51 protein-coding genes and 1 pseudogene are annotated in these 52,809 nt (G+C 45.8%); 6 read left to right on the top strand and 46 right to left on the bottom strand.

The genetic code is table 11. The features are described 5' to 3' along the window. Positions 1–38: 38 nt before the first annotated feature. Positions 39–1,202 (bottom strand): 1-deoxy-D-xylulose-5-phosphate reductoisomerase, encoded by a 1,164-nt coding sequence (locus tag HUJ21_RS07875; protein WP_291368519.1) that lies wholly within the window; start codon positions 1,200–1,202, stop codon positions 39–41. A 247-nt stretch (positions 1,203–1,449) separates the two neighbouring features. Between HUJ21_RS07875 and HUJ21_RS07870 the strand changes: the two genes are divergently transcribed. After that, positions 1,450–2,913: a trypsin-like peptidase domain-containing protein gene (locus HUJ21_RS07870; RefSeq protein ID WP_291368517.1), complete on the top strand. Its 1,464-nt coding sequence runs from the start codon at positions 1,450–1,452 to the stop codon at positions 2,911–2,913. A gap of 142 nt (positions 2,914–3,055) precedes the next feature. On the opposite strand, the gene HUJ21_RS07865 is transcribed toward HUJ21_RS07870, so the two are convergent. Then, on the bottom strand, positions 3,056–3,436 hold the full coding sequence (locus HUJ21_RS07865; RefSeq protein ID WP_291368515.1) for a hypothetical protein: 381 nt from the start codon (positions 3,434–3,436) through the stop codon (positions 3,056–3,058). A 459-nt stretch (positions 3,437–3,895) separates the two neighbouring features. Between HUJ21_RS07865 and HUJ21_RS07860 the strand changes: the two genes are divergently transcribed. Beyond that, on the top strand, positions 3,896–4,231 hold the full coding sequence (locus HUJ21_RS07860; protein WP_291368513.1) for a hypothetical protein: 336 nt from the start codon (positions 3,896–3,898) through the stop codon (positions 4,229–4,231). Between the two features lie 23 nt (positions 4,232–4,254). On the opposite strand, the gene HUJ21_RS07855 is transcribed toward HUJ21_RS07860, so the two are convergent. From HUJ21_RS07855 to HUJ21_RS07715, 29 genes and pseudogenes are all read right to left on the bottom strand, one after another. Then, positions 4,255–4,722 (bottom strand): DinB family protein, encoded by a 468-nt coding sequence (locus tag HUJ21_RS07855; protein ID WP_291368511.1) that lies wholly within the window; start codon positions 4,720–4,722, stop codon positions 4,255–4,257. 477 nt (positions 4,723–5,199) lie between these two features. Continuing rightward, complete coding sequence (locus HUJ21_RS07850; protein WP_291368509.1) at positions 5,200–6,546, bottom strand: serine hydrolase domain-containing protein; 1,347 nt, start codon at positions 6,544–6,546, stop codon at positions 5,200–5,202. A gap of 174 nt (positions 6,547–6,720) precedes the next feature. After that, positions 6,721–7,470 carry a class I SAM-dependent methyltransferase gene (locus HUJ21_RS07845; RefSeq protein WP_291368507.1) on the bottom strand — a complete coding sequence of 250 codons (750 nt, stop codon included), beginning with the start codon at positions 7,468–7,470 and terminating at the stop codon, positions 6,721–6,723. A 121-nt stretch (positions 7,471–7,591) separates the two neighbouring features. Next, a complete protein-coding gene (locus tag HUJ21_RS07840) occupies positions 7,592–7,918 on the bottom strand; it encodes a multidrug efflux SMR transporter (protein WP_291368506.1) in 327 nt (108 codons plus the stop codon). A 177-nt stretch (positions 7,919–8,095) separates the two neighbouring features. Then, a complete protein-coding gene (locus tag HUJ21_RS07835; protein ID WP_291368504.1) occupies positions 8,096–8,638 on the bottom strand; it encodes a hypothetical protein in 543 nt (180 codons plus the stop codon). A 27-nt stretch (positions 8,639–8,665) separates the two neighbouring features. After that, positions 8,666–9,139 carry a hypothetical protein gene (locus tag HUJ21_RS07830; protein WP_291368502.1) on the bottom strand — a complete coding sequence of 158 codons (474 nt, stop codon included), beginning with the start codon at positions 9,137–9,139 and terminating at the stop codon, positions 8,666–8,668. Between the two features lie 50 nt (positions 9,140–9,189). Continuing rightward, a complete protein-coding gene (locus HUJ21_RS07825; RefSeq protein ID WP_291368500.1) occupies positions 9,190–10,251 on the bottom strand; it encodes an alpha/beta hydrolase in 1,062 nt (353 codons plus the stop codon). A gap of 595 nt (positions 10,252–10,846) precedes the next feature. Next, positions 10,847–11,440 (bottom strand): hypothetical protein, encoded by a 594-nt coding sequence (locus tag HUJ21_RS07820; protein WP_291368498.1) that lies wholly within the window; start codon positions 11,438–11,440, stop codon positions 10,847–10,849. Between the two features lie 126 nt (positions 11,441–11,566). After that, on the bottom strand, positions 11,567–12,598 hold the full coding sequence (locus HUJ21_RS07815) for a serine hydrolase domain-containing protein (RefSeq protein ID WP_291368496.1): 1,032 nt from the start codon (positions 12,596–12,598) through the stop codon (positions 11,567–11,569). A gap of 120 nt (positions 12,599–12,718) precedes the next feature. Continuing rightward, complete coding sequence (locus tag HUJ21_RS07810; RefSeq protein ID WP_291368494.1) at positions 12,719–12,889, bottom strand: hypothetical protein; 171 nt, start codon at positions 12,887–12,889, stop codon at positions 12,719–12,721. Positions 12,890–12,945: 56 nt separating this feature from the next. Then, entirely contained in the window at positions 12,946–13,023 is a 78-nt protein-coding gene (locus tag HUJ21_RS07805; protein ID WP_291368522.1) for a hypothetical protein, read from the bottom strand. A gap of 322 nt (positions 13,024–13,345) precedes the next feature. Beyond that, on the bottom strand, positions 13,346–14,062 hold the full coding sequence (locus HUJ21_RS07800; protein WP_291368492.1) for a hypothetical protein: 717 nt from the start codon (positions 14,060–14,062) through the stop codon (positions 13,346–13,348). Further along, positions 14,059–15,216, bottom strand: coding sequence for a serine hydrolase domain-containing protein (locus HUJ21_RS07795; protein ID WP_291368490.1), 1,158 nt, complete (start codon positions 15,214–15,216; stop codon positions 14,059–14,061). The genes HUJ21_RS07800 and HUJ21_RS07795 overlap by 4 nt, the downstream gene beginning before the upstream one ends. A gap of 223 nt (positions 15,217–15,439) precedes the next feature. Continuing rightward, positions 15,440–16,237, bottom strand: a complete 798-nt coding sequence (locus HUJ21_RS07790) for a LytTR family transcriptional regulator DNA-binding domain-containing protein (protein WP_291368488.1) — start codon at positions 16,235–16,237, stop codon at positions 15,440–15,442. A 250-nt stretch (positions 16,238–16,487) separates the two neighbouring features. Next, a complete protein-coding gene (locus HUJ21_RS07785; protein ID WP_291368486.1) occupies positions 16,488–16,700 on the bottom strand; it encodes a hypothetical protein in 213 nt (70 codons plus the stop codon). Positions 16,701–16,719: 19 nt separating this feature from the next. Then, a pseudogene (locus tag HUJ21_RS07780) lies at positions 16,720–17,094 on the bottom strand (class I SAM-dependent methyltransferase); the annotation flags it as partial. A 12-nt stretch (positions 17,095–17,106) separates the two neighbouring features. Continuing rightward, positions 17,107–17,316, bottom strand: coding sequence for a hypothetical protein (locus HUJ21_RS07775; RefSeq protein WP_291368484.1), 210 nt, complete (start codon positions 17,314–17,316; stop codon positions 17,107–17,109). Between the two features lie 203 nt (positions 17,317–17,519). Further along, positions 17,520–19,010, bottom strand: a complete 1,491-nt coding sequence (locus tag HUJ21_RS07770) for a hypothetical protein (protein WP_291368482.1) — start codon at positions 19,008–19,010, stop codon at positions 17,520–17,522. A 98-nt stretch (positions 19,011–19,108) separates the two neighbouring features. Next, positions 19,109–20,053 (bottom strand): alpha/beta hydrolase, encoded by a 945-nt coding sequence (locus HUJ21_RS07765; protein ID WP_291368480.1) that lies wholly within the window; start codon positions 20,051–20,053, stop codon positions 19,109–19,111. Between the two features lie 196 nt (positions 20,054–20,249). Then, positions 20,250–22,868, bottom strand: a complete 2,619-nt coding sequence (locus tag HUJ21_RS07760; RefSeq protein ID WP_366483678.1) for a penicillin acylase family protein — start codon at positions 22,866–22,868, stop codon at positions 20,250–20,252. A gap of 73 nt (positions 22,869–22,941) precedes the next feature. Next, positions 22,942–23,520, bottom strand: coding sequence for a YdeI/OmpD-associated family protein (locus tag HUJ21_RS07755; RefSeq protein WP_291368478.1), 579 nt, complete (start codon positions 23,518–23,520; stop codon positions 22,942–22,944). 245 nt (positions 23,521–23,765) lie between these two features. Further along, positions 23,766–25,199 carry an amidohydrolase family protein gene (locus tag HUJ21_RS07750; RefSeq protein WP_291368476.1) on the bottom strand — a complete coding sequence of 478 codons (1,434 nt, stop codon included), beginning with the start codon at positions 25,197–25,199 and terminating at the stop codon, positions 23,766–23,768. Next, a complete protein-coding gene (locus tag HUJ21_RS07745) occupies positions 25,196–25,888 on the bottom strand; it encodes a DUF4386 domain-containing protein (protein ID WP_291368475.1) in 693 nt (230 codons plus the stop codon). Before HUJ21_RS07745 ends, HUJ21_RS07750 begins: the two co-directional genes overlap by 4 nt. Beyond that, on the bottom strand, positions 25,875–26,597 hold the full coding sequence (locus HUJ21_RS07740; protein ID WP_291368473.1) for a DUF4386 domain-containing protein: 723 nt from the start codon (positions 26,595–26,597) through the stop codon (positions 25,875–25,877). The genes HUJ21_RS07745 and HUJ21_RS07740 overlap by 14 nt, the downstream gene beginning before the upstream one ends. Before the next feature lie 22 nt (positions 26,598–26,619). Next, positions 26,620–26,991 (bottom strand): DUF6567 family protein, encoded by a 372-nt coding sequence (locus tag HUJ21_RS07735; protein ID WP_291368471.1) that lies wholly within the window; start codon positions 26,989–26,991, stop codon positions 26,620–26,622. Further along, positions 26,988–28,028, bottom strand: coding sequence for an NAD(P)-dependent alcohol dehydrogenase (locus HUJ21_RS07730; RefSeq protein ID WP_291368469.1), 1,041 nt, complete (start codon positions 28,026–28,028; stop codon positions 26,988–26,990). The genes HUJ21_RS07735 and HUJ21_RS07730 overlap by 4 nt, the downstream gene beginning before the upstream one ends. A 95-nt stretch (positions 28,029–28,123) precedes the next feature. Next, complete coding sequence (locus HUJ21_RS07725) at positions 28,124–29,923, bottom strand: helix-turn-helix domain-containing protein (protein WP_291368467.1); 1,800 nt, start codon at positions 29,921–29,923, stop codon at positions 28,124–28,126. A 272-nt stretch (positions 29,924–30,195) separates the two neighbouring features. Then, positions 30,196–31,125: a hypothetical protein gene (locus tag HUJ21_RS07720; RefSeq protein WP_291368466.1), complete on the bottom strand. Its 930-nt coding sequence runs from the start codon at positions 31,123–31,125 to the stop codon at positions 30,196–30,198. A 267-nt stretch (positions 31,126–31,392) separates the two neighbouring features. Next, complete coding sequence (locus tag HUJ21_RS07715; protein WP_291368464.1) at positions 31,393–31,764, bottom strand: DUF6567 family protein; 372 nt, start codon at positions 31,762–31,764, stop codon at positions 31,393–31,395. A 347-nt stretch (positions 31,765–32,111) separates the two neighbouring features. On the opposite strand from HUJ21_RS07715, the gene HUJ21_RS07710 reads away from it, so the two are divergent. Next, entirely contained in the window at positions 32,112–33,224 is a 1,113-nt protein-coding gene (locus HUJ21_RS07710; protein WP_291368462.1) for a nickel-binding protein, read from the top strand. A gap of 136 nt (positions 33,225–33,360) precedes the next feature. Beyond that, on the top strand, positions 33,361–33,735 hold the full coding sequence (locus HUJ21_RS07705; RefSeq protein ID WP_291368460.1) for a group 1 truncated hemoglobin: 375 nt from the start codon (positions 33,361–33,363) through the stop codon (positions 33,733–33,735). Between the two features lie 67 nt (positions 33,736–33,802). Here the strand turns inward: HUJ21_RS07705 and HUJ21_RS07700 are convergent, their stop codons facing one another. From HUJ21_RS07700 to HUJ21_RS07630, 15 genes are all read right to left on the bottom strand, one after another. Then, a complete protein-coding gene (locus HUJ21_RS07700; RefSeq protein WP_291368458.1) occupies positions 33,803–34,348 on the bottom strand; it encodes a cupin domain-containing protein in 546 nt (181 codons plus the stop codon). Positions 34,349–34,359: 11 nt separating this feature from the next. Beyond that, on the bottom strand, positions 34,360–34,983 hold the full coding sequence (locus HUJ21_RS07695) for a short chain dehydrogenase (RefSeq protein WP_291368455.1): 624 nt from the start codon (positions 34,981–34,983) through the stop codon (positions 34,360–34,362). An 82-nt stretch (positions 34,984–35,065) separates the two neighbouring features. Beyond that, complete coding sequence (locus HUJ21_RS07690; RefSeq protein ID WP_291368453.1) at positions 35,066–35,869, bottom strand: helix-turn-helix domain-containing protein; 804 nt, start codon at positions 35,867–35,869, stop codon at positions 35,066–35,068. A gap of 196 nt (positions 35,870–36,065) precedes the next feature. Beyond that, positions 36,066–36,968 (bottom strand): NAD(P)-dependent oxidoreductase, encoded by a 903-nt coding sequence (locus tag HUJ21_RS07685; RefSeq protein WP_291368451.1) that lies wholly within the window; start codon positions 36,966–36,968, stop codon positions 36,066–36,068. A gap of 199 nt (positions 36,969–37,167) precedes the next feature. After that, positions 37,168–38,250, bottom strand: a complete 1,083-nt coding sequence (locus HUJ21_RS07680; RefSeq protein WP_291368449.1) for an AAA family ATPase — start codon at positions 38,248–38,250, stop codon at positions 37,168–37,170. Positions 38,251–38,429: 179 nt separating this feature from the next. Further along, positions 38,430–39,716 (bottom strand): glutamate-1-semialdehyde 2,1-aminomutase, encoded by a 1,287-nt coding sequence (gene hemL / locus HUJ21_RS07675; protein ID WP_291368447.1) that lies wholly within the window; start codon positions 39,714–39,716, stop codon positions 38,430–38,432. A 7-nt stretch (positions 39,717–39,723) separates the two neighbouring features. Then, positions 39,724–41,382 (bottom strand): ABC transporter substrate-binding protein, encoded by a 1,659-nt coding sequence (locus HUJ21_RS07670; RefSeq protein WP_291368445.1) that lies wholly within the window; start codon positions 41,380–41,382, stop codon positions 39,724–39,726. Positions 41,383–41,518: 136 nt separating this feature from the next. Next, the gene (gene guaA, locus HUJ21_RS07665; RefSeq protein ID WP_291368443.1) at positions 41,519–43,048 is read right to left on the bottom strand and encodes a glutamine-hydrolyzing GMP synthase; all 1,530 of its coding nucleotides are present in this window, start codon (positions 43,046–43,048) and stop codon (positions 41,519–41,521) included. 79 nt (positions 43,049–43,127) lie between these two features. Further along, a complete protein-coding gene (locus HUJ21_RS07660; RefSeq protein WP_291368441.1) occupies positions 43,128–44,126 on the bottom strand; it encodes a ligase-associated DNA damage response exonuclease in 999 nt (332 codons plus the stop codon). After that, a complete protein-coding gene (locus HUJ21_RS07655) occupies positions 44,113–44,514 on the bottom strand; it encodes an HIT family protein (RefSeq protein ID WP_291368439.1) in 402 nt (133 codons plus the stop codon). Before HUJ21_RS07655 ends, HUJ21_RS07660 begins: the two co-directional genes overlap by 14 nt. A 60-nt stretch (positions 44,515–44,574) precedes the next feature. Then, positions 44,575–45,048 carry a transcription elongation factor GreA gene (gene greA, locus HUJ21_RS07650; protein ID WP_291368437.1) on the bottom strand — a complete coding sequence of 158 codons (474 nt, stop codon included), beginning with the start codon at positions 45,046–45,048 and terminating at the stop codon, positions 44,575–44,577. A gap of 141 nt (positions 45,049–45,189) precedes the next feature. Then, positions 45,190–46,122, bottom strand: coding sequence for an NAD(P)-dependent oxidoreductase (locus HUJ21_RS07645; RefSeq protein WP_291368435.1), 933 nt, complete (start codon positions 46,120–46,122; stop codon positions 45,190–45,192). Between the two features lie 7 nt (positions 46,123–46,129). Further along, positions 46,130–47,497 carry a magnesium transporter gene (gene mgtE / locus HUJ21_RS07640; RefSeq protein ID WP_291368433.1) on the bottom strand — a complete coding sequence of 456 codons (1,368 nt, stop codon included), beginning with the start codon at positions 47,495–47,497 and terminating at the stop codon, positions 46,130–46,132. Next, positions 47,485–48,267: a 16S rRNA (adenine(1518)-N(6)/adenine(1519)-N(6))-dimethyltransferase RsmA gene (gene rsmA / locus HUJ21_RS07635; RefSeq protein ID WP_291368431.1), complete on the bottom strand. Its 783-nt coding sequence runs from the start codon at positions 48,265–48,267 to the stop codon at positions 47,485–47,487. Before rsmA ends, mgtE begins: the two co-directional genes overlap by 13 nt. Positions 48,268–48,438: 171 nt before the next feature. Beyond that, entirely contained in the window at positions 48,439–48,948 is a 510-nt protein-coding gene (locus tag HUJ21_RS07630; protein ID WP_291368429.1) for a septal ring lytic transglycosylase RlpA family protein, read from the bottom strand. A gap of 309 nt (positions 48,949–49,257) precedes the next feature. On the opposite strand from HUJ21_RS07630, the gene sbcD reads away from it, so the two are divergent. Continuing rightward, a complete protein-coding gene (gene sbcD / locus HUJ21_RS07625) occupies positions 49,258–50,484 on the top strand; it encodes an exonuclease subunit SbcD (protein WP_291368427.1) in 1,227 nt (408 codons plus the stop codon). After that, the coding region (locus HUJ21_RS07620) for an SMC family ATPase (protein WP_291368425.1) at positions 50,481–52,809 on the top strand (2,329 nt) is incomplete at its 3' end. The genes sbcD and HUJ21_RS07620, both read left to right, overlap by 4 nt.

The following is a 52,809-nucleotide window of genomic DNA, read 5'->3' as shown; positions in this document are numbered from 1 at the left end:
AGTAGCAATTGCGCTACCATTATTAATGTATCCATTATTTATAATCTACTGATGATTTGTTCTGTTAATATTCTGGTTTCTTTGTCCGTTTGGATTAGATCATCCAGGCCAGGCCTTTTTATAAAACCAATCTTTTCCATTGTCTGTTCAATTAGGTCTGGCATTTCAAGAAACTTGATTCTGTCCTGCAAAAATGCTGCCACCACAATTTCGTTGGCAGCATTTAGGGTACAAGCTGCGTTCCCTCCTTTTTTGAGTGCAGCGAAAGCCAGTCCCAAATTTTTAAAGGTTTCCATATCAGGTTTTTCAAATTGCAGGTTTGGATAATCCATGAAATCAAAGCGGGGAAAGTTTGATTTCACCCGGTCCGGATAGGACAAAGCAAACTGGATAGGAATACGCATATCCGGTAAGCCAAGTTGTGCTTTTATAGAACTATCTTCAAATTGGACCAGTGAGTGAATGATGGACTGGGGGTGTACGACGACCTCAACCTGGTCTATTTCCAATCCAAAAAGCCATTTGGCTTCTATCACTTCAAGGCCTTTATTCATCATAGAGGCAGAATCAATGGTGATTTTCGCTCCCATATCCCAATTGGGGTGTTTCAGTGCCTGGGCTTTGGTTACCCTGCTCAGGTAGTCCCTGTCCTTTCCCCGAAAGGGTCCCCCTGAGGCCGTAAGGATTACTTTTTCTATGGGATTGTGAAATTCACCCACCAAACATTGGAATATCGCCGAATGCTCAGAATCAACCGGGAAGATATTAACCGCTTTCTTTTTGGCCAATTGTGTGACCAGGTCTCCTGCCACTACCATGGTTTCTTTATTTGCCAGAGCAATGGGTTTTCCGGACTCGATGGCCTTTAATGTGGGTAGGAGACCGGCATATCCCACCAAAGCAGTCAATACGATATCCACCGTATCCATTTGTACTACCTCCGCAAGGGCCTTTTGTCCGGTATAAACCTTAATTGGATGCGCAGACAAGCTTTCTTTTACCTCCTGATATAAATCTTCGTTGCCTATGACCACCACGTTTGGCTTAAATGCCAGTGCCTGTTTGATAAGTAAGTCTTTGTTGTTTTGTGCAGTGAGTACCTCAGCCTGAAATTTATCGGGGTGTTGGCAGAGCACTTCCAGTGTTTGTGTACCTATACTGCCAGTGGAGCCCAGGATGGCAACTCTTTTAATTGTAGACATGGATTTGCTTTACTTGCTAAAAAAAATATGTTGATGCATATAACATCCTATATTTTATCTACTGACAAATTTACAAGGTTAAAGCAGTTTTTCACGTTTTTTCCTTCACTTTTTAGGAGGTCGTTTATTTTGGCATAAATTTAGGAGGGATACAATAGTAATTCCGGATGGTGTCTTTGCTAAATTTTGTTAAAAAATTGGCAGGCCTTTCATGGTTACCGTAAATTAACCAAAAAGCTTTAATGTCATGCTAAAAAACCTTCTTTTAGTAATTGTATCCTTTTTGGCTGGAATCCTGGGTGCATGGTTTTTTACCTTTGCCGTAGAAAAGGAATTTTTCCCGCTTACAGGGGATGAATACAACCAGCATTTCGGTTTCCAGACCACAAATATTGAAAACACTACCCCTGATTCCTTTGAAAAACCCGCTCCACATCCCAGAGTAGATCCGGAATCCTTTATTGTGGCTTCAGAAAACAGTACCCATTCAGTGGTATTTATTAAAAATTTTTCCGGGACAGATTCCCGCAGGTATAGTATTTTTGATTACTTCTTTGGACAGGGAGCTCCCCAACAAACGGTAAGCACCGGTTCAGGGGTGATCTTTTCAGCGGATGGATACATCATTACCAATAACCACGTAATTGACCGGGCCGAAACCATTGAGGTAATCCATAAAAAAAGGACATATAAGGCCAGTTTGATTGGCGCAGATGCGAATACGGATATTGCCGTTTTGAAAATTGAAGCTGAAAACCTTCCCGCCATTGAAATTGGCAGTAGCAGAAACCTTCAGATAGGAGAATGGGTCCTGGCTGTTGGCAATCCATTTAACCTCACTTCAACTGTCACTGCAGGGATTGTCTCGGCCAAGGAAAGACAGATAAATATCATGGGTGGTGAATTTCCACTCGAGTCCTTTATACAAACTGATGCACCTATCAATCCAGGAAACTCCGGTGGGGCACTGGTGAATGTGAAAGGGGAATTGGTGGGGATCAATACGGCTATCTTGAGTCGCACCGGCTCTTATACCGGTTATGGTTTTGCGGTTCCTGTGGATATTGCGGCAAAAATTGCCAATGACCTTATCCGATTTGGAGAGGTACAGAAAGCCATCCCGGGTTTGGAAGTAGAGGAGATCACCCCGGAACTCGCAGACCAAATGAACCTTAATTCTCTGGATGGAGTGATCGTGTCTCGTTTGATTCGGGATGGAGCAGCTGCCAATTCGGGCATCAAAGTAAATGACGTAATCATTGGTATCGACGGCAATCCCATCTCTGGCAAAGGAAGTTTTGAAGAGGCCCTGTCTTATTATTATCCGGGAGATAAGATTACGGTACAATTCCGAAGGGGAAATGAGTTCCAAAAATCAGAATTGACGCTTCAGAATCTATTAGGTGGTACAGGGGTGATCAAACGTACCTTTTATACTTCTCCCTTGCTTGGGGCCAAATTGGAGAAGATTAATGCCATCGAAAGAGACCGATATGGAATTGATGCCGGAATAAAAATTACTGGATTAACCAGAGGCTATTTAAATGATTTGGGCCTGGGTGAAGGTTTTATCCTTACAAAGATCAATGATGAAATCGCAAATGATCCTGAAGAGGTGGGTAAATTTCTGGAGGAATACAGTGGCAGTCTAAAATTAGAAGGACTGACACCCGGAGGCCGGCCCTTTGTCCAGTCTTACAGTATCAGATAGGCGCATTTCCAATAAGCTGCATTTCCATTCATCATATAATAGCGGTAAGCATAAAAATTAAAAGAATCAGGGAATTGGTGATATACTTCCACCTCAATTAGATGAGGAGTCAGCCAACATTTTTTGCTTGTCATAGATACTATCAGTTCAATGCCAGAAGCAAGCATGTAACGAACTGACAAAAAGCTACCGGTGCCCAGATCCGTTCGATTTTACTGGGCGTAATGGTATTCATCAGCGTAGCAATCCCAAAGAAAACGACCATCACCCATATCCCTACCAGGGATAAGGAATAGATCTCTGGAAATGCCCGACCCGCTCTGGCCCAGGCAATGACCATCATCCCGGACAAAATCAAGGCATTGACCAGCGCTACGAAACGCATTTTTGGCGGGTATATGCCGGGGTATTTGCCACCCATAGAGGCAACACCCCAGGGCAAACCGACCGCCAAGCCAAGCTGAAAAAGGATCACTATACTTGTCAGGGCGGTAAAAAGGAAAAGGGATACCGTTTCTATCATTGCTCGTTCGTAAACAGGCCCTTAATGTAATAAAAATCCGCTTGCAGGTATTGAAAAATGGGAAGAAATCCCCATCCCTCGAAACAAATCGCTTAATTTTTTGCCATCAGGGTCCTTACCGCATGCGCAGGATTTTACCGATCCGATTGAAAATAATCTCCGACAATCCCCAGGTATATCAACCAATCAATAGCGTTCAACCCGGACAACGAATATGCTCCTTTCCTGAATGCCTATATACTGTACGCCAAAAACCGGGACATAAAGCAGACTACTACGCTGCTTTTGCAGGAATGGCAAAAGGATAGCAGCCGGCTGGACATCCTGCAGGAAGTGGCAAAAATGTATTATTTCCAGGAAGACTATGCTAAAGCCTTTGTCTACTACTAGCAATTTGTTGCCGAAAGGGAGAAACAGGGACTGGGCATCTATACATAGGAGGACATCAAAATTGGGCTGGTGTACGAGAAAATGGGCTACCCTGAACGTGCGCCAGAATTTTACAATACTTATGCCCAGTATTGCAAGCAGGACCAATCCATCTACAAAAGTGCCAGTATGGCTGTATTGTACACGCAGGAAGGAAAAACAAAACAGGCCATTGAGCAATTGCGCATTTTCTCCCAACAGAAAAATTACCAATACTGGATTGTTTTGTTTTTCGAACTAGACCCATTAATATCCCCCCTCAAGGAACATCCGGAATTTCAGAGCCTGATGCAGCAGATAAAGGATCGGTTCTGGGAAAAGCATGCGGCCCTGAAAAAATCATTGGAGGCCAAGGGATTGATTTAGTGGCAGGAGTGTTTTGGTATTTTTTAGTCCCATATTTCCGGACAGCCTATTTTCATTGTTCTTAAATACGAAAGGAACTGGCCTGCGTGAACAGATTCGTGATATCCAATCCGTAGTAAATATGCTCCGAGAATTTTCTTTTCACCATTTCCCGGGTGGACGATTTCGGTTTCGGTTAATTCCGTATCCGAAAATTGGCCAACAGTTTTTAAAAACGCATTTCTATAGGGTTCAGCAAATTCTAGTTCATCAGCAACACTAATGAATGGCCGATTTTTCCAGGGCGTTTGATAATTTGTCATATTCCCATTATTGATGATAATATTCCAGCCATAATCGGCTTCCAAAACGTGTCTAACCATTTCTATGGCAGTCATGGCTTTCTCGTCAGGTCTCCAATGATAATGGCTCTCGGGAAGTCCATTCCAAATTTTAATGCTCTTTCTCCTTATTTCTGTAAAATTTAAAATTATGAGTTCAGATTGAGTCATTTTTTTCGTTTTCGAGAATGCCAACTCACATTACCGCTAACGCCAGTATGGATCGTAACTTTGGTTTGTGCGGTGGGTATATGGGAATATAATTTTTTACTAAGGAAACATCTAGTCCATGAATGATTTGAAGTAGTGCAGGTTTACTTTATAAATAGTCCGAGGTTTTACTCCCAGTTCAACCTTTTCAAACCATTTTACAAATTCTGCCTGACTATTTTTCTTCGCCATGAGAGTCTATTGTGGGTAAAATCTATACAAGAACACACAAAGGCAGGCAAACTCCAAATACCTGTCTGATATGCATCAATTATTGTTTTCAAATTAATAATTTCGGATAGAAATCATCCTCTCCTGATACCATTTATTTTGAAAGCAACGGATTTAGACCAATATCCAATAATGGATCACACTTTTTTAGCCTATTCGTGGACCATTGTCTATGAAGCGCCTACCGTTCTTTCTGGTACAGATCGGCTACTGACCGGCTAATGTCCTGTTTCCAATCAGGGTGTTGCCGTTGATTTCGATGATCATTTGCTGGTTTTTGAAAAAGATTTTCAACTCATCGGTGTAGGTAAGCCGCAGGTAGCCTTCACCCGCCGCCAGGAGCTCATCGTCCAAAAACAGGCGCCCCTCAAATTCATGCAGGCGTATCTGTTCACGGTCCATGCCCAGGTGTTTTTTTAGCTCTCCTCTCACAAAGGTATATTGCCCCATCTGGTCCGTATAGGCCCCTGGATCAGCGAGACCGTCATCTGAAGGCAGGGAAACAGGCTGCCCTCTCGCTGTCAGGTACAGGTCCCGCAGCAATTGCAGGATGGGGGTGTTGCCCCAGTTGGAGGTGATGCCTATAAAATCACCACTCTCCGGCATGCGAATGATCACGCTCTTGGTACCGTACCCGCTGCCGGCCGCAAAATAAATTTGCTCCTCACCAAAATATTTGATACTCCAGCCATACCCTTCCGAATCGGATTCCCCGCTTTTTATTTGGGGCTGGAACATCAATTCGGTATACTTCTCTGACAGCAACTGCTGCGCTTCCAGGCCTTTAACGAAGGAAAAAAGATCCGAGGGATTGGAATACAGGCCACCACCTGCATTGTCTCCAAAATGCTTGCTCCTTTGGGCAAATTCCAGCCCATTGGCGGAAAGCCGGTAGGGTTCGGCTTGTCGTTCCACCACGTTTCTACCCCGGTAGTACCCCGTGTTGTCCAGGTGCAGCGGCCGGATAATGCGGGCATCGATATATGCTCCATAGTCCATTCTGCTGACCTGTTCGATCAGCGCGCCCAAAAGTATGATCCCGGAATTGGAATATTCGTACCGCTCCCCCGGATCAAAGAGCAGATTTTGCTTCCCCACCAGCCCTAGCTGCTCAGTAAAAGTCAGTTCATCCTCCGGCTGTACGCCCGATTCCCTGGGTAGTCCGGAGGTATGGCTCAGTAAGTGGTGCACGGTGACGCGGTCTGCCCAATCTGCCTCCAGATCGTTCAGGTATGCTGAAATTGGTGCCTGCAGCCCGATTTTATTTTCCTCAGCCAACTGCAGCACAGCCACAGTGGTAAAAATTTTGGAAATAGAGTTGATCGAAAAGCGGGTATTGGGATGATTTTTTTGGTTGAAACTTCTATTGGCCATACCATAGCTTTTCTCAAATGTCTTTTGGTTATCAGAGACAAACAAAATGGTGCCTGAGAAGCCATAAACTTTTTGATAAGATGCGGCCAGGCGTTCGAATTTAGCATTAAGACCAGGCTCCTGAGAAAAACCAGTAGAAACGTGCAATAAAAAGAGCGCAAAAATAATTTTTATGTTCACAGCTATCTCGTTTTAGATGATGGATCAGAAAGCTTCAAAGCCGAATCATGCCAGCAGGGCTTCGTGTTGCAACAGGACGAAGGCGGGACTAAATTACTCGGCAATTTTTTTTTAATTTCAAACCAACGCTCCTTTCGCACTGATTTTAGAAGACTTAACCTGACATTTCTTTCCCTATATTTTCTTTGCAATATAAAACCCATAACTGTAATGGTCCTTGTATTTTTGATACCATTCCATTTCCATTTTCGTATCTTCAACCACTTTTTTGGCAAGTTCAGAATGCGCGAGCTGATCCAGAAAAGCTGCAAACCGCTTTTCCAGAGGCTTATAATAATGATTCGTCCAGCTTTCCGGCGAAAGATAAAAGTAGGCTACCGGTGAAAAACCATTGCGCTCCAATATCCTGATTTTATCGGATGCGGTAGCGATTTCCGGGTAGACCTGATGCCAATAATCCTCAATTTCTTTTGGCCGGACAGGACTGATCCAGGTGATTTCACTCAGGGCCAAATAACCCCCGGTTTTCAGGAAATTCTTCCAGTGCTTTATACCGCTTTCAAAACCTATATTGTAAATGGCCCCTTCGGACCAAATCAGGTCAAATTCTCCATTCCCGAAAGGCAGTTCATCCATGGATGTACAAAGGGTATTGATCTGGTTGGTTAGTCCCAGATGCTTTGATTTTTTTGTCAACTCATCCAGGAAAGCGGGAAACAGGTCAACGGCTGTGATTTGCCCACTTAGGTTCCTGGCCAGGGTAATCGTCTGTGCACCAGTACCGCATCCCAGGTCTGCTACCTTTAATTTCCGATCCTGTGGCAGGGGGATGAACTCCAGCGCTTTCAGCGTATCCGCCTCACTGCCCGGCCCCAGCCGATCGGAGTTTTTATGCAATGTTATCAATAGCTCCAGTTCATTCATTTGCTTTTTCCTTTTTCCGGATGACTGCATGAACGCAAAACCAGCTAAACCTCCGGCAACAATATCCCTTCGACACTACCCTGTTGGCGATTCCCTATTGCCAATACCTCTCCGGATCAGGTCAGTGCGAAACCACTTTTAGTCCGATAATGGAGGCGATCAATGTGCTGATAAAAAACAGGCGCCAGAAGGTAGCCGGTTCCTTAAAAATCACAATTCCAATCAGTACCGTCCCTACAGCCCCAATGCCGGTCCATACCGCATAGGCCGTTCCGATCGGTAGCTGTTGGGTCACCTTTACCAACAGCAGCATACTGATGCCAAGGCAAATCAAAAATCCCAGGTACCAGTAGGTAGCCTCTAGGCCGGATGCTGCTTTCGCTTTGCCGAGGCAGGCAGCAAAAGCGACCTCAAATAGGCCAGCAATCACCAATAGTATCCAATTCATTTGCGTCGGTTTATGTATTCGGCTGCAATATCGGTTTATTTTTTTATTTTATTGAACCAGTTCCTGCATGGCTTTCGTAAAACTACAATGCGCCGGAGCGCACGACCGATACGGAAAGTATCGCATTCGGAAAAGGGAGCATATAGCAAAGTAAAGTGGATACAAAGCACCGCATATTTACCAAGGGAAGAGGTAAGATGAGGTTCGTTGGATAACTTCCAAAGGGAAAGGTTGGTACCTGCCTGATTGTGATCGGGAGACAATCCTTTTTCTCAAGTTGTCTTCCAGTGCTTGTTTCAGTCGCCCGGGTTCCGGTGTTCCAATCATAACCGACTTTTTTTTGTCCTTACGCATATAATCGATCTTGACTGCCTTCGAACCCTGTATATTGTACAGCATGCCTTTTGGCGTTATCCGGATTCCCAGTCCGTAGTACCATGGGGTTCCGATAATCTCTGTTCCCAACAGTTTGTCCATTTCAAATGTAATTCTGATCAGGCCAATTCCATAGGTCAGCCGGAGCGTCGATTCACTGAGTTCAACGGTTAGTTTATAAAACAATAATCCAAGCGTCACGAAAAACAGCTCCAGGACCAGGAATGGGGTAAAAGGTAGTGGCTTACTTCCCCATTGATTCACAAAGGCGAGGAAGAGAAAGATGCTGACCGATCCAAAGATCGTTATTACTATCCAGCCGGTTTGTGACTTCCTGTATACCATATCACCAAATTAAACTTACCTTAAATTTCATTCGCCCTTCTTATTCGTTCGGCGCTTTGCTTCTTTGGTCAATGCAAAGCTCTCCCTTCGCGTAATATTTTTGATATATTCCACTTTCCGGAACCGCAAGGCACTCCAGTCCTCGTCAATGGCAACCTGCCTGACCGCCTCAAGCCCGTAATCACCAAGGATCCCAAAACCCGTGTCCCGGTTAAAATCACATTTGTACTGCTTTGAACTGGCTTTGGGATAACATATCCAGATGACCACATCTCCCGGCAGCTTTCTTTCAACATCGGAAATAAAGCGATCGATTTCCGCTTGGGTCATAACAAAACAAATGGCAAATGTTACCGCCTCAGGCTTAGCGGAATCATTGTAAATGGTCACATCAGTAGATTGGGCCAGTGCATCCAGTTCTTTTGTAAATGATTCGGGCGCACTGACCACCAGGATTTGCTCCTGCCCCTTATAGTTTAGCTTTTTGAATAAAGGTGTCATATCATCCGTCTTCGTTAAACACTTTGTGATTGGATTTTGTCGATGGTATTTTACTTTTGCGATAAGATCTGATTGATTACTGCAAGTTGTTTGTCAACGATCGATTGATTGTGCCCATGTGCTGCATCAGGCACTAAAAAATATTCCTTTTTTGGGGCCTGTATTTTGTCAAAATAAGGTTTGGTGAGCTCTTTTGGGGTCAATATGTCTTGCTCTCCCTGTATTAGATAGACAGGTATTTCAATTACCAAACCATCCTTGTCGAAATCAATCCCTGAAACCATCGATTCTATCCCAAGTTTGGCATGTCCGACAAAATTGATAAAGGAGTAGTCATCCCCATCATTTCTTGCTTTCCTATCATTCTCATTGTCATATTGAGCTGCTATTTCCCACCATGCGTCAGGAGCAGGAATAGAACGATCTCTCTCATATTTTTTTACTATTCGCAACAATTGGCCGTAACTTCTGGCATCATCATAAGGTGGCCCACCTAGTTCTTCAAGCATATCCAATGAGGTACTATCCTCAGATTCAATAGCCAACTCATGAACCTTATTATAAGCATAGTCGATATTTCTGGAAAAATTCACTACCTGAGCGTGGCCCAGGTAGGCATCAAAAATCTCAGGGCTATCTAAAATCATCTTCATGCCAAGAATAGAACCCCAGGAAGTGCCCACCAGTATTAGTTTTTGTTGATTAAGGTAATCAAGAATATACCTTGTAAGCTCGACCCCGTCTTTGGTCATCTGTTCTACCTTCAATGGATTCGTTGCAAAAAATTCTTCATTTATGTCAGAAGGAGCATTGCGGCCAAATGTTTTTCCGGCTCCCCTTTGGTCCCAATTTACTAAAACGAAATCCTTCTCCCAGCCGGCATACATATGGTTATCAAATTGACTCAATGTACTTCCCGGACCACCATGCAGAAAAAAGATAATGGGATTGCTTTTATCATCACCTACTATCGTAACCCATTGCTCAATTCCCCCGATGGATACGAATCTCTCTTCATTTATAGATTCACTTTGGGCCCTCAACAAAGCGGTGGTCGTAAAGAAAAATAGAATTAACAAGCAGGAAATTCGTTCAATTTTAATGTTTAACATGTTTAATGCATTAGTTTCCAACCAAAAGCATCTACTTGCTACAAGGATTTGCCTGGAGTAGACAGGAGTAAATACAGCTCAAGTTTCTCACCGAATCGTTCATCGGACGGGCATTGCGACCGGCTCCTCATGTAAATAAACCGTTCTGTTTTCCTAAGATATCTATTTGTGAACCAATTTCAAAGTCAGCAACAGGCAGGGAACAAGGAAATGGCGCCTCCAACTACGAGCACTATTCTAAAAACACAGGTTTTTCGAGAGGTCATAGTCATGCGAGTTTGGTAGTCTTTTTGTCGTGAGGGGTGGTTTACAAAAAATAACTAAGGTGAAATTGAAAGTCCAAAATGAATCCGGTTTCATCAAAAAATCTGCTGAATAAAACCCTTCATAGGGGTTTTCGGAGTTTCTATTGTAGGTGAAAGCACCCATTTTAACATTGGTACCGAGGTAAACACCTTCAAAGAGTTTGATTTGAAAACCATATCCTACATTCCCAACCAGGTAGTTGTAGGTCGCGGGATAGTAGGTGTTTAGTTGATGATGATTAATAGATAGTTGTGTGACGAAATATAGGTTGAATTTCTGATCGATTCCATTACTCAGGGATTGTGTATTCGATCAATTCCTCCACGTAAAAAAAATCACCCTGATTTTGGGTCAGTTTAATGAAATTTTTAACAGCAGGGGCATATAACCAAACCTCCTCTTCATGGGAATTGTACCCTCTGGAATTGGTGGTTCTTCCGGTATATTTAATGGTGTATGCCATGAATGTTCCCGCCGCTACCGTTTCTTCCTGGTAACTCAATACCTCTGCCTCCTGACTTTGGCTTCCCGTTGTTCCATCCTGGCTGGTCCAGTTGTTTTCATATTTCCACTTTTTACCCACTTCCAAAGGCCAGTCGTATTTAGGAGTATCGCTATCATCGGGCCTGACTATTTCAGTAACAGGAATGGTATCATTTCCTACGGTCATGCCTAAAACGCCATCCACATTGACTATTTCTCTGGTATCTTCGCCATCCGAGCGGACTTCTCCCTCTGTGGTGATGCCCTTGTATTTCCAAACCCATTTTTCACCGAGCCGGTAATCGGCAAGCGTTGGTTGCCGGGAGATATCAGATGTCAATGAACGGCTACAGGAACCAATCATTACCAATGCCAAACATAATAAGATGTAACTTTTCATTTTTTAATTTATTTTGAATTTACGTACTCCGCCTTAAGCCCTTTAGTGTGTTCCGGTGGTCTTTACCTTGGTGTAGATGAGGTCCCCGCCCACCTACAGAGGCCGTGGATAATAGCGGTGTTATGGCTATTGATTCTTTCTGATTATTTGCGCCATTCTATTGTTGATTATTTCTGACAGGTTCCAATTGTAAAGCTTAGGGTCAGTTGTGCTGTAGAATGCAATAATAACGGTATCTATATCCTTATGATATGCTGCAAAACTCTGGTAGCCCGGAACCCAGCCTCCATGTTCGTACTCGTAAATGGAAGCATATATTTCCTGTTCTCCGGGTTTAAACAATGATCCCTCGTTCAAGGCCCTCAAAAAAACACCTACATCCGCTGCAGTGGCGTGCATGCCGTGGTCATTTGTCTTGAGATCAGGAGCATATCCCACATGGTAGCCACTCATTACATCGGCTATATTCACGGCTTTCAGCGATGGGTAGGTATTCCTGAGCTTCAGGGGATTTAAAATTTCCTCCCGGATAAACTCAAAGTTGTCATACCCCAGCACATCATCCATGATCTTGTTGATCAACAGGTAATTGGTGTTGCAGTATTCATAGTCTTCACCGGGTTCGAAGTTGGCCGGTTTTCCCAGTATCAATGCAAGGCTTTCTTCGTAGGATTCGGTGGGAGAAGCCCAGAAACCAGGTGCATCTGTAAAATTGGGAATCCCGCTTCTATGCTGAATCATCAACCTTAACGTGATTTTATCTGCATGCTGGATTTTTCCTTCAAGTTCCGGCAGGTACTCCACTAAAGTTTTATCAAGAGAAAGCCGTCCGTCACTTACCAATTTTGTGACGGCTACCGCATCATATAGCTTGCTGATACTTGCAATCTTAAACAGCGCATCGGCTTTGGCCGGTGTTTCGGATTCCCGGTTGTGCCAGCCAGCAGCATACTGCTGCGGTGTCTTGCCCCCCTGGTCGATATAGACGATCATCCCGTCAAACCCATGAGCGATTGCCTCCTCCAACTGTTCCTGAATAGTATCATGCAGGGGAAGGATCCAGGCTTTCACCAACAGCCAGGGAACAAAAAAGAGGGAGGCGATTGATCCAAGGATCAGGACTACTCTCAGTACTTGCCTGGTATATTTCTTTTTCATGATTCGGTAAGTTGAGACGCTTCTTTGTTTTTATCAGGTTCCACAGCCGGATCTACAGGTTGGCATTTTCCATTCAATTTTTGCCAGTAATTCACACCGGCGGACCTTTGGGTTAATACCTTAGGCTGAATCGCTGTCTTTTTGGTGCATGGAATATCCTAGTGCAGCACCAATGGCGATTCCCAGAGAAATGCCAATCGCAAGGTTGCCCATGGCGATTCCTATGGCCGCGCCAATGGCCGTTCCCATAGCGATTCCCACTCCAAGGTATTTTGTTTCTTTCTTTTCCATAATCTTCTGATAGGTGATGATCCATCCTGATAAAGCCTACTCAGGACGGGTTCGACTTAGGCTACAGCAAGGACCACATTCCCTCTCTTGTGACCCTGTTCCACATATTTGTGCGCTTCTGCAATTTGCTCCAGGGGATAGCTTCGATGTCATGTTTGATGGGATTTGATGATAACACTTCAAAGATGAAGAATAAAAGCTATCCGGAAGTTCGCAATTTCAGCAATAGGTTCGGAATTACATATCCGAACCAAAAAAAGAGGGTAATCCGAAATTAATGAATCAAAAACTGCCTCAACAAAAGGAACGCTACCAGCTACTGCCCGCCAACCCGGAAGAGTGTAGAAGGAAAGGCAGACGACGGGCCTTCCCGGCTCTGATTACTGGCTAAATTGAATGGATTCCCCGAGGGATACATGGCTTGAATTCCATGTCCCGACACCTGTTTCGTTTGCGCTAAAAGGTATTCCGTCTCACATAGTGTCGCTCTATGGTTTGGTTGCTATCGGAGATCCCCTTCATCCGGAGTTCTTTTTCATTGACCGTTATCCGCCAGCTTTCGACCGTTCCATTTTCCTGGTCAGGGAGCAGGGTGACTTCTGGTTTATGCCCGTGAATATGCCAATACCCGGTCCATCTGTTTCCCTCCGGCGTAAAATTGATATAGATCCGGTCCCAGCGGATGAACAGTTTGTGTTTATTCTCCGGATCGAAATCCCCTAAAATGGATGTTTCATTTTCGGTGATTTCCACCAAATCCCAAATGCCTTTCAAGTAGTCGGCAGGCGACCGGGGCAGCTCTTCAACAGGCACTAAAGATACCTCAACTTGCATACCTTCCTCCGCCCGTTGCCAGCGCATGTTTGTTCCATGAAACGATACGGAAAAACCTCCGAATTCGTCCGCTATATCTAAGGGATCGGTGGCCGTGTAACGATTGTTTTCTACCTCATACTTCCACCGCCCACTTCCGTTTTGCAGCCAGCCATTTCCGACTTGATAGGTGCCATCCGCGTTGATTCTGGTCCATTTTGCCACCGGGGTCATGTTTTCCTCACCAACCGTTACTTTTTCGACCGACCAGAGACCCAGCATCCGTTCCCGTTGAGCGGAAGCGGTAAATGAAACAAGGATTAAGGTTAGTATTGCCAGGCTTTTCAATTCTTTCTTCATGGTTTTTTCATTAAGATTTCGGTAATTTTTTGAGCGAGTTGCATTTCGTTCGTCCGGTTTCCTACATTGCTTAAAAAGCTGATCACGTACGCACCCTGGTTGATATTGATAAGCAACGCTTTGTAGCCGTCCGTGCTGCCTCCGTGAATGATGTAGGGCGTATCGATGCCTAAATCACCCATCTTGCTTTTGTTTTCTTTATCAAATATGACCCAGCCGTAGCCATAGCTGACATCTTTACTGATGCCGGACAGATGGTTTTGCTGTATCAATTCCAACGATGCCGCTTTCAGCCAACCGGGGTTGTCCATCACCTGCGCCCAACGGCTCAGATCAGCAGCGGTAGAGAATATCCTCCTGCTCAGGCTCAGGTCGATGAACGGGTTTTCCAGCCATTCCCCGGTGGACGCTTGGTGGGTATACGCTTGGGCCAGTTGAGGGATCAGGCGTTCGTTGAGCCCCTCTGACACCGTGTGTCTCAGGCCTAAAGGCTCGGTGAGTTTTTCTTTGAGCAGCTCTGCAAACGGTTTGGAATAGGTATCGGCCAGGATGATTGCCAGCAGGTGGTAGGCGAAATTGCTGTAATGAAATTGTTCTCCCGGTTCGCCGATCGGTGCGAGCAGACTGATGAAGTCAACGTAGGCGGCATCGGTAAATCGCGAGCGTTTAAATTTCAGGAAATTATCCTGCCTCAAGGCTTCCGCTACGCCGTCATAATCGGCTAAACCGGCAGTATGCGTCAGCAGGTGGTGCAAGGTGATGTCCGCATGAAATTCACCCTGGTAGGAAAAGCCGGAAAGCAAGGACGCAATGCGATCATCAAGCTTTAGCCGCTCTTCTTCCACTGCTTTTAAGGCCAGAGCTGCAATCATCGATTTATTTACCGAAGCGATATCAAGTTTTACCTCTTTGTCGAAAGGAATGCCCCAACTCCGATCGGCCAGACCCCAATAGCTCTCATAGATCCTCTCCCCATATTGCGTGATGACCACGCCTCCATGAAAGAGGTCCTGCTCAAAATGACTTTGAAAAAGTGAGTCAAGTTGTTGGGAAGCGGTAGGGATTCCGCCATGCAGCGAACGCTTGCCTTCCGGCTGACAGCCGATTAGCACCGCAATCCCGGATACACAAATTAGGTGGAATAGCTTTTTCATCTGTTTATAATTTATTTTTAATAGGCCAGATAGCTTGTCCCGATACTAAATCGGGAGGATCTTTGACGATTAAAATAATCATTGCCCTGTGTGTCTACTGATGATTTTAATCATGTCGATTTCATTGAATTTCCTTTTCGGTAAAGATGCACGCTGAAAACCTGATTTGGCGAGGGGAAGGGCTGTTTTGGGATAAAAAGCGCCTATTTGTGACGAATAAAAATCAGTCCTCGAGAAACTGTTGCCGATAGGGTTTGGATACGGGTACAGCGGTCCCATGGACCTCCAGAAAAAGTTTTCCTTTGACTTGCTTCACGGCCTGTATGTTTCGGCGATTGACCAAGTAACTTCGATGCGTACGTACGATTTCCGGGTAAGCGCTCAGCTCTTGTTCCAGGGCTTTCAGCGGTTTGCGAATAAGGTGTTGTTTGGCCTGTCCGTCTGAGATGTAAGCAATGGTAATGTAGTTTTCCGAGGAGTTGGCATAGAGAAAGTACCGAAGCTTCAGTCGCAACCGATCTTTCCCGTTTTCCGATTGAAAAGTGAGGAAAGGGATCGTTGGCGTTTGGGGAATGGCAATCCGCTTAAGTACCAAATAAAAGAAAACCGGCAGGACCATCATTAAAGGAAACTCCTTCATGATCAGTCCATAGGATCGCAGGGTCCATTCCTGCCAATTCCAGAAGAAATTAAATAAAAGAAAAATAAGATGGCTTCCCACTACCACCAAACTCAGGTACCAGAGAAGGAAATGGAGAGGTCGGGTAAGCGTCAATTTTGGTTGAATCCAGCCTTCAAAAGCGGTCAGGTACACAAAGGTCAACAAACCAAAACTGATGCTTCGAAAAAGATGGGTATGACCGGAATAAGACAGTCCTTGCTGTATACCGTATGCTCCGAAAAAATACAAAAAATAAAACACCGAAAAGCCGGAAATAAGGCCAAAAATGACGGAAAGGAGCCTGGGAACAAAGCCCATTCCGAATCTACCTTCTACGAACGCTAAATACTCCCTGCTCATCTTTGCACATTTTTACGCGGATGGTTTACCAGTAATCGTTCCCATCACTTCCGTGAAACTCTCCAAGCCTGCCTGCACCAACATCGCATCGATGGTATCCTGCGCTCGTTGTTCCGGATTTTGATTAACGGCTGCCGTCATTTGTTTTCGTTTGGTTCAGTTGGGGCTGGCAGCAGCAATGTTAAGTATAAGCACCCATTTTAATGGTGCTTATAAAGTGTTGTAGCATGTTTTAATTTTAACGTTGAAGCTATTTTACAGAGCCGACTCCCACGGTTGCAGTATTTCTGAGTGTGATAGTTCCCTTTCCATACTTTTCATTTACTATCTCAGCCAGGGCATCTCTCACTTTATTTATACCATCACTACCAACCTTTTGAAAAAGCATTTTAACTGGTGGAGCGCCTGTTGTTAGCATAGCCCAGATTTCATCAAAACTATCGATGCATAACTTTCTTGTCACGTAATCGGTTGAGACATTCTTAAACCTCGCGGCTTCCACCTGCTGTTTGAAATTTTCTAAATCTGCTAAGGAGAATACAGGTGGGGGGACTGTCAGGATTGGGAAAGTCAGGAAATGCTCTCTGAATAGCATTCAAAAAAATGGCAAAACCTTCAAACTTATCAGGTCCGGCCCAGCCGCTTACCATTGCTTTTCCTCCCGGACGAAGTACCCTACCCAGTTCTGTAAATCCTTTATGCCGGTCAGGGAATAACATCAGCCCAAAACTACACGCTGCACGATCCATGGTGTTATCACCAACCTGTAGATCCATTCCATCCATCGTCTGAAAAGTAACATTTGGCAGATCAGCGTTGTCAACTTTCTCTTTAGCAAATTCAAGCATCTTTTCAGAAAAATCAGTAGCTTAGACAGACTTAGCGTGCTTTGCCAGTTCTGTGGTTAATGCCCCTGAACCACAGGCAACCTCTAGTGCTTCGTGATGATTTTGAACATCAAGCCGATTAACAAATTCTTCAGCATAGGTTTCCATCATGTAGGGGGCTACTCTCCTGGCATAGCCTTGACTTGCTGCACTCCAGTTTTCTGGAGTATCAATCGTTTGAATTTTAGTCATTTAAAAGGTATTTGAGTTAATTAATTGATTTTAGTTCAATATGCTACAACTGTTTGTTTATGCCTAATGGGGCCGAATGGAACCATTATCGCATAGCTGGTGCTAGGCATAAATTTCATCGTTTCTGTTTGACGATATCTTTTTATATTGTTGATATGAGATAGCTGAGGTAGAGATATTAGTATTATAGAAATCAAATATTATCATTTATCATTACATGGAATAGGATCGGAGGCGTTTACTTGTGAATAGGTTGAGCCATCGCCAAGAATCATTCGATCGTTTGTGATTCCATTTGATGTGTTCCAGCAATTTTGTCTTGCGTCGATATCTGCATTTAGGGCAGATAGTATTAATTCGGCTTCTCCGTTATTCTTGATGACATTGTTCCGCATCCATACCTCGAAGTCCGCACGTTCCGGACTACTGCGGCGCTCCTCACTCAACAAACCAATATAGAGTCCGAAACCCCTTCCGTTTTCAATTCTGCTGTTTGAAACTGACAGCTTATACTTACCCAATGGTAGAGGTCTCTCAGTAAATGGTGAAGAACCCATTATAATATTACCACTTCTTACCGTTTCATCGCCATAATTTTGGGTGATCCTAGCATCATGAACGAGACTTTCATTGACATTAATGGATACAAGCGACTCATGCTCCTTTGTCGAGTCTGAGGAGGGAAAATTCATTATTGTTCCTTCAATATTAGTCATCGCCTTTTCAAGTGTACATTCCTCGATATCGATGGATACCTGGGCAGGGCTCATCCAAACCGCACCAAGCACTCCATCTTGACCCACCTCGCCTGATGTACTTCTAAACAAACGGGCCTTTGACCTGGCTTTAGAAGAACCCAGGACTATCAAATTGCGGCCTCCTCTACTCATTCGGCCACTAACCTTGGAACCCATTAGCTCCAACGTAGACTGTGTCCCTTCGCCGATACTGGCGGATAGAATGCTACAATCGAACGGAGGTGCCACCGGTGATCCACCCAATACTTGACAATCCTGGATACTCAACAAATGTTCTGACGCGGCTGATGAATAAAATCCTATACTCACGCCAGCAGGATCTATAATACTTGTGGATGTTATGCGATTTTTGTCAGGATTGTCATTGTTGGTTTTGATTAAAACGATCCCCCCGTGTGGCAGCCTACCGTAGATGGGTAATTCAAAATCTGTATTTGTTAGGGATTGGTTTGCTTTTGATATGGTGACTTGGTCGATCCACGCCCCCGTTACATTCTTACCATATACTCCGCTTGAGTATGTATTTTCGATGTTAATATTTCTTATGTGGCTGTCCTTGGCCAATATAATGCCAATACCACTCATTCGGGAAGAATCAATATTGGTGATTACAGGATTTCGGCTACCTGGTTGTGCTATTCCAATAAGCTCCTGTCCCTCTTTTAGTATGAGACCTCCAGAAAGAGGTTTTTCGGAAGGTAAAATCAAAATAATGTCTCCGGGTTTTGTATAGGTCTCGATTTCGATCGAAGTCCCAAAAGGGTGATGAACACTTCTTCCACCACCTTCTGCGCCGGCCTGTACAAACCAAACATTTTTTGCTGATTGACCAATAATCTGATTGGTGAGAATCAAAGGTAAAGTCAAAGTTAAAATCCAAAATTTAAAGGTTGGAATCATGGCGATTGGAAGTATATTGTAAATTTCTCTTCTCATTTCTGCTGTCAATCTGTCCAAATTGTTCCTAACGGTTTGGGTATCGTGCGTGGCGGCGTTTAGCCGACATGAACGACATACACCTTGCTGGCAGAAGTCTATTCATACATTTTACCAATTATCAGTGAAGAACATTCACCAGGTCGATCGAGCCAGGGGCAATGACCGGCATTTTCTACTACTTTAAATGTATAGGCCTTTATTTTTTTTGCCTTTTGAAGTCCAGTATCATACTTTTCGAAAGCATCTTGGTCTCCCCAAATGAAGTGTGCTGGTATTTCTAATTGATTCAAACGGTCGGTTAGGTAATATTTCGCTTTCCACCCTCTGATAGTTAAAACATTTTCTAACATTGTTCTGTGGGCCACCATTACTTCGGGAAGAAGCATGTGATGATAACAGTTTTCAAAATAAACTTCAGGCAATTGATTGATACTTGCTACAAGGATTTGTCTATGAACCATTTTTAAATTGGAAATACTCGGTTTTGCGAAAGTTTTGGCAAGTAATTTATTGATTCCCTTTGTGCCCAACAGTCTAAGCATAAGAGGAACCCATCGATTCATTCCAGCAGGAGCTCCAATCAATAGGAGCTTATCAACACGTTCTGGATATGACATCCCAAAACAAATTGCAAAATAACCTCCCATTGAATTACCAAGTAAAGATGCCTTTTGTAATCCGACACTGTCCATAAAGGAGTGTATAAAATTAATTGAACTTTTTTCATAGTCAATGTTTGTGTAATTAATAGGGTCTGTTAGACCATGACCCGGTCGATCTACTACAAACAAGTGAAAATGGTTGGACAATTGTTTCAACATTGGAAACCACTCCGAGGAATGACTGAGGCCACCATGGATCAAGATAAGAGGCTTTCCACTTCCAAGTTCAAGGTAGTGGACTTTTTTAACGTCGCTGTCATTGACAGTTGCAAAATTTGATTTTGGCGAGATGCCGGCTTGATTAAAAAGTTTTTCCCTAGTTTCCTTATATTTATTTAAAGCTTCCATTTCTGTAGCTATTTTTATTTCCGCCAACATCCGTATATAGCTCTATTTTGGAGATGAGTTGCGTGCATATGCACTATAACAAATCCATTTCTCCCGGTCATTCATTGTCAAATTAAGAAATCCGGAGGAGAAAAACCAGCAGTCCGTTTAGATTTTGTGAGGTACGGACACAAAGACCAGCAAAAGGCATCAAAAAGGACCATTCTTAATCCACGCACCCAACCAATCACCTCTTCGGCCCCAGAAGCGTTCTTTCCACCGCCACGGAATCGATTTTTTCCCGGGAATAGTACAGCGGAAAATACTCGTCTTTGGCCCAGGATTCGAATAAATTGGCGTAAAAAGGACTTGCGGGATCGCCGGACTGACCGGGGGCATTGCTGGCCTGGGTGGCGTCCCAGGCTCCCGTGTTCACAATGATCCGAAAAGAAGCACCCGAACTTTGCCGCTTGTTGCCCCCCGTGGAACCGGGGGTGTAGGCATTGCCGCCCCGCGGCAAAGGTCCCAGGTTCAGTTGGGCCTTTACCTGCTCATTGCTAATTGCTCCGAGGCTGTGGACCAGGTACACATGCTTGAAGCGCTCCTGCCCGTACTGCCAGTTTTCCCGGTTATCTCCCAGATTTTCTTCCAGATCGGCCAAGCCCTGCGCAAAGGCCTCTGCCAGCAGGCGGTCCCTGCCGGCCTCGGGATCCGGGCCAAAGCGTTCGTCCGGTGCAGCGATCCAGTCCAGGATTTTCTTCAGCTGGATCTGGCCGATGGCCTCTCTTCCAGCCTCCGGCACCAGGCGTTCGCTAGCCAGCCGCAGCAGCGCATTTTCAAATGCCACGTAGATGGCGGCCGGAATGGAGTTCGGGTCCAGCCTATGGTCCCAGCCCCGCAGCCGGTCCCGGTCGGCTGCCGCCTTGCCGGAAAGGGGAAGGTCCAGCAAACAGGGCACCAGCTCCCGGGCGGGAATGCTGAGGTAGTCTACCTGCAGGGCTTTCATGTCTTCCATGGTAACGGCATTCTTCGCTTCCAGTACTTCCTCCACCCGGTCGCCGCGAAAAGGATCCGACCAGGAAAAGCCGATCGCCTCCCAATGGGTATAGTCGGCAGGCGTCACGTTTTGATTGGCGGTAGCAAAGTAGCCCTCCGGGGGATTGACGGTATGGGGCTTCTGCGGGATGGGCAGGTAACCCTCCCACTCGTAGCGCCCGTCTCCGGGCACGGGCACCAGGCCGCTGAAATTCCGCCGAATGGGCGCAATGCCCACGGCCTGCCAGCCAATGGTACCATCCTCGTCTGCCCAGACCATGTTCTCCCCGGGAATATGGCTGTAGGCACAGGCCTCCCGAAATTCCTCCCAGCTTTTTGCCTGGTCCATGCGCAGGGAAGCCAGGTAGGGAGCTCCTCCGGGTTCCAGCCAGGCACAGCGTACCGCATAGGCCCTATGGTGCAAAGAATCCACATAGGTCACCGGTCCGTGACGGGTGTAGCGCAGGCTAACTTCCTGATCCTCCTGGCCCTTTACCGGGATGGTCTCGGTAAGGATCTCCATGTCTTCCCAGGCCCCATCGTAGCGGTATTGGTTGGGATTCTCCGGATTCAGCTCGTACACGTACAGGTCTTCCCCATCCGTCCGGAACACGGTGAGTCCCCAGGCCCCGTAGCCGTTATGGCCTATGGAAATGCCGGGGATCTCGGGTTCTCCTCCCCCGATTACATCCCATCCGGGGGCATTCAGATGCACCATATAGCGCAGCGAGGGAACGGCGATGGTCCGATGCGGATCGTTGGCCATGTAGGGATGCCCGCTGGCGGTACGCGAACCGTCCACCACCCAATTGTTGCTGCCCAGGGAAAAAGGCGCCTCCTCCGCAAGGCCCGCAGTTTCCTCTGCGCTGCCCATCTCCGGATTGCGGTATTCGGGCAGGATATCCTCAGGCCGGAAGGAAAGGGGGGTTCGGTAGGCCTTGTACAGGGCCAGAATATCGGCAAACAACAATTCCGGCTCAATCTGCGGATCCAGGGCAATCTCCGGGTCTTTGGGATGAAACCACTTCAGGTCTTTGACCTGCGCTTCACCCAGGCGTGCCACGGCCCTACCCAGGTCCAGTTCCTCTTCTATGTTCCCCAGCAGCCCCTGGTGCCGGGATATCACCACCTCGGGTGTCCATTTTTCCGGCAGGATGCCGAGCATCCGGAAAGGCGGGGGAAGTTCTTCGGGCATGGACCGGATTTCCTCAATATAGGCATTGACGCCCTCCGTATAGGCCATGATGATGGCTTCTCCTTCGGGGTGGTAATGATTCATCTCCTCCTGCATGTCTCCCCGGAACCGAAACAGCCGGGTACCGATGTCCCGCTGCAATTCGGCGGGTCCCAGGATCTCGGCTACCGTGCCGGTGGCCTGCCGCCTCCAGATCTCAAATTGAAAAAGGCGGTCTTTGGCAGCAGCATAGCCCTGCGCAAAAAACAAATCGTGCTGGTTGTTGGCATAGATGTGGTTCACACCCCATGGGTCACGGACGATCTCTACGGGTTCCTGCAGGCCGGGAAGGGAGATCCCTTCGGTAGGGTTGGATTCGCAGGCCCAAAACAGGGGCAGGAAGAAGGCAAGGGCAATGGCTCTCATAGGTAGTTTGATTTTGAATCGGTAAAAAAGAAGGAGAAGGTACGGGCAATGCCCGGCTGTTGGCATACCGCTCTGGCAAAGCCCCTTTATCTGCCCGGAATGGACCGGGAGTTTTCCTTTGCGCCAAACACAGTCAGGCACCAGCACTTCAGGAGTAAAGGCCAACCATTTTTCCCCGCATTCAATATACAGCAAAAATACCAATTGCCCAATGGAGGACTTACCGGACAATCCTATTGGGCTAGATTCAAAAAGTAAAAACAGTCAGTGCCTATACACTTCCTGCTGAAAGGCAGATTGGCTATCAACTTCCCGGCAGTTTTTCGCCCCTGGCAGCCAGCTGGGCAAGTCGGGAGATTCTTTTTTGCCTGGTTTTTTCGGTTCGGGCCAGTTTGAGCCATCTCAATACAAAGCGCTTGCTGGAGGGATTGATGGCTTCAAAAAAGGCGGTGGCCCCATGGTAGTTTGCCAGGGCTTCGGACAGGTCCAGAGGAACAATCAATTGATCTACCTCATCCATAAAGTCCCATAGTCCACTTGCTTTGGACGTTTCTATGGCTATAAGTCCCGATTCCTGCATTTTACCTGCCGCAATTAGTTTTGCGGCCCGCTCTTTGTAGCTTCCTGCCCAATGTTCCACCTTTCTTCTGGCGATCAATTGCATGGTCCGTTGCGCGTCCAGCTTGCGCCGGATGCCGTCGATCCAACCAAAACAAAGCAGCTCATCGAGCAGTTCCTCTCTGGAAACATACCGTTGCGGCTGGCTTTTCTTCCAGGTCACCAGCCAGACGCTCTCCTGCTGGCCGTGATGCTGCATCAGCCAGGATCGGAGTTCCTCCGGAGAAGAAACCTCCACTTTTTTGAAATTTTCGGTTTTAATCATTGCTGCTATGGATTATCAATCTAACCCTGCTGCGACAATTTGGTTCGCGAGTCGAAGCAATACCATAGCCTACTGTGGCTTTTTTTGTCAGAATAGGGTCGATTGCCTGAAAACGGGCTTCGAATGACCAATCTATTCTTCTACGCAAACGGATTTCATCACATTAGAACGACCGGTTCCGAACAGGATTCAGGATTAGCTTTCAAGTAGGTCACTGCATCGCCAAAGCAAAGAAACCAGCTGGCTCAGCGCTCACGCAGCAAATATTCCGCGTAACGCAGGGCCGAGGGCAGCAAATTTTTCCGCTCCCGTGCATGATCCGTAAACGCCTCCAACTGCTCCCGGGAAATGTAGCGCCCGCCTATCCAGACTCCTAGCGGTTCCCGAAGCGTGTCAAGATCTTTCAGCGGATTGTCTTTCACCAACACCAGGTTAGCCGTTTTGCCCACCTCCACCGTGCCGGTATTGGCCAGAAAGTCGTGGGTTTTTGCCGGATTGACGGTGGCGGTTTGTAGTGCCTCAAAAACGCTCAGGCCGGCTTCCCGGTAAAAGGCCAGTTCCTGATGCATCGAGACACCGGCCGGAGTGATGCCGATGCCGGCATCGGTACCGGTGACTAGGTTAACGCCTGCCTCCTGCAATTTGCGAACCGCAAGCAGGTGAAAGCGGTGCTGCGCCAGGATCTTGCCTGCCAGCAGGGAATCTCCTTTTGCCGCCGCTGTCCAGCGCTGGTACTGGGCCTCGCTGTCCACCATCCGGATCAGTGGATTCATGAAATCCAGTTCGGGGGCGTCCAGTATCCGCTCTTCAGTCAGCAGGCGATAAATATTGTAATAGACTACCAGAGTAGGACAGTGTGCGGCCGAGGGAAAGGAAGCGTAGTCCACCACTACCCGGTCCAGACCGGCGGTATCCAATTGGTAGTTCAGGGCCTGCTGCACGATGTCTTCGGTATGTTCTACGCTGACAATCTCCTCCCGCAGGTGTGCCGCATAGGGAAGGGCAGCCGAGGGATGGGCGGCGATGTCCATATCTTGTATCCTGCACTCCTCCAAAATGGCCTGGAAAAGCTCCGGCGTCAGCCCGTTGTAGGTCTTGATAAAATCGTAGCCCCGCGCTTTGTAGCTTGCCACTTTCTCCCGGGCCTGGGCTGCAGAAAGAAGCTGCAGGTTATCGTCTCCCACGTAATCGGGCCCGGTGAGCTTGGGTCCGGAGGTATAGAAGTCCGGCCCCAGCAACTCGCCCTTTTGGATGGATTCCTTCATGCGCAGGTGCATGGGTTGTCCCCATAGGTTGCGCACCGTGGTCACCCCATTGGTCAGGTACAGGCCCAACTCCTGGGAATCCCAGACGTGCACGTGCATGTCCGTCAGCCCGGGCATCAGGTAGCCACCTTTTCCGTCGATTACCGGGATTCCGTGCGCCTCCAGATCGGGAGCGATCCCGGCAATTTTACCATCCCTGACCAACACCCGTTGATTGATAAGCACCGTATCGACCGTCATGGGTACGACTTGGACGTTTTTGATCAGGTAATCGCGCTGCTGCCAGTCAAGTTGCTCCGAAATTTTCAGATAAAAAAGGCTGCGTTGCTCCTGATACATCGTGGCAAAAACAACCAATAAAATCACCAAGAGCAGGCCGCCGGCTACCCGGCTTATTTTTTTGACCAGTTTCATGAGAGGGCAGCAATTGGTTGAGAAAAGTGCTGCCGTCCAGCCCGGAAAAGCAGCCAAAGCGCGAATCCGATCTCGGCAAGGGCCATGGGTACGCTCGCTACCATTTCAATCACCGCAATGGGCTGCGTAAAGCCTGGGAAGGCTATTCTGGCCAGGTGGATACCGGTGTAACAAACACCCGCCACCAGCAGGAGTCCACCAAAAAAGGAGGGCACGTACTGTGCTTTGATGGCCAGGTAGCCCAGCCCCAATAGGTGAAATCCAAACAGGATCAATCCCTGGGACCATACCGACTCAAATCGCTGCAGGGAGAGCAGCACTTCAGTAGCACCTGCAGAAGCTTCCACCAATGCACTTGTCTCCAGCAAATGGGCCACTGCCGCTAACAATAGGAATGCATAAATTATCCTGATCAATGCTGTGATTGCCGAGAGGCGGGGATGGACTTCCTTCAGGAATCCGTGTAAACTGCCTGCTACCATCAGGTCCAACACCGCAATCGCTCCCCATGCTGCGATCCCATAACTGAACAACCTACCCGAAGACTGCAGGTTGCGGTAGGTTTCTTCGGGATTGTTGGGATCGACCAGCCCGCTGTACACATGTCCATAGGCAAAGCCCGCGAGCAGGGCCATGGCTATTAAAGCCAGCCCGGAAAGAAGGGCCATATTTCGTTTATTTGACATCATTCGCATTCAATTTACTTATAAGAAATCCTTTTATCAACAAATAGGCGGTGAGTGTAACCTCCCCCAGAACAGCCGTCACTCCCACCAGCACCGCCAGCCATGCTTCATTACCGGGAAACAGGAAATCGCCAAAGGCCTCCATTTCGTAGCCTATCCCGGCCATGATCATTAAGATCCCCAACCAGCCTGGTACTGGAGAGCGGTACAGCAGGAGCCCTAATAGCAGACAATGGAGGCCAAAAAATACCCCGGCTATCAGATAGCCTATTCGGTGCGCCTCCATAAAGAGCAGGCTCATCGATTGAAGCTGCGGTCCGTCAAATCCAGCGAGGAAATCCGGTGCCAGAGCGGTCTGTAAGGCCAGGTAATGATTGAGCAGATTCAAGCTACCTATCGCCGGATGAGCCAGTAGCCGCAACACCATTACCGTCAGCGCCACCGTCTGCCCGTAGGCACGAAACAGCTTGAATAACAAGATCGAAATGATCGCATCCAACAAAAAAGCGATCAGATCGAGTCCCAATCCCAGGCGAAACAAGTCTTCCTCGCCCGAGATATTCAGGGAGGTGGCCACCGCATCATCCGGAACGATCAGACTACTCCGGATGTACCCCTGACTGAAGCCAGCCAAAACGATTACCAAAAGGTACATGAGGCCCGTTTGCCTCATGTACGCCTTTCTTTCCAATAATTCGTGTAGTGGATTCATAGCGAAATATCCGTATCCACCTTTACTTGGTGAATTCCACCACCGTCCCACTCACGGTCAGGGTGCGCTTGTAGTAAAAGGGAGGGACCCCACCCACATGTTCTTCGGTAAGTACGTTGGTAATGGTACGGCTTCCGGAGGTCAGGTCCGCCTCTTTGAGCATGGCCGCATAGGCTTCGTTGTAGAGACGGGTGCGTTTCGTTCCACCGAAAATCAATACGTAGTCTACCGAAGCCGCGCCGCTGACCTGGCCAATGACCTCGAAATTATTGCTCCCCAGGTGCACCTCGGTGCTGTTTTGGTTTTGATTCAGGACCCAGGCCTGGTTGACCCCACAAGATCCCAGCCCGATGACTAAAGTCAGGGCGATAACTGCATTCCGTACGTTTTTCATGTTGTTTGTTGTTTAAGAATTGGTTTTGATTGAAAGGAGGTAAAATCCTCCGAGTTGATAATAATGATGTTTCCTTTTTTATGTCCGGAGTCGATGTATTGGTGTGCTTCGGAAAGCCTTGCCAGCGGATATTGCCGGTCAATCACAGTCCGTAGCTTTCCCGCTTGCTGCAGTTCCAGCACCTCAGTCAACAGGCCCCTAAGCTGACCGCCAGAAAGCAAACCGGTCGCTTCAAAAACCGCCTTTTTAGACGAAAAGAAGCGGGTAAACAGCATTTGGGCGAGTAGTGAAAACTTGAGAACCGGAGAATAATAGGTACCCTCCTTTTTCAATACCCGCCGACAGTCCGCAAAGGAGCGTTTACCCAGGGTATCAAAGATCAGGTCGTACCGGCGGTCACTTTTCGTAAAATCCTCTTTCGTATAGTCCACCACATGGTTGGCTCCAAGTGATTTTACCAGGCCTGCATTCCTGCCGCTGCAAACTGCAGTCACTTCTGCGCCCAGGTAGCGGGCAATCTGTACCGCGGCCGTTCCCAGGCTTCCGGAGGCACCGTTGATCAATACCTGATCGCCCGGTTTTACTCCACCAAGACGCTTCAGGTAATTGTAAGCCGTCAGGTGGCCGTCGCAGAAGCTGGCCGCCTCCAAAAAACCCAGTGTTTCGGGGAGCGGCAGGAGTACTCCATTGGCTTTTAGGCGCAGGTATTCGGCGTTGGCACCAAATCCAATGGTGGTTTCGCCGAAAACCGGATCCCCCACCCGGAAATTTCGAACCTGGCTGCCAGTTTCTACCACGTAACCGGCAAATCCGGTTCCCGGTATGGGGCTTTTAGGTTTCCTTAGTCCGATAATGAGCCTGCCAAACCAGGGCTTACCGGTACGCATCATCGCGTCTGCGGTGGTAGCCGAAGAAGTGATGACTTTCACCAATACTTCATCCGCTGCGGGCTGAGGCCTGGCCACCCATGTTGCCTCCAGAACGGAAGCTGGGCCGTACTTCCTGACCCTGATGGCTTGCATTTTTTCTTTGTTCATGACAGTTCCTCGTTGTTTCGGAACAAAGATGGTCCATGGAAGCCGCACAAAAGTCCGGAAAAATGTTAAAGAGGTTCGGAATTATAATCCGGAACTCATTTGTCCCGTAAACTGCTGTTTTTCTGAAATTCCCTGGGGGTCATACCAGTTTCTTTTCTGAAAACCGTATTAAAAACCGTTTTGGAATTGAAACCACTTTCGTAGGCCAGTCCGATCAGCGAAATATAGGCGTTTTGGGGATCTGCAAGCAGTGTTTTGAAGTGCTCCACACGAAACGCATTGATATAGGCATTGAAATTTTTGCCTTGCTTTTCGTTCAGCAGCCAGGAAAGCTGGTTGGGGTGCATTTCCAATTGGCTGGCCAGGGAGCGTAGGGAAAGGGAGGGATCCAGAAAGGGGCTTTCGGCAGCCATGAAATCGGCCAGTTTCTGAAGGCTTTGGTCTGCCTCCGATTCGCTGAGTTCTGCGCTGTTCCGCCTTGCAGACGTGGTGGCAGGCACGGCATCTGCATAAATCCGCTTTCGGTATTCCTCAAATCGGGTGCTGCTACGCAGGTAATCGGCCAGGGGATCACCAAAGGCTAGTAAGAGAATGGAAGATTGATTCTGGAATAGTTTTTCCAGGATGGAAAATGCCTGGTCCTCCTGATGAAGGGCACAATACACGAAAAACAAATAGGCATGCGCCTGAAAGGATGTGTCTCCGGAAGCATTGGTTTCCAATTCAACCAGCAGCGGGGTATAGCTTTCTTTTTCCCCCTGCATGACCTGAAGCAAGCAGGTCAATCCGAGTTTTTCATCAGGCATGATTCCATCCTGAGGTGACTCGAAAATTAACCTCTCTGCCCGCTCAAAGGCTTGGGTTTTCAAAAGTACATAAATCAGCGTAATGAGCGCAGGCAGGTTTTTGGAATTGGCTGCCAGGAGTTCATCCAGCAACACTTCAGCCTGTTCAAAGTCCAGGGAACGATAAAAATAATAGGCCTGGTAAAATTTTGTTTCCGGGTTCAGCGGATCAATGGACCGGGCATAGCGCAGGTGTTCGCCTGCTTTCTTCAGGTCGTCCTTTAGCATAAAAAGAAATGACAGAAATTGATGACCTTCGGCATAGGTAGGTTTACTGGCGATCGCCTGCTGGCCATACCGCATGGCCTGGCCAAAATTGGCTTCGGTAAAGAAAGCCTGGTTGGCAAGTAGGTAGTTCAGTGGCGCATTTTGGGGATCAAGGGCTTTGGCCCGCTGAATGGACTCGATGGCTTTGGCCCAGGCAATCTCGCGCGGCGCAAAGCCGGCAACCGCCAAAAAACTGTAGGCATCGGCCAGTCCGGTATGTGCGTCGATCAGGTCGGGGTCGATCTGTAGGGCCTTTTCAAAATACCCGATGGCCTGGTTGGTGTCTTCGGGATTCCACTGGTTTAACTGTGCCTTACCCTGCAAGAAATGCTGGTATGCATCCACTTTTCGAGTAGGCGCCTGCACAAGCTGATCAGCAATGTCCAGATGCCCAAATTGTTCCCGAAGCTTGTCAGCGATCCGAAGGCTGATTTCATCCTGTATGGCAAATAGATCTTCCAGCTTCCGGTCCCAGCTTTCGGACCAGAAATGGGAATCGTCCGAGACATTGATCAGTTGCGCACTGATGCGCAGGCGATCGCCACTCACCCGCAAGCTGCCTTCGAGCAGGTTCGCCACCCCCAATTCCCTCCCAATCTCTGACACCGGGCGATTTTGCCCCTTGAAGAAAAAACTGGAAGTACGGGAGGTGACTTTCAGCTGTTCTATCTTAGCCAGTGCATTGATGATTTCTTCCGTGATGCCATCGCAGAAAAATTCATTTTCCTTTCCAGGGCATGTGTTGACAAAAGGCAAGACGGCAATGGATTTCGGGTTGATCATCGATCGGTTTTGTTTCGCCGGCAGGTGGGCGATTGGAAATTAACAATTACAGGTCCTAAGTTATTGATTTTTTTAGAATAGCCCACCTTCTGCCTGCCTGTCTTGAGGGGTACTACCGGTTTTCCGGTTTAAGAAATGGGCTATTTCAGTCAACTATCAGTCAGACACCGCAGACCGTTACCGGTCGGGACAAAGGCAGTCGATAAAGGAACAATCTCCAGGAAACCAATGGCTTTAGGTATTACCAAACGTTAATCTCTTGCGGTCAGCTTTCAGCGGCTGTCAGCGATATTCTGCCCCAGAGGTCCATTTTTAATCAAATTCTTTTTTGTATGGACTACATCCACCATGTTCTCAAACTGGTTTTCCGAGTCAAGAAGTGGTATCAACCTTTCGTTACAAAGAAGAATTATTTTTGACAATTGCTCCGGAGAGGTATTTTCCAGGTTTCGAATGGCATCGGTAAGTATCCATTCACCACAAATCGCTCTCAGTTCATTGATGTCCATAAACCGGGCTTTTTCGAGGGTTACCTTGTCTTTCAGCAGCACCCAGCCCTTTTCTATCTCCTGTCGATCCGCACTTTGAATTGGCACCCCGTTATAGGCCTTTTGAATGCCTTTCAAAAACTGCTTCACCAGTTGGGTAATTTTCCAGGTATCAGCCGCCTTCATGCTGTCCTCTCCATCCGGAAAAACTTCCAGCAATGCCTCCGTGTAGGCCTTGGATAGAAAGGGAAAATGATCCGACAATTGCAGTCGCAAGCTTCTGGAATCTATATAACCAATAAATTTTTTGTGAATCGAATCATGGGAGTCAACGAATACCCAGTAGTTAATTCCCCTCGCTTTTGACAAAATCGTCGAAAAGATATACAATCGTGAGGTCAACCAGGCTTTGCCCCCATAGATATCTATACCTGCGTAGTCGTAACTCCCTTCTTTGCTAAATTGCTCCATCAGGTCCATGACACCGCTGGAAAAATCATCTGATTTCACACCTGTTCGAATGTCCCCTACGAATTCATTGCTCCATGTAGATGAAAATTCTTTTGCTTTTTCAAACTCCAGTTCGACCCCCAATGCACCAATTTTTGTGGTTCGATCCAGTAACTGGGGTATGTATTTTCTTAAAAAGAATAATATAAGCAGTATGGTGATTGGCCAAACCAATTCCTGAAGCAATGGAATCCAGGTATCCATGTATCTTGAGTGTATTTCTTGCGTTGATTCCATAATCCAGGCAATTGGATGTTATACGACCAAAAGCGACTTCCTTTAACGCTGAATTTCTAGTACTAAGCCGCAGGTAACTACAGCCCATTCATTTTGTGGCAGGGGAATACTTCCGAAGTTAAATAAATTGTAAAAGAAAATGACGTGAAGGGCAAGAAAAAAGGACAGAAAGGCCTACTGCCTTCTGTCCTTATGTGTTAATTTCCAATGCATTGCATCCTGGCCGACAAACGATTACCTGGTAAACTCAACGACGGTACCGCTTACGGTGATGGTGCGTTTGTAATAAAACGGGGGGATACCACCCACATGCTCCTCTGTCAGGATATTGGTAATGGCTCGTGAACCCGAGGGCAGATCGGCCTCTTCAATCATGGCAGCATACGCTTCGTTGAATAAATTTCTTCGGTTCTTTCCTCCGAAGACAAGGATATACTCGACTTCAGCCGCTCCCTTGACCTGACCAAGTACCTGAAAGTTATTGCTTCCAAGGTTTACCTGGGTGTTGTTTTGATTCTGGTTGAGTATCCAGGCCTGATTGACCCCGCAGGAATCCAGACCGAAGATCAATGCCAGTCCCAGGATGGCATTTCTGGTTTTTTTCATTTTACATTTAATTTACAATTGAGAACTAATTTTTCGATGAATGCACGTGTAATCAAAAAGGGCTGATGAAATAAGGGTATAAAACAATTATACCATTTCCAAAAAGAAAATAGCTCGGTCTCCTGGTTCTTCCTGTTTTCAGACTTATCAGCTTAAGGTTCCGGGTAATCCAACTATTCAATGATCAATACGGTTTGACCGCCCCTAATGTTGACCATTTGATTCAATTAGTTGAACCTGCAAAATGCCAAATAGGAAACCTTGCCTGTTCCGAGAAGTCAATCTTTTGAGATAAAGGCTAAATAACCTAACTAAAACCCTATCTTGGGTATTCATCCACCTTAAAAATGATGCCTATATACATGGATCGGCACGATTTGTCTGCGGGAGTCACTGCTGAAAATGTAGCCAATTTACATCAGGAAGACCTAAAGATTCAAGATGAGTTCAATTGCCGGGCGCTGACCTATTGGTTCGATGGTGAGCGAAATACAGCCTTTTGCCTGGTGGAAGCGCCTGATGAAGCATCCGTACATCAAATGCATGACCACGCACATGGACAAGTACCACATGTTATTATTGAAGTAGATGCTGCTCTGGTTGAGTCATTTCTTGGAAGAATGGAAGATCTTGGAAGAATGGAAGACCCGAAAGCCGTTATCGGAGAGGAATTGAGCCCAATAGACGAACCTGCCTTTCGCTTTTTGCTATCAGCACAAATAGGGTTTCATTCGCTTGACATTACACAGCTTGAAGGGTTGACATCATCCATGAGGAGCTATAAAATCAAGATCATTGAGTCAATTCACGTGTTATGCGGAACAGTGGTTTGGCAGGACGGTCGCCATCTTCTGGCTTCCTTCAAAAACGCAGGAAAGTCAGTAGAATGCGGCTTATTTGCCTTGAATAATTTGGGTATTCAATTCCCACATCTGACCTTAAATTTAGGACTAGATGCTGGTATTCCAGTAGTTGAAAGTAAATCCATGTTTGAAGATACTATCCGATCTTCCCGAAGATTATGTGAATTCAGAAAGGGATTTTCGATTTCTTCAGTGGTTCTCGATATGTATTGCGATAATTCTGTGGATTCTGGTCACAATATGAATGAAATTGTATCAATCAATGCATCAGAGTTGGTTTTCCTCCACGCATTACTGGATTATTTGGAATTGAACTTTGCGTGTCCTGAATTGCGTATCGATGACCTTGCATACTGTCTTGGGTTAAGCAGGTCTCAACTATTCCGGAAGTCAGGGAGTTTGTTTAATTGTGCACCCAGCACATTCCTCAATAAGTTTAGATTGGGGAAATCTTTGGATATACTGAGTAGCGGAATGAAGTCAGTCTCGGAAACAGCTTTTTTATGCGGTTTTTCCAGTTCGTCCTACTTTTCTAAATGTTTTCATAAAATGTATGGGGTTGCCCCAAAGGAATACAACCTGGCGATACATCACTAAAAGAAATTTATTTTAATTATTTCATATCTGGTCAAATTTTACATTTATTTGAAATAATTATACCTAATATACTTCCCTAATAGTGATATTTTTACAAAAGAAACGAATTTATAAACAGATAAAAAAACCCAAAAGTATGTCAGTATCATTATTTGAAAGATTAGGTGCAGAAGAAGGTATTATTAAAATTGTAGATGATGTAGTAGAAGCACACATGAACAATCCCGTAATATCCGCGAGGTTCACTCCTTATTTAGAGCAGCCTGAAAATTTGGCCAGGGTTAAGTCCCATACGGTCAATTTCTTTATAACCGGAAGCGGCGGCCCGCAGGTATATAACGGGAGAACGATGGAAACGACCCACAGAGGGATGAATATTAGCGCTGAAGAATACATGGAGACCATGGATGATATATTCATGGTACTGGACAAACATGGAAAGGATGCACAGACCAAAAAAGACGTCCTCGAAATACTTTGGTCCCTCAAGGGGATGATCATAGGAAAATGAAACACACCCCTGCATTCAAGCTGGATTCATCCGGCTACGCGAATGCAGGGATGTGGCGATGGTAGACCTAAACGAAGGTGACTCCGTGATCTCCGCATATTCTCTCCACCAGGCTAAAGTCGGGTGGCCCGGGTGGCAAGTCTGCCAATTCTTCAAACATCTTTTCGATGCCCGCCGGAAAAGCACTGGTAATCATTTTAGCCTTTTCAGTTCCTGTTACGGTCCACGAATGGGCCATATTTTTTGGAGCGAAGGCAATGTCACCGGCTTTCAACAGGGATTTTTTGCCATCAATCATTAGTTCAATTTGCCCTTTGATGACTCGGAATATTTCATCCTCTTTGGAATGAATATGGGGTGGGATTCCTACTCCGGGGGCTACATCATCTACCCATTCCACAATTTGGTTGTCCGTATCACTTCCTACCAGTTTGTGCGTTTGCACATCTCCAATTACATTGAGCACGGTACCGGCGTCGTCTCTGATTATTTTCGGATCCATTCCCGCAGGTTGCTTGATTTCAGTAGCGTCAGATCCACCACGACTCAAGTTAGGAATTAATGCCAGCCCTGCGCCAACACCTGTTTTCTTAATAAATGTCTTTCTATCCATCGTTTACTTTTTTATTGGTTCAATTGATGCTCTTTATCCGGGTTAACATACATAGCAATTCCAGATTCGTAACTATTTATTCCTTTAAGATATATTTGTGCTACTTCCGATGCGGTTGGCGACAGTGATCCATCCATCCCCATCGCTAAGGCAGTTTCTTTTACTAAAGGAGGATGTACCACCACTATTCTGCGTCCTTCAGTCATTTCAAGTGCCAGCGCCCGGACAAATCCTTCGATGGCGGCATTGACCATGGCTATGTTTGTCGTTTCAGGCCAGGGATCCTGTGCCAGTATTCCCCCGGTAAGCATAATAATCCCATTGGGTTTTAACGACTTTAATGCGCTACGACAGACTCTAACCTGCCCCAACAATTTACTTTTGATTCCGAGGTCAATTTGCTCGTTTGTTAGTTGAGAAAAAGCACCAAAACTGGCATTTCCCGCTGCACAAATAACGGCATCCAGATCGCCTGCCCCGGAAAAAAACTGGTTGATGGATGTTGGATTTTCCATATCCATCGGGTAATCTCCCTTTCGGGAAACCGCCAGAACCTGGTATCCCTTTTTTTTGAGCAACCGTGCTACAGCGCTTCCAATGGTGCCGGTGGCACCGATGACAACTGATTTTTTCATGATGTACCTTTTGATTCAAAGGTACGTTACACAATTCTAGGGGGAATGTGATTTTTACGGTAAAACCTTAGAATTTGAGTTCTTATAACCTCCTGAATTCGGAAGGTGCGTGCCCCAGGTGTTTTTTACAAAAGGAACTGAAATAGTCCGGGGATGAAAACCCAAGTTCAAAGGCAATTTCCTTGACGGAATTGTCAGAAAATTTTAATTCGTGCCGCGAACGCATAACAAGTTGTTCGTTTATAAGGCTTTTGGCGTTCACGCCTAGTACTTCATTTACGCATTCGTTCAGGTATTTATTCGACACGTGAAGCATACCAGCATAGTCACTCACCTGATGGTATTCAGAAATATGCCGGTCAATTACTTTTTTAAATTTATAGACCAGCGCCGATTTCGAACTCGTATCAGATATGACTGATTTTATGTTACATTTGCCATCGCAATACACAAAAAACGTATTCAACAAGGCAAGAATGGCTTCTTTGCGGTGTTTAAGGTTGGTACTAATCAACTCGTCGAGCATTTCCAGAATAGACTGGATCCGCTTTTCAATACCGGGAGCCAGGTTTATTTTGGGGATTTCACCATTGCTAAACAGACAAACTTCAGTTATATGCAGATTTTTAAAAGTAGGATGATCTAGAACAGATTTTGGTAAATAAAGAACATATCCGGATGATTTTGTGTCATCACTCTTGAAAATCGTCCACTCAACTTCGGGCCGCAAGAAAAAAATTGAATTATTTACGTCCTGGTAAGATGTCCTATTGATCTCGAAGGAGGTTACCGAATTTTGAATCCAGCAAACGGTATAGTAATCTTCTCCTTTCCCTGAAGTCTTTTTGTTTACTATTCTTGCTATTTTTATGTATTCGGGATTCATGCTTATATGCTTACGAATATAAACAAAAAGATCTATTCCTGCCCAATGTCCCACTTTGCCTGTAAGACTGTGATCATACTGGTACTAAAGAGGGCAGATGACTACTTGGAGTGAAAATGTGCTGCCCCCCAATCACACAGTAGGACTCCTGGGTAGAATCAAAGTTGCTGGTTTGGTAGAAGGCTAAGCCCTGCAATCAATACCCGGAGACGTATTTCCGCCAGTTATGTTGCTCCTTAAATCCTAGCACTTCTCGGATTTTACGATTGGAAAACAATGCTTCATGTTCCCCCAATTCACGGGTAAGCTGAACGCCGGGGAAAAACCGTTTCGCCAATTCTTTGCTGGGGATTATCGCTCCATTGTGATCGTTTCCGGCATTAAAAACCTGGAATCCGAGATCATCCTTTTGCACGCATAAATCCACAATTTGCCCAAGGTCACGGGCATCGATATAGCAAAAAGCATTTCGGCGACGCACTTCGGGATGCTTGAAGTAGTAGGGGAACAGCTCCTGATATTCATGGGGCTCGATCACATTTCCGATTCGCAGTGCATAGATATCAAACCCTGAACGTCGTTGGAAGGTGCGTGCTGTTTTCTCGTTTACCACCTTTGAAAGACCATAACTATCCATGGGGTCCACGTCGTAGTCTTCTTCTAGAGGCAGGGAATGGGGGTCAGTTTGGCCGTCTGAAAAACAGACCCCGTATGTGGTCTCGGAGGAAGCAATGATTACCTTTTTAATGCCTAGCTTCACAGCAGCTTCAATCACATTATAGGTACCGAGGGTGTTTACCCGAAAGGTTTCATTATCCGGATTAATCAGGATGCGGGGCACCGCCGCAAAATGAACCACTGCATCAAATTTTGGGATACCCTTTCCCGGTTCCAACTCATCCAGGCCGGCATAGGAACTCATGGCATTAAACATCTGCCCTGAATCGGTAATGTCGGCAATAAGGTTATCGACCCCGGGATGATCCAGGGGTTTCAGGTCTACGTTCATCACCCGGTATCCCTGATCAAGGAGGTAAGGGATCACGTGTTTTCCTGCTTTTCCGGATCCTCCGGTGAAGAAAATTCGCTTTTTGCTCATGGTTTTAAATTTTGCAATAAACTTAAATTTACCCGTTGGTTAATTCATTTTGCTGATGTAAAATGTACCTTGGTCGGTTCAGACATTAAACAGGGTGCAGCCCAACTTTTCGGGAAGGCTTTTGTCTGAGGTAAACAATCCTCAACAATTCCTGCCACCAAATCCTTTGACAGACCTGTTCCCAAATATAACCTTAGAATTATTTCTGAAAACCAATTTTCCCTTTTTTAGTCTGGTTAAAATCCTTCTTCTTGTAGTTGAATATATCTGCCAGGGTCATCTCTGTACCGTTCGATTCATGGTTCAAGCCCCTAAGTAGTTCATCGGCTTTTTCGGAAATTAACGGCTGGAATTCATAGTAGGCGATCATTCTGCCTTTTCTTAACAAGGCTTTGTCAATTTTGTCAATGCTTGTATTGAAGGTACATATGATTTTAATATTCAAATAGTCACTGAATAGCCCGTCCGTTAGTTGCAGAATGGTAGAAACCACCGAGGTTTCATTCACTTGTTCTCTGCTTGTCAGTACTTTCTCTGCGTCTTCAATGATTAAAACGGCATTTTGGTTTTTGAGAAGGAAGGAAATAAAGTTGGGGTGCAGCAATTCATTGACAAATTCATTCTGTATAAAGATGAAGCTCTTTTTATGATGCCTGCTAATCAAATTTTTTAGGTAGGAGGTTTTACCTGTTCCCGGCAGGCCGTGCAGCAAAATCAACCCTGCCTTATCCACCTCCAATGCGTTTTCGATAAGCTCATTTATTTCTGCAAAGTCATCGTTATACATTTTTTGAATATCGCATTTGAAGTTTTCTGTTTTTACTTCCTCCGTGAAAAAGCGGGTGTCATTTTTTGACATAACTTTAAAGCCATGGTTCTGATCCGAGCCAAATTTCGCTCTTAATTTGTGGTTGGTGCCCATCACCCACTTTTCCAGTTCCAGATCCGACGCATCATACAATGTGTCCACATACAATTGATCGAATTCCAACGAGACCCAAATGAGTAATTTCCTGGATTTGCTTTTCAGCAGGTGTTGGTAGGGAAAATCTTCTTCGGTGTCTAGCTCTTTGGTGTCTTCAGTATCCCAATATTTAAAAATGACTTCCATCTCCTGCGATGGCAGGTCGATCGTCTCCAGCACTGTTTCCATCTGTGCCCGACCCATTTTAAGTGGGGTTTCAAATCCGAGACTGGAAGGAAGTTGCTCAAAGCAAACCGCAAAATACGCGTACCTTCCGAATTCACCGGAGGAGTCGAATGAATCTATTAATTCGGCCATTTGCTGTTTTATTGGTTTGACGTTAGCTTTTCCACAATTTCTTACATCGATAGCCTCTCAACAGGGCTTATTGTTTTTCGATTAACCTGTCCACTACTGTTCCTTTCTTTTCCCAATCGGTTGAAGATTCAGCAAACAGCGAATAGGAAAGCAAGGTTTCTCCCTAGGTCATTCCGGCCCTATAGACGCTTTAAAGCCAACTCGTTGGCTTCCAGAATTTGACTGAGGTGCTCCTGCTCCAAGGCTGTAGATAGAAAGAGGCTTTCGTATTGCGATGGTGCCAGGTAAATGCCTTGATCCAGCATGGCCTTGAAATACTTACCAAAAAGTCCCGTATCACAAGTTTGGGCATCAGCAAAATCCCTGACCTTTTTATCCGTGAAGAAAAGGCTGTACATGCCACCGATATGGTTGGTGGTATAGGGCAAGCCCAATTTATCCAGGCTGGCATGAATGCCTTTGACAAGTGTGTTGCCGGTTTGTTCCAGGCGGGTATAAACTGCGGGGTTTTGGTGCAGGTGGCGCAGCATGGCCAATCCAGCCGCCATGGCTATGGGGTTGCCTGAAAGGGTTCCTGCCTGATACACTGGTCCATCCGGTGACACAAACTCCATAATTTCTTTTCTTCCTCCATAGGCACCTACCGGCATTCCTCCACCTATAATCTTACCCATTGTAGTCAGGTCAGGTTTTACACCCATGACTTCCTGAGCTCCGCCTCTGGCAAGCCTGAATCCGGTCATCACCTCATCAAAAATGAGGACAATACCCTCTTCATCACAAATTTTTCTCAACCCTTCCAAAAAGCCCGGCTTTGGTAAAACGCAGCCCATGTTTCCAGCTACCGGCTCCAGGATTATGGCAGCAATTTCATCTTTATTGGCCTCTACCAATAACCTGACCTTTTCCAAATCATTGTAGGGGGCCAACAGCGTATCCATGGCTGTCCCTTTAGTGACTCCCGGGGAATCCGGATTTCCCATGGTAATGGCACCAGAACCAGCGGCAATCAGAAAACTGTCGCCATGGCCATGGTAGTTCCCTTCGAATTTGATGAATTTATCCTTACCTGTATATCCTCTGGCAACCCTTATGGCGGACATGGTGGCTTCCGTACCACTATTGACCATTCTTATTTTTTCTACCGAGGGTACCATGGTTGTGATCAACTCTGCGATTTCTACTTCCATGGCGGTGGGGGCTCCAAAAGAAGTTCCATTTTCCATGGCTTTGATTACCGCTTCCTTTACTTCTGGATGATTATGGCCCAGGACCATAGGACCCCAGCTGTTGATCAGTTCTATAAAACGGTTGCCATCTGCATCCACAATATAGGGTCCATCCGCTTTGGAAATAAACAGGGGGTTTCCTCCGACTGCTTTGAAAGCCCGGACGGGGGAGTTTACGCCACCTGGAATAAATTTTTTGGCTTTTTCGAAAAGTTGTTTGCTTTTTTCTGTAATCATGCGTGATTTATTCTTCTTCAATGGTCAATACTCCTTCTTCCAGCCTCAAAATGGGTACGTAATCGTTGGATCTCTGTCCGGTAAAATCAAACCCGAATGTTAATTTCCCTTCCTGATAACCGCTTCTATCCAGATTTTCCCGAAAATCAAATCCTTCCCTTCCATTAATCATCTGGCAGACAAAGTCTGCCAATTCGTACCCAATGTACACAAATGAGGAGGGATAGGTTTTGTAAGTATCCATGAAACGTTCTCTAAAATTATTCAGAATTTCGTCATTGAAATCCACGGTATTGTTGCCCACAAAATGAAAATTTTGCGTTTCCATCATTTCGTAGTTGGCAAAATTGAAATACAGCCAGCTTTCCATGACCACCACCGGAATGCCAGGGCCAAGCGATTCCACCATGGCAAAAACCGGAGAAGCCACGTTGGGGTCATCAGAAAAGATCACCATCATGTCTACTTTCGGCTCCTCATCTTTGCCCAAACCCAGGCTTTCAAAAAAGTCCCGCATATCCGGGGTGTTGACCTTTTGGCTTTGAACAATCTGCAGGCCACTTCTTCTGGCCATCTCTGTAAATAAGTTGGCCAATTGTTCATCCCTGCTTGCTCCGGAATAAGCCAGTGCAATCCTTCTCCCTTCAAATCTCCTGCAGTAATCAATGACTCTCTGGCTGATGGATTGAACAGAGGGTCTGAACAAATAAGAGTAGTTGGACGATTTAATATTTTCATCCATGTTGGAAAGTGGGTTGATTTGAGGGATTTGGTACAAATTGGCAAATTCCGCAACCAATGCTGTTTCTTCCGGATAAATCGGGCCTAAAATGACATCTGCCTTTTTCAAAAATGGATCTCCGAGTATTGCCCTTACTTTTTCTGCATTGCGTTCGGTATCAAAAACCTGAAAATTTAGATCCACACCATCATCTTTTGCCTGCTTCAGTGCCAGTTGGATGCCTTTGTACAATTGCAAAACAAAATTATTTTCGCCCAGCGATGCTGTTCCCGAACCGCCCTCATAATTGAAAGGCAAAACCACTGCGATATCCAGGACCTTATCCTTATTGGCATCCTCACCACTGTCCACTATTTCAAAAGCCCTTCTTCGGATTTCCTCATAAAGGTTGCGCTCAGTGGAGGACAGGGAACCCTGAGATTCAAGTATGGTTTTTAATGCCATTACCAAACCCTTATTATCCGGATATTGACCATATTGGACGGACAGGACGCTGGAAGAACTTACTTTTAAAAATTCAAAAGTGGCTTTGTAAGCCTCATTTTTTATGTTTTCCGAAGAGATGGCAGCAATATGCTTTAATGCTTCTGAAGGTGCAGAGAGCTGAAAATGGGAAAGTGCAAGCAGGTACCTGGCTTCATCTTCTCCTGACCAATTATCCTGTTCCAATAGCATCAGGCAGGTATTTTTGGCCAATTCAAACTGCCTGTTGCCGTAGGCTGCGCGGGCAAAATGATACCTTGCAAAGCCGGAGAGAGCACCATATTTTTCCTCATCCAGATAAGGCCTCAAAAGCTCCATGGCTTCTACATGTTCTCCCTCTTCAATGAATACTTTGGCCTGCTTGTAGTTTGCTATTTCCTCCTGAGCAAATAAACCCCCCAGAGAAATGAATAAAAAGATGATGGATAGTGCTATTTTCATGATTGGCATATTTTTACAGGCATTGATAGTCAAATTTCATACCTTTTTTAAAAGATACCTTTATAGGAAACTGAAATTCGGATTTAAAGGTTCTGGAAACATTCGCATGTCTGCATTATCAGATTTTTGTAGGTATTTATTCCCATTCAATGGTAGCAGGAGGCTTGGAACTGATGTCATACACCACCCGATTGACTCCCTTTACTTTATTGATGATGTCATTGGAAACTTTCCCCAAAAACTCATAGGGGAGATGGATCCAGTCTGCAGTCATGCCGTCAACGGAGGATACCGCGCGAAGGGCCACCACCCTTTCATAGGTTCTCTCATCACCCATAACCCCCACTGACTGAATGGGCAATAGGATAGCTCCCGCCTGCCAAACCTGGTCGTACAGGCCGGCATCTTTTAATCCCTGAATGAAAATATGGTCTACGTCCTGGAGGGTCTGTACCTTATCCGGAGTGATATCCCCCAATATCCTGATGCCCAGTCCAGGACCGGGAAAGGGGTGGCGACCGATGATGGTATCCGCTATATCCAGGGCTTTTCCTACCTCTCTCACACCATCCTTGAACAGGGTTTTCAATGGTTCCACCACTTTCAGATTCATGAAATCGGGCAATCCTCCCACATTGTGATGGGATTTGATGGTAGCGGAGGGGCCATTGACGGAAACAGATTCGATAATATCGGGATAGATGGTTCCTTGCCCCAACCACTTGACTCCCTGGATTTTATGGGCTTCCTGGTCAAAAACCTCAATGAATGTCCTTCCTATGGCTTTTCTTTTTCCTTCCGGATCAGAAATACCCTTCAAGGCATCATAAAACTTTTGCCTGGCATCTACGCCGATCACATTCAATCCCATGTCTTTGTAGGAGTCCAACACCTCCTCAAATTCATTTTTCCGCAGCAGCCCGTTATCCACAAACACACAGGTAAGCTGGTCTCCAATGGCCCGGTGAATCAAGGTGGCAGCCACAGAAGAGTCTACTCCTCCGGAGAGTCCCATTACTACCCGGTCCGGACCGATCGTTTTTTTCAATTCATCCACAGTGATGTCAATAAATACATCTGATGTCCAATCCTGAGAACAATCACAGATCTGCACCACAAAATTCCTCAATAGGTTCTTCCCTTCCGTAGAGTGGGTTACCTCGGGATGAAACTGAATACCATAGGTTTCTTCTTCCTGAATTTTATAGGCAGCGATTCTTACCGAGGGAGTGCTGGCGATAATGTCAAATCCTTCAGGCAGTTCCTTTATGGTATCCCCATGGGACATCCAAACCTGGGAGCCATGCGTCATTTCTTTGAAGAGGGCTGCATGGGTGTCCAAATGAGAAAGACTGGCCCTGCCATATTCCCTGATTTCTGAGGGAGTGACATTCCCCCCGTATTTTTGGGCCATCAATTGCGCTCCATAACAAACAGCCAATAGGGGGATCTTTCCTCTGAAAATATCCAGGTCCAGGTCCGGAGCACCCTTATCTCTTACCGAACAGGGACTCCCGGAAAGGATTACTCCTTTGATGTCAGCAGTTAGGGGTGGAATTTTATTGAAAGGATGAATTTCACAATATACATCCAGTTCCCGAACACGCCTCGCAATGAGTTGGGTGTACTGGGAACCAAAATCAAGAATCAAAATCTGTTCGGCCATGCGCAAAGTTAACCAGCCCCCACCAAATCCCGAAATAAAAAAGGCAATTTTCAAAAGAATGTTTGGACAAATGACATGATCAATCGTCGCCGGCATCGGAAGACTCTCCTTTGAAAAGGGTGTCCAGGGCTTCCGCATCCAGCCCAGCCTCCTGAAGATGCCTGGCAAATGGCTCTTTGGAGCCGTGCGTTAAATAAACCTTGGTGGCTCCTGTGGCCGCTATGGCCTTATTCAGCCCTGTCCAGTCTGCATGATCGGACAATACGAAACCGGCATCCGCAGCCCGCCGTCTTCTGGTGCCCCTGATATTCATCCAGCCCGAGCAAATGGCCGTTCTATAAGGAAAAAACTGCTTCATCCAGGGACTTCCCGCAGCAGACGGTGGGGCCAATACCAAAGCCTTTCTGTAATTTTCCTTGGGCATTTCCCGACTGATTTTTTGCACCTCCGGCAACAAAAACCCATCTGCTGCCAGTGCCTCATTGGTATTCCATATCGCCCCGTGTGCGTATACAGGGCCGGTATCCAGCTCAAGGTGCCTGAGAATTCGCTGCGCTTTTCCCAGGGAATAAGCAAAAACCACCGAGCAAAGTCCTTCTTTGGCATTCCGGCACCACCATTGATTCAGGTCTGCAAATACCTTCTCCTGATTTTCCCAACGGTATATGGGTAATCCAAAGGTGCATTCCGAAACGAAAATATGGCAGGATATTGGAGTAAATGGGCTGCTGATGCCATCCGCTTCGGTTTTATAATCTCCACTGATCACAGCAACCTGCCCCTGATATTCCAGTCTGACCTGAGCTGATCCGGGGATATGCCCGGCCGGATGTAAAGAAAGCTTTACCCCATTTATACTTAATTGCTTTCCATAGGGCAGGGTTTCCAGCTGTATGTCTGCACCCAGGCGGTACTTTAAAATTTCTTTGGATTGGTCTTGTGCCAGGTAATGTTTCATACCCCAACGGGCGTGATCGGCATGCGCGTGGGTAATGACGGCCTTGTCGACGGGTTTCCAGGGGTCTATGTAGATTCCCGCCTGGGGGCAAAAAATCCCTTTGTCATCAAGCGTTATCAAATGCGGTTTTAATCTTTTGGGTCAAGGCCTCCATTTCTACTTTGGGAACTTTTAATTTGGGCCTGTTGAAGTTGATATCATCCATACTCCTCAATGGCACCAGGTGAATGTGGACATGGGGAACTTCCAGGCCAATAACCGCTACGCCTATTCTGGTACAAGACACGACACTTTCCTGGGCTTTGGCTACTTTTTTGGCAAATAGGTGCAGGCTGGCATATAATGCATCATCCAGGTCATAAATGTAATCGACTTCTTTTTTGGGCACTACCAATAAATGGCCTTTTACCAAAGGCATGATATCCAGGAAAGCAATGTGATGTTCATCCTCTGCGACAATATATCCAGGGATTTCTCTATTAATTATTTTTGTAAATATGGAAGACATGATTCAGGAGCTTAATGGTTCTAAACAAAAAATCCCGATGCAATGCAATCGGGATGGAATTTAGTAACTGATATCTAATATTTCAAATTCAAGTTTACCGGCAGGTGCTTGGATTTCAGCAATTTCACCTACTTTTTTACCCAACAGACCTTTTCCGAAAGGAGATGCCAGGCTAATTTTATTGGCTTTCAAGTCGGCTTCTTCCTCAGATACCAAAGTATAACTTACCGTCATGCCATTTTTAATGTTTTTGATTTTAACGGTACAAAGGATACTGACCTTGGAAGTATCCACTTTGGAGTTATCCAACACCCGGGCATTGCCGAGTACATTTTCCAGTTTGGCAATCTTTAGCTCCAGGTGTCCCTGAGCATCTTTGGCAGCATCGTATTCTGCATTTTCACTCAAGTCTCCTTTGTCCCTGGCCTCCGCAATCTGCCTTGCAATATCAGATCTGCCTTTGGTTTTCAGTTGCTGAAGTTCATCCTTCAGTTTCTTCAAACCTTCTTCTGTGTAATATTGTATGTTTCCCATATCCAGTAATTAATAGCCTGACATTAAATAAAATAACGGTCTCAACTTTGAGACCGTTTCCTTATGCTTCCTGTATTTTGTAAAGACAAAGATAAAGTAAGAATTCCTATTTTACAATTTAACTGCCCTTTTATTAGACCATTACCCCATCCAGGTACCACTGATTTTGGCCACCAAAACCTGGTTGATTTTGAGGTATGACTCCCGTGTCCATCCGGCTACATGGGGCGAAAAAATTACATTATTCCTCTGGGTGAGTTTTTCGAATGAAAGTCTTTCCGCTGCACTTAAGGCTTGTAGTTTTTCTTTTTCCAACACATCCAGTAAGGCCCCTTTCAAAACGCCATTTTGCAAAGTTTCATTCAAGGTATCCATACTAATAACCTCCCCCCTGGCCGTATTGATCAGGTAAAAAGGCTTTTTAAAACCAGCCATCACATCACTGCTAAAAAAATACCTGGTCTCAGGCGTAAGTGGTACATGGATGCTCAAAACATCAGCCTTTTCCTGTAGGGTGTTGAAATCACATTCCTTCACCCATGAGTTTCCAAAACCTTTCTTGAATTTATCGTAAGCCAGGATTTCCACATCAAAGCCTCGTAGCTTTCTGGCAAAGGCTTCCCCCATGTTGCCAAAACCAAATATACCTACTGTCTTGCCGGCCAATTCTTCACCCCTGTTGGCTTCCCTGTCCCAAATCCGGCTACGAACCTGCTGGTCTGACTGGATATAATGGTTAAACAAAGCCAAAAGCATGCCGATAGCATGCTCTGCCACTGCATCCCGATTGCCTTCCGGTGCATGGTACAGGGCTATCTTATTTTCCTCCAGGTAGTCCAGGTCAATATTGTCCAGGCCTGCCCCGGCTCTGGCCACAAACTGTAAACCCCGTCCTTTCTCCAACAATGGTCTGTCAATGGGAGTCTTGGAACGAATAATCAGACCTTCATAATCTCCCAGACAGGCCATAATTCCTTTCCTGTCTATGGAAGGCTGGTAATCTACCTGGTGTCCCTTCTCCTCCAATAATGGGACAATGCTTTCATGCATTTGATCGATGATGAGTATTCTCATGTTTTAATTAAAGGTTTAACAAAAGCGTTGCAACCCCAAAGTAAACGCCTAAACCCAACAAGTCATTGGCAGTGGTGATAAAGGGACCCGAGGCCATGGCTGGGTTGATACCGATTTTGTCCAAAATAATTGGGGTCAATGTGCCCATAAAGGAAGCAAGCAAGACGACGCTAAACAGGGCAATGCCTACCACCAATCCAAATTTAGTCTCCTGCCCGTATAGGAATACCACCGTAAAAAACACAAATGCAGCCAATACGAGGCCATTAAACACTGCAACCAGCAAGACTTTAAAAAATCGCCTGGTGAGGCTGTCTTCAAAAACGGATTTATTGGCCAGACTTTGCACTACCAAAGTAGAAGATTGTATGCCCACATTGCCTCCTGTAGCTGTTATCAGGGGAATAAAAAAGGCCAAAGCCGTAACCGCATTCAAGCCTTCTTCAAAAAATCCAATAAAACCTGCTCCCATCAGTCCCCCCACCATACCAATTAGCAGCCAGGGTAACCTGGCCCTGGAAAGCCGGTATATGGAATCGGATTCTTCTACATCATCAGAGAAACCAGTCATGGCCTGAATATCTTCCTCTGCCTGCTCACGAATAAGGTCTAAAATGTCATCCACCGTAATCCTGCCCACCAGTTTGCCTTTTACATTTACCACCGGTACTGCCTCCAGGTCATACCGGCGCATGATTTCTGCCACTTCTTCTCCCTCCATATAGGTAGGCACGGAAATGATATTGTCCTCATACAAGTCCGCCACCTTGGTATCAGATGAGGCCAGAATTAATTTTTTTAGCGCAATCCGACCCAGAAGTTTTTCCTTGTTGTCTACCACATAGATGGAAAAAATCTTTTCCACATTCTCTGCCTGTCTCCTGATTTCCTCAATCGTCTGCACCACCGTCCAGTTCAGGTTAGCTTTGATGATCTCCTTGGCCATCAAGCCCCCCGCACTGTCCTCGTCATATCGTAGCAGTTCAATAATGTACAGGGATTTTTCTTTCTTCTCCAGGTGGCTGATGACTGCCTCCCTATCATTGACCACCAATTGGTTGAGGACATCCACCGCGTCATCAGAATCCATGTGATCAATCAGGGTAGCGAGTTCTTCGGGAGGGATGGTGGTGATTACCTTATACTGCGAATCTTCATCCAGCTCAATAAGGATATCGGCAGAAAAATCAAGATCCAGGGCACGCAGCACAAAAAGTGCCTCCTCCATGTCCAGCTCATCCAACAGAGCAGCCACATCTGCTCTGTTGGCATCCTGCATGGACTCCTGAATGAAAACACTGTTTTCATTTTCTATGCTTTCCCTTAAAGCCTCCAAGTACTCTTTGGAGAGTTCAAATGATTTTATTGGTTCCAAGATGCTTCCAGTTGTTGGGTTAAATAAACAAATTCTTCCACCCCGAGTTGCTCGGCCCTCAAGTCCAGCATGGGCTCATTTTTAAATACTTCCGAAAGCCCCATTGGCTTTAAAGCATTGCGAAGGGTTTTTCTTCGGGTATTGAATGCCTGTTTGACCAACCTGAAAAATAGCTTTTCATCACAGGCAAGTTGGCCAGTGGAATTCCTTTTCAGGCGGATCACCCCACTATTTACTTTCGGCGGTGGATCAAAAACTTCAGGGGGTACAGAAAATAAATACTCTACGTCATAAAAGGCCTGAAGCAATACACTCAATATGCCATAGGTCTTATTGCCCTTTTTTGAAGCGATCCTTTCGGCTACTTCCTTTTGTAACATCCCTACGATTTCGGTAACATGATGCCTTTCCTCCAGAACTTTGAAAAAAATTTGGCTGGAAATATTGTAAGGGAAATTGCCAATCATGGCATAAGGCTCCTCAAATAAGGTTCGGTACTTGCGGTCAAGAAAATCCCCTTTGATTATTTTTACGGCAGGATCGGCATATTTTTCCTGCAGGTATTCCACAGACTCTTCATCTATTTCTAAAAGAAATAATTCCCAGGGCTGCTGTACCAGAAAATCAGTCAAGACGCCCATACCCGGACCTATCTCCAACACCTTTTTTACCTGCATGTGACCTGAAAGCGAATTGGCAATCCTTTCTGCCACATGCAAGTCCGTAAGGAAATGTTGCCCCAGGTGCTTTTTGGCTTTCACTTTGCGCATATAGAAAGGTGTTTAATAGGGGTTCGTGTTTCAAAAGTAAAACAATAATCTGTAATGACCATAGACCTGTACCGGACCTGATATAAAATTTGGACTGGCCAGGATTTCTGGTGAGAAAACCTTTTTATGCCGAAAATAATTTCAAAAAATACAACTTATACCTCTATCCGTCTATCTCAATGGTTTCTTGATGATTTCCTGGTCCTTTTGGTAGGCTATCCCATGAAAATAGCTTCTCAACCGGATGTCCCGAGGCACTTCCCTGTACTGATTTCTAACCCAATCTATGGCATGGTGGCTGAGCAATTCCAAGCTTACCGGCACAATCCCGTCATTCACCATGTCCAGGTGCTCGGCCACACCTTTAGAAAGGTCTATGATACGTCTGGATGATTTGGGCAAGCGGTCATTTACCCGAACTATTGCCTGGTAACCGTTTTTTTTATTGGTGACTTTTAGCAGGGTGCCAAAGGGAAGGTGCTTGTGAGCCGCAGTAAATTCCCACATGTCATAAATCTCCCCGTTGGCTGTCATGCGGTTATGAAACCTGGTACCGTAATAGCTGGCAATCCCCTCCTGTATGATCAACAGGGAATCCGGAGCTGTAAGAGGGGATTGGGCATTTGAAGAAAAAACTACAGCCAACTGGCTGATCATCAATATTCCAAAAATTAATTTCATAAATTTCATCGGTTACAACCAGCCTACCAAACCATAAAGCAAATAGGGGCTTTATAAATCCAATTTTACTATTTTTTATTAAAAACCCACCCATATTGTCATTAAAATTTCATGAATTTTTATTGCCCTACCCCTGGTTTGGCGTAAATTGAAACTTTAATTAATGTTTTAGCAGTTCATTTTTGAAGACTTGAAATCGAGCATGACGATAAGGACACACGGAGGGGTGATTATCATTGTGGGCTGCTCCCGAATTGGGGAAACCTCGGTACGGGACTAGATAGGACCTTTGAAAAATAATAAAAACAGATGAAAATTTTACATACGGCCGACTGGCATTTGGGCAAAAAGCTTCAGGAAGTTTCCAGATATGAGGAACAGGTGCTGGTGCTCGAAGAAATTGTTGCCATTGCAGAGGGCAATGATGTAGACCTGGTTTTGATCGCAGGAGATATTTTTGACAATTTCAACCCCAGCCATGAAGCCGTAGAGCTACTTTACCGCACACTCCGAAAACTTTCCAATTACGGAAAACGTCCCGTCATTGCCATCTCAGGAAACCATGATTCCACCCAGTTTATTGAAGCACCGGATCCCCTGGCCAGGGAAATGGGAATTTTCTTTTATGGAAAATACGACACAGTTATCCCAAAGGGAAAATTGGATAATGGATTGGAAATCCTCGATGCAGATACCGGGTTTGTATCGTTGAAATTGCCCGAGGTGGATTTTCCGGTCCGCATACTACTCGCGCCCTATGCCAACGAAATATTACTGCGCAGCTATCTGGGTGAAAAGGACAGGGAGGAAGAACTCAGGAGTTTATTGGCGGGCAGGTGGAAAACCCTGGCAGAAAAATACTGTGACGACAAAGGTGTCAATTTATTTTTGGGCCATTTTTTCTTCCTGAAGGAGGGAGAAAAACCGGAACCCGAGCCAGAAAGTGAGCGCCCTATCCTCCATGTCGGGGGAACCCAGGCCCTCTTCACACACAACATCCCTGATCAGGTACAATATGCTGCCCTTGGCCACCTTCACCGTTACCATGCTGTCAGCAAAACACCATTCCCCGTGGTGTATGCCAGTTCACCCCTGGCTTATTCATTTAGTGAAGCAGGTCAGCAAAAACAAGTCGTCCTCATTTATGCCAAACCGGGAGAAGCGGTTAGCTATGAAGCCATACCGATTACCCAGGGCAGAAGCCTGGAACGAAAAACCTTTGCAGACCTGCAAACTGCCTTCGAATGGCTGGAGGCGCATCCGAATTGTTTTGTGGAACTCACCTATGAAACCGAACACTCGATCGATGCTTCTACCAGGCGTAGCCTGATGAAAGCACATGATGGCATCATTAACCTCATCCCGCAAATCAAGAACAAATTATCCGGTGCAGACCAGCAATTGCAGGTGGCAGACCTGGAAAAAGATATGGTTACGCTTTTCGGGATGTATTACCAGGATGAAAAAGGGCAAGAACCCAATCCCGAATTAATTGCTATTTTTAAAGAAGTGATCAGTCAAAATGAAACCCAATGATTCCCATAAAACTTACCCTTCAGGGACTCTATTCCTATAAAAAACCCCAAACCATCGATTTCAGTCAACTCACGGCCGCCGGGCTTTTTGGCATTTTCGGCGCGGTAGGGAGCGGCAAATCATCAATTTTGGAGGCCATTTTGCTGGCTTTGTATGGCAGCACCGAAAGGCTTTCTGATAAAGGAGAAAAAAACAGCATGATCAACCTGCAAAGTGATCTTTTACTGATCAACTTTGAGTTCACAGCAGGAAAAAACCACAGCTTTAGCTACCTGGCCAGGTATGCTGTCAAAAGAAACCCTAAGAACTTTGATGACATCCGGCCAGCAGAGCATACTTTTTACAAAAGGCAAGGTGAAGAAATGGTTCCTATAGCCGAACGGGCGGAGACCATCATTGGCATGAAGAAAGAACACTTCAAGCAAACGGTTATCATTCCTCAAGGAAAATTCAGGGAATTCATTGATCTGACACCCAGGCCACGAGCCGATATGATGAAAGAACTATTTGGATTGGAACGGTTTGATCTTTCCGGAAAAACAGGTACTCTCCTGAAAAGGGAAAAAGAAGAAGGGATCAAGTTGCAAACAAAATTGGAAGCCCTTGAACACTTGTCTCCAGAAATGCTCAACGACAAAATGAATGAAAAGTCCCTTATCGGGGAGGAACTGGAAAATAAAAAAAAATCCTTTGATTTATCTAGCCGCGAGCTGCAGCAAATGGAGGGAATCAAGGAAAAGCACCAGGAACTCAAAGCGCAAAAGCAATCCTGGGAGATCCTGGAAAAGCAAATTCCTGATATAGATAAAAAGAAAACGGAATTGAAAGCATTTCTTCAGGCCAGAACCCACCTGTGGCCTGTCTGGGAAAAAATCCAGGAGGAAGAAATGAACCTGGAGGAAGCCAGTGTAGGCTTCACCGACTGTTCCCGATTTAAATTGAGTTATGTACAGGAGATCAAAAACCTGGAGAGAGAAGAAGCGGACCTGAAGGAAAAAGCCGATAAAAGGTCCAAAAGGGAGGCTAAAATCAGGGATTTGAAAAAAGTCCTGGAAATACAGGTCATCAGGGAAGAACTTAAAGCTGCGCAGGACAAATTAAATGTCTTAAAACCTCAATTGGAAAACTCCCTGCAACAGGAAAAAACCCTTAAAGAACAGTGGACTGAATCAGATCAGGAAGCGGAAAAGGCAGAAAAAAACGGGGGCAGCGAACTGTTGGCTATGTATAGAAATGATGCCAGGGACTGGAAGACATTTGAGGAGCAAGGCCTGGAGATCCGGGAAGAAATGAAAGAAATGGAGCTGCACCTTCAGCAATACGCTATGCAGATAGAAACCATTACCAAAAAGCTCCCCCAGACATATGGAGATTTTGACAAATGGGTTGAAGCCCAGAAAACTGCCATCCAAACACTTGAAGCGGAGAAGGAGCGACTAATTGAGAAAAAAGCTTTGCAACATCATGCCCATGTTCTTAATGAGGGAGAGCCCTGCCCTTTATGTGGATCTTCTGAGCATCCTTCCCCGCTCAATCCAGACCAGTCAAAGGAATTACTGGAAAATGTTAAAGGTGAGCTGGGTAAAGCGGCAACAGTACTGGACCAAAGCCAACAAATGGCCCGTGACCTGCTGCTACTGCAGACTCAAAAAGAAAATGAAAACCAGCAAATTCAAAATAAATCTGAAGCACTCAAGCGGGTAAAGGATCAGCTGAATGAAGTTCAGCAAAAGCTTGGGAAACAGGGAATCGCCGATTTGCAGACCCTGCAAGCCATGCAGCAAAAATTGGAGGACGAAGTACAGAAGCAGAAAGACCTGCAAATTAAAAGCAGGACGCTGAGGAAAAAGCTGGATCAGTTGCGCATACAGATAGAGCAGGATCAAAAAGAATTTCAGAAAGTGGAGCAGCATCTTTTGGGGCTGAACAGTACCCTGAAAGCCAAACAGGAAGAGATCACAGATCCGGATTTTACCGAGGCTTACCTTCAAAAAACAAGAGAAGTTATCCAACTAACCATAGAAAAGGTTCAGGAAGACATCCGGGAAACAGCCAACTTGCTGGATAGCAAACAGAAAGTATTGAATGATACAAAAAGCAAAGCGGCAACCAATTTGGCAAACCTGGAGAATTTTAAAACCAAAAAAGAAAAAGCTACCGAAAAGCTACAAAATCTCAACAGTACATTCGAAAAGCTCCGGAATGAATGGGGTTTTGAAGATAAGGAGCAGCTGATACAGCTTTTCTCCCGGAAAGTGGATACAGATCAGGTAGACCAGGAAATCCGGGAATACGAAAAAAACTGCGCGGTGGTAAAATCCAGGA

Origin of the sequence: Cyclobacterium sp., assembly GCF_014762705.1 — a bacterium.
GTDB lineage: Bacteria > Bacteroidota > Bacteroidia > Cytophagales > Cyclobacteriaceae > Cyclobacterium.
This window is presented reverse-complemented; position numbering and strand designations above follow the sequence as displayed.

Bases quoted from the DNA above. Each gene is read 5' to 3' on its own strand.
- HUJ21_RS07875 (WP_291368519.1), bottom strand. From the start codon at position 1,202: ATGTCTACAATTAAAAGAGTTGCCATCCTGGGCTCCACTGGCAGTATA.
- HUJ21_RS07870 (WP_291368517.1), top strand. From the start codon at position 1,450: ATGCTAAAAAACCTTCTTTTAGTAATTGTATCCTTTTTGGCTGGAATC.
- HUJ21_RS07865 (WP_291368515.1), bottom strand. From the start codon at position 3,436: ATGATAGAAACGGTATCCCTTTTCCTTTTTACCGCCCTGACAAGTATA.
- HUJ21_RS07855 (WP_291368511.1), bottom strand. From the start codon at position 4,722: ATGACTCAATCTGAACTCATAATTTTAAATTTTACAGAAATAAGGAGA.
- HUJ21_RS07845 (WP_291368507.1), bottom strand. From the start codon at position 7,470: ATGAATGAACTGGAGCTATTGATAACATTGCATAAAAACTCCGATCGG.
- HUJ21_RS07840 (WP_291368506.1), bottom strand. From the start codon at position 7,918: ATGAATTGGATACTATTGGTGATTGCTGGCCTATTTGAGGTCGCTTTT.
- HUJ21_RS07835 (WP_291368504.1), bottom strand. From the start codon at position 8,638: ATGGTATACAGGAAGTCACAAACCGGCTGGATAGTAATAACGATCTTT.
- HUJ21_RS07830 (WP_291368502.1), bottom strand. From the start codon at position 9,139: ATGACACCTTTATTCAAAAAGCTAAACTATAAGGGGCAGGAGCAAATC.
- HUJ21_RS07825 (WP_291368500.1), bottom strand. From the start codon at position 10,251: ATGTTAAACATTAAAATTGAACGAATTTCCTGCTTGTTAATTCTATTT.
- HUJ21_RS07820 (WP_291368498.1), bottom strand. From the start codon at position 11,440: ATGAAAAGTTACATCTTATTATGTTTGGCATTGGTAATGATTGGTTCC.
- HUJ21_RS07815 (WP_291368496.1), bottom strand. From the start codon at position 12,598: ATGAAAAAGAAATATACCAGGCAAGTACTGAGAGTAGTCCTGATCCTT.
- HUJ21_RS07810 (WP_291368494.1), bottom strand. From the start codon at position 12,889: ATGGAAAAGAAAGAAACAAAATACCTTGGAGTGGGAATCGCTATGGGA.
- HUJ21_RS07800 (WP_291368492.1), bottom strand. From the start codon at position 14,062: ATGAAGAAAGAATTGAAAAGCCTGGCAATACTAACCTTAATCCTTGTT.
- HUJ21_RS07795 (WP_291368490.1), bottom strand. From the start codon at position 15,216: ATGAAAAAGCTATTCCACCTAATTTGTGTATCCGGGATTGCGGTGCTA.
- HUJ21_RS07790 (WP_291368488.1), bottom strand. From the start codon at position 16,237: ATGAGCAGGGAGTATTTAGCGTTCGTAGAAGGTAGATTCGGAATGGGC.
- HUJ21_RS07775 (WP_291368484.1), bottom strand. From the start codon at position 17,316: ATGACTAAAATTCAAACGATTGATACTCCAGAAAACTGGAGTGCAGCA.
- HUJ21_RS07770 (WP_291368482.1), bottom strand. From the start codon at position 19,010: ATGAGAAGAGAAATTTACAATATACTTCCAATCGCCATGATTCCAACC.
- HUJ21_RS07765 (WP_291368480.1), bottom strand. From the start codon at position 20,053: ATGTTGGCGGAAATAAAAATAGCTACAGAAATGGAAGCTTTAAATAAA.
- HUJ21_RS07755 (WP_291368478.1), bottom strand. From the start codon at position 23,520: ATGATTAAAACCGAAAATTTCAAAAAAGTGGAGGTTTCTTCTCCGGAG.
- HUJ21_RS07750 (WP_291368476.1), bottom strand. From the start codon at position 25,199: ATGAAACTGGTCAAAAAAATAAGCCGGGTAGCCGGCGGCCTGCTCTTG.
- HUJ21_RS07745 (WP_291368475.1), bottom strand. From the start codon at position 25,888: ATGATGTCAAATAAACGAAATATGGCCCTTCTTTCCGGGCTGGCTTTA.
- HUJ21_RS07740 (WP_291368473.1), bottom strand. From the start codon at position 26,597: ATGAATCCACTACACGAATTATTGGAAAGAAAGGCGTACATGAGGCAA.
- HUJ21_RS07735 (WP_291368471.1), bottom strand. From the start codon at position 26,991: ATGAAAAACGTACGGAATGCAGTTATCGCCCTGACTTTAGTCATCGGG.
- HUJ21_RS07730 (WP_291368469.1), bottom strand. From the start codon at position 28,028: ATGAACAAAGAAAAAATGCAAGCCATCAGGGTCAGGAAGTACGGCCCA.
- HUJ21_RS07725 (WP_291368467.1), bottom strand. From the start codon at position 29,923: ATGATCAACCCGAAATCCATTGCCGTCTTGCCTTTTGTCAACACATGC.
- HUJ21_RS07720 (WP_291368466.1), bottom strand. From the start codon at position 31,125: ATGGATACCTGGATTCCATTGCTTCAGGAATTGGTTTGGCCAATCACC.
- HUJ21_RS07715 (WP_291368464.1), bottom strand. From the start codon at position 31,764: ATGAAAAAAACCAGAAATGCCATCCTGGGACTGGCATTGATCTTCGGT.
- HUJ21_RS07710 (WP_291368462.1), top strand. From the start codon at position 32,112: ATGATGCCTATATACATGGATCGGCACGATTTGTCTGCGGGAGTCACT.
- HUJ21_RS07705 (WP_291368460.1), top strand. From the start codon at position 33,361: ATGTCAGTATCATTATTTGAAAGATTAGGTGCAGAAGAAGGTATTATT.
- HUJ21_RS07700 (WP_291368458.1), bottom strand. From the start codon at position 34,348: ATGGATAGAAAGACATTTATTAAGAAAACAGGTGTTGGCGCAGGGCTG.
- HUJ21_RS07695 (WP_291368455.1), bottom strand. From the start codon at position 34,983: ATGAAAAAATCAGTTGTCATCGGTGCCACCGGCACCATTGGAAGCGCT.
- HUJ21_RS07690 (WP_291368453.1), bottom strand. From the start codon at position 35,869: ATGAATCCCGAATACATAAAAATAGCAAGAATAGTAAACAAAAAGACT.
- HUJ21_RS07685 (WP_291368451.1), bottom strand. From the start codon at position 36,968: ATGAGCAAAAAGCGAATTTTCTTCACCGGAGGATCCGGAAAAGCAGGA.
- HUJ21_RS07680 (WP_291368449.1), bottom strand. From the start codon at position 38,250: ATGGCCGAATTAATAGATTCATTCGACTCCTCCGGTGAATTCGGAAGG.
- hemL (WP_291368447.1), bottom strand. From the start codon at position 39,716: ATGATTACAGAAAAAAGCAAACAACTTTTCGAAAAAGCCAAAAAATTT.
- HUJ21_RS07670 (WP_291368445.1), bottom strand. From the start codon at position 41,382: ATGAAAATAGCACTATCCATCATCTTTTTATTCATTTCTCTGGGGGGT.
- guaA (WP_291368443.1), bottom strand. From the start codon at position 43,048: ATGGCCGAACAGATTTTGATTCTTGATTTTGGTTCCCAGTACACCCAA.
- HUJ21_RS07655 (WP_291368439.1), bottom strand. From the start codon at position 44,514: ATGTCTTCCATATTTACAAAAATAATTAATAGAGAAATCCCTGGATAT.
- greA (WP_291368437.1), bottom strand. From the start codon at position 45,048: ATGGGAAACATACAATATTACACAGAAGAAGGTTTGAAGAAACTGAAG.
- HUJ21_RS07645 (WP_291368435.1), bottom strand. From the start codon at position 46,122: ATGAGAATACTCATCATCGATCAAATGCATGAAAGCATTGTCCCATTA.
- rsmA (WP_291368431.1), bottom strand. From the start codon at position 48,267: ATGCGCAAAGTGAAAGCCAAAAAGCACCTGGGGCAACATTTCCTTACG.
- HUJ21_RS07630 (WP_291368429.1), bottom strand. From the start codon at position 48,948: ATGAAATTAATTTTTGGAATATTGATGATCAGCCAGTTGGCTGTAGTT.
- sbcD (WP_291368427.1), top strand. From the start codon at position 49,258: ATGAAAATTTTACATACGGCCGACTGGCATTTGGGCAAAAAGCTTCAG.